The sequence below is a fragment of the Fusibacter ferrireducens genome (assembly GCF_015352425.1).
GTDB lineage: Bacteria > Bacillota > Clostridia > Peptostreptococcales > Acidaminobacteraceae > Fusibacter_A > Fusibacter_A ferrireducens.
The window spans coordinates 67,115-118,595 of the sequence record NZ_JADKNH010000001.1 but is presented as its reverse complement, the minus strand read 5'-3'; the positions used below and the strand labels follow the sequence as shown (position 1 = coordinate 118,595).

Sequence of the window (51,481 nt, the reverse complement as noted above, 5' to 3'; positions counted from 1 at the left end):
CATACATACAGCCCTTCGGGCTAGAGTCCTCGCTGATGCTGTGGATAGCCCTGCTGATGTGTGTATGATGAGGGGGGATTTTTTTGTATTGTCAATAAATTTGGGGATGGGGATAATATACGGGATAGTCCGGGAACTCAGGTTACAGATTATTGATCGCTTACTCTTTGTATTTCCAACTTCACCACGCATTCCACGTGCCTTAAGTAGGCAAAAATGATGACGTGAAGACCTGGTTGCGTAACATGTCTCACGCCACTTTTATATGCACGTATAATATTTATCGCTAAAGGGAAAGAAGGCATCCGAAGTTAAAAAAACATCTGTCATCTGCCCTAGCCATGTTTTTATTTCTCTTCTTATAAATATTTGCAACTTTGTCGTAAACATGCTCTCCCAGATATCATCAGTCAGTATATCCATGTAATCATTGCTAATATATACATCTATTCTATTATCTCTGTCTGCTCTTACGACAGGATGATAGCCTCGCCAATCATTTCATATTCTGCGATGAACCTCTACATCAAATATATTTTTAATTCTAATTTTTAACCTATATATTTTTTTCAAGATATTCAATAACCTCATCTACAAGAAAACCGTTTTCTATAGTTGCTTCCTCTACCTCTACTATTTTTCTCTCCATATAATAATTAACTTTTGAAAACGGGTCATTATCAATATACTCTTTTGCTTTTTCTTGAGACGGTGCATCCACAATCATTAACGCCGTTCCATCTGTACAAGGCCCACAAAACGGTAACACTCCCAGCTCTTTAAGACTTTTTAAGTATGCAGCATGCTGAGTAACAAGCTCTTTCGTCATCAGCTCTCTCTGTTTATTTGAAAGGTGTACAATAAATTTTTTCACAGTAATCAGCTCCTTTTATAACTTATTATTTAAAGTCTGAATCGAACTTTTTATCTCATCCAGATTCCCGCTGAGTAATTCATTCAGTTCCTTGTCTGCATTTTGCAGGCTTGATAATGCATGATTTAAAACTTTCTTTCCTTTCGGAGTGAGATGAACCTCCATCGATCTCCTTTCTTTTCCTACTAAACGTTCAATAAAACCATCTCTTTCCATTCTTCCTAACAGAGTACTCACAGTAGCCCGCTCAAGCTCTATTTTTTCTGCTATCAGAGACAAACTGGAAGGTCCGAACTCCTTTATTACCTCCATTACATAAACATAAGAGGTACTAAGACCATACTCTTCCAAATATCTCTCATACCATTTTTGAACCTTTTTACGGGCCATACTTAATTGAAACGCCAAACAGTTTATAGTTATATTATTTTCTTTCATGTTAGTATACTAACAGTTAGCATGCTAACTGTCAAGAGAAAATAATTAAATTCACCTCATATTCCGCTGAATATATAACATCATTCCCAGAAAAAAATTTAAGTCTTTTTAACGATTGCAAACACCACGAGATAACTGATAGCTTCAACACGATGGATTGAGTCAACATAAAGTGAGTTTACAAATTGAGGCGATTTCAGGAACTGAAACTTGCGCTCAACTGCGCTTTGAGACTCTTATTTTTCAAGAATCCTCTGCGCTGACATCCCAAGCTTTGTGGAGGGCACAACAAAAAAACACTCGCGCGTGATCTGTTCTTCGATCGAAGTTTGGTGAACCAATATGTTACTTTTCACTAAGTAGTTTGATACCGGTGTTTCGTCTTTTCTAGAACGACCTACTGATCGTTGGGGAATACCTTTTTATACACAGGTTGCGTCGAGCAGTCTATAGACTGATGGCTTTGTTGTCGTTTCAATCTCGATAATAGGCTTGGAGGTTGTATCAAAGTTGACATTCGTTAATTTAATTCCATATCTTTTGAAAGTAGATACGGACAATTCCGAAAGTATTCACTAAGTCGTGAAAGCGGCTGATGCTCATCTGCCATGTTCATAAGAAGTCGTTTTGCAAGTGAGCCATAAGGAATTTCCGCTGGTCTTCCTGTTTGTTTTTCTAATGCTGCATTAAAAATTTGATCCATATTTATTTGTTCACATAAGCCTGCTATAAAACCGAGTTTTCCATCACGATATGGGGTTATTTGACTAAAATCGAACATACACTTTACCTCGAATTGGTTTGATATTGTATATATTCGAGGATGAGAACCGCGATAGATATCTTGTAAAGTCAAGACATTATTCTATTAACTCTAATAAATCTACCAGTTTTGAAGACGTTGTCCAGTAAACGTTATTCATATATAAAATATATTCTTCTGGTTTGTCATTCGACTGATAAACATCGGCGGTAGCAATTGTTGATTCACTTTTGTTATACCTAATACTCATATCCATTTTAGTCAGCTTATTACTGTAAGGTGAAAATAATTCAACAAAAAAATTATCTACTTTAACGACAAAGCCAGAATAGGATACGAGATCAATTAATTTCTCATCAAATGGATAGGATACTGCTTTTTCTTCGGTGACAATTTGAATCCCATCTGCTTGATCAATAGTGACAATATTATCTTTTATGTATCTATCTTTATCTAGGAACCAAGACACACCTATAAGTAGAATAGAGCATAATACGACGATTATTTTTTTCTTTTGATTTTTCATTTCACACTCCTCAGATTACTAAAACAATGAACTTCACAACCCAATTTTCAATGATATATATGAAGATAAACAGGGTTGTTTGCTTACATATTTGAATATTCTTTTCAAATAGACCACTGAGTCCGATGTGTATTGCCCCCCAATCTGAAAAATGGGACCAGTAGTTCCGGTGGACTGATCATTAATGATGTATCATACAATTTTGACTAAGTTCATAGTTATTTAACGTGAAAATAAACAAGATTTACTGATGAAAAGTTGAAGGCAGTATGCAATGTATCAACTTAATTGACTTGAATAATGGGGTGAATCATGTCGCTAATTTTCGATCACAAAACATGGACCTTGACGGACCTTTCAGTTGAAAATGCTTAAGAGCTGTTCAGAATAACCTGAGAAAGCGTTTAATTATACAGATAACATTATTAGTCAGGCAATGTATATTCCGGAGTGCAAATACCACTTGCACGGACTTTTAGAGCCGGCTTCACGGAGGATGAGAGCCACCCTCACGGAAGCTGAGCCGCTTGGCATTAATAGTTAATTTTCAGAGTCATCATGGTCATGAGTAAGGTTTGTTATGTGATCAACCCACTCATCCGAATCCATGGGGTCCTGATTGTTATATAACAACTGAATATAGATTTTGTAAGCAGGATGATCGTAATACCTGCCAGCAAGACCCGAGAGTATATCACTCCTCATGAATTCGTCATACGGAGGCTCAAGATACTTGCTAAGGGTGTATCTGGTTTTGACGGTTTCTGACTCAAGATGCTGTATATCTTTGATCAGACAATCAATCAGTCTACAGAACTCGTAAAGGTTAAACTTTTCATAGAGTGCTTCGATTAGCTCATCATACATCTCCATCACCAACCTTTTGAGAACTTTTTAGACCGTGTCGTTCTCTCATAGAAACCCTCCCGTCAATCATGATTTCGTAGGAGTTATGGATGATACGGTCCATGATTGCTTCGGATATGGGACTATCGTTATCTGGGTCAGGATTGATCCGAGAATACCAACCATCTGTTTCATACTGTGTGCAGAAAATGATGGAACCTTTGATGGTTGAGCCGCATCTGGCTTCTACAATTTCAAGGAGGTCATAAGCTTCATTTGGGGATAATGTGCGGATTAACCACTCATCAAGGATAAGCAGATCAACCTTTTGGTAGGACTTGATTGTCTTCTTTAAGTTGCCGCATCCCTTTGCTACATTCAGTTCATCAATGAGTTCCGGCATACGGATGTAGCGAACTGATTTGAACTTTCTACAGGCTGCATTTCCAAGGGCATTGCTGAGATAAGTCTTACCGTTTCCAGAGGCCCCTTTGATGATGATATGATGGTGATCCTCTATATACTGACATGTGGCAAAGCGAATGATCTGTGCTTTGTCCAGTCGTCTGTCTTCATGATACTCAACGCCTTCTATCGAGGCACTTGGTACCGAGAACCTTGCGGTTTTAATGTACCGTTTGAGTTTGTTGGATTTACGGCGGTTTGACTCTGCATCAACAATGAGGCCAAGTCGTTCTTCGAAGCCCAAAGAACCGTAGGTGGATTGATCGGCTAGCTGAAGTTCCAATTCAGAAGCCATGGCTGAAAGTCTCATTTCACGCAATGCATCAAGGGTGGACTGATTAATCATTGTTGATCACCATCCTTCCCATAGTAGGCTGCACCACGGGTGATGCCATAGCTGTTTGGAGAAGGTGGTTGTGGTTTTTCCTTCTTCAACCGATCCTGACCGTTTTTCAGTATAGTACGAATGTTGCGAATAGTAGGTGAGTTGCTGTAAATCAGCACACGGTCACAGGCTTTTTCGAGCCGGTTATTGCTATAACTATCAGCAAGTTTGCTTAGGCTGGCACATGATTTATAACCCTGTTCAGGCTCTTTCCCAGAAGACAAGAAGCGTTCAACCACTTCGGTAGTCTTCGGTCCGACTGACATCGCCCACACAAGGAAATCTTCTTTGTTATAGGCAAGGTACTTCTGGTGCTCGGACGGCATGTGTTCCTTCTTAGTGATTGGATCTCTTTGTTGCATGTGTACCCTTGAGTGGGAAGCTACCCTTGAACCATGGTAGAACGCCTCGACAGCTTTGCTTGTAACTCGAATATCAAGCGTTTCTCCGATTAAATCAAAAGGAACTGAGTATTTGTTTATGCCATCCGTTATGAGATAATCAGGACGGATCGTTGCAGAGGACCAGTCTGCCGGTTCAAACGGGGCTACAGGGAGTGGTTTCATAAATGCTTGTTCCTCATCAAAATAAGCACTATGGCGATTCCCTTCTCGTTTCTTAAATGGGTAGTTGTTCAGTTCCTCCAGTTTTTCACGCACTGCCCGTCTAACCTCGTCGATGGTGAAAAACTTTTGGTTTCTCAAAGCCGCAATAATCCAGGTGGATGCGTACTTCACAGAGCCTTCAGCAACACTCTTGTCTTTAGGGCGCTTCACCCTAGCAGGAATAATGGCTGTGTCATAGTGTTCAGCCATCTCCTGATAGCTTCTGTTCAAGATGGTTTCATTTCGGGTATTCTTGATGACACCAGTCTTGAGGTTGTCGGGGATGAGCAGTCTTGTAACACCGCCAAAGTATTCGTAGGCATGAACATGGCATGAAAGCCAACTGGCGGATGTCATATCCAAGCAGGCCTCTGCATAAACATAACAACTACAGGGTAACGCTGCAATGAAAAGATAGGCTTTGTCTACTTCACCGGTCACCGAATCATGGACCGGTATTGTATTACCTGCCCAGTCAACCTGCATGGTATCACCTGGTTTATGTTTGATACGCATAGTTGCCTTGGTGATTCTTGCCCAGTGTCTGTACTTGTCACAGAACTGGGAGTACATGTATGGAGTTGCACCTGCGTTGTAACACTTTTCGCAGTATTCACTCCAAAGCAACGTTAGATTAACGCCGGGCTTTGCCAGTTCCTTGTGAATGTAAGGATAGTCTGGTAGTTGCCTGCCGCTTGATATTGCTACACGCCCTGGATAAAGGGCTTCGTGGAGCGACTCATTTGTTGCAGCTTCATCTAGTGGCCATTTAATACCGACACTTGAAGCTAAAACAAGCACATCCTTTACTGTGTTACGTGAGCTGTGTACACTTGCTGCAATCTGCCGTTGTGAGTAGCCGAGGCTTTTCAACCTAAGAATTTCTCGGTAATTCACCATGATTATCGACCTCCTGTAATGGTAGTCACACTTATGTGTGCTGATACCATTATAGGATTTATTGCAGAATGGTTCACCTCATCGTGAAGGTGGCTCTGTTTAACCGTGACAGTGGCTCTATATCACCGTGCAAGTGGAGTTTTGCTGTCGGAATCTACAGGCAACGTTATAGAATGGTCATGCTTAACCTAGGCTCACATATAAGATGTACAACAATATTCCATATAGTATTTGCAGCTTTTAATTTTCTCAATAATGAAGCGATTAATAGACAAGAATGGGTGGTCTAAAAAAATGTACCCACTGGTCTCATTCATCGGAACCACTGCTCAATTTAGTCCGGAATACTCACATATTTCCATTGTATCACATAAAAATTAATGGTTCTATCACTATCAATATCGATTGGACATACAATATATTTATAGCCTTTAAGAGATACATAGTATAAAAACCATCCCCCACCACCTATATACACCCTTCGGGCTAGAGTCCTCGCTGTCGCTGCGGATAGCCCTGCTGATGTATATAGGTGGTGGGGGACTTTTTGTATTGTCGATAAATTGAGGATGAGGATAGGTGTAGAGATCAATTATTTTTACACTAGATCAATCAAACATTTGCCTTTTCAGCACTAAAAAAAATCTCTACATAATATAATCCCATTCATGTTAGAGATTACCTTCGAGAATATTTTTTCAAACAGAATTTATTTCGATAAAATTTTGATTTTTATTCAGATTTAAGCAAATCTTTCATTTTTTTTGCTATTTGTTCTGCCAAGATTGGCGGTACAGCATTCCCAATTTGTTTAAAAGTTGAAGTTCTAGGCCCTTCAAAATAGTAATCATCTGGAAATGATTGTAATCTTGCTGCTTCTCTAACTGTTAATGATCTACATTGCTCTCTGTCAGGGTGTATATAATAGTGACCATCTTTGGCTATATGAGCAACGACCGTTTGTGAATAGGTTAAGTTATCAGCAACAACTTTAAATCGGTCTAAAAAAGATTTAGTATTCTTATGAGTCATTTCATTTTTTTCTAAATCTGTATATTTTAAACGCTCACCTTTATCATACCATCTATCAATCGCCTTTAAATATATTTTTTTATCTCTATCAATATGAGGCCTAGCAACATGATGTGTAAGTATATCATCAGGTTTCCTTATTCCACTCTCAACTAAGTATTTTGATGGAGTAGCCCTATATTTCCCAGTTATATCAGCTTCACCTGCTTGTAACTTTGGCAAGTCACAAAAAACTTCTGATACCATATATTGGTTATCTATTTCCTCTAACTCAGGATATTTATAAGATAAGTCATTTCTCCAACCTACAATTATCACTCTCTTTCTTCTTTGTAAAACACCATACTTTGATGCATCTATTATCCTATTATTTATAGTATAGCCTGCTTCTTGCATTTCTCTTTTTAAATTTTCATATATCTTTCCATTTTGAGCAGATTTAATGCCCAATACATTTTCAAATACAAATGCTCTTGGCTTATATTTAATTAAGAATTTTATATACATTCTATAGAGAAAATTTCTAGGGTCATCTTTCATTCCATTTGGATCTCTCGATCTTCCTACTACTGAGTACGCTTGACAAGGAGGTCCTCCTATAATCAAAGGAATTTCTGTTATATTTTGGTTTTTCATAAGAGTATCTATCCGATTAAAAATTGAATGAATTGTCTCATTTGATATGCTTTCATTTATGACAGTTTCTTTAATGTCCTCTCCGATATGTCGAAATAGCATTTCTCTATCAATTTCCTTTTTAAGATAAGATTTGTAAATCTCAAGTTTGCCTTGTTCTTTTAATTTATGATATGCAGTCCTTGTTTCCATCGTTGCACATGCATAATTATCTATCTCCACATGTGCAACAGCATTAAATCCAGCTTTGATAAATCCTTCAGATAGACCACCTGCTCCTGAGAATAAATCTATAAAATTCACAACTCTCACCACCTTTATTATTTCTTCTATCTCTATTATATCTCTAAATCAATCTATTGGACAGAGTGAAAAGACCAATATCTTTTTTACTAATTTATTCTAAAACAAAGAATAAAGCTGCTCTTTTCTTCTTTACCAGTAAATTCTTTTAAAGCTTTTAGAATCGTATAATTTGTTGAATACTTTTCTTATTTCTCTAGCTTTATCACTTGATTTTATTAGAACTCCTAATTCTACATTACCACCCATACCATTATAGGAAAGATTCGATGAAGTAATTAATATTTCTTTATCATCTATTATAAGTATTTTTGCATGAAGTGATTGATTTGACTTTTCAGGTTTCACAAAGTCATATATTCTTACCGATGACAATTTTAAAGACTGAAGTGTTTCAAGGTGATGCTTATTTTTATTATAGTCATTCACATAAAAATCTATTGGTATACTACATCTAGCCGCATAATGCAACTCATTGATTATACTTGCTGCATACGTGGAAATAGAGTAACCTGTAAGCAATATACTTCTCTTAGCTTTTTTAATCAATTCTACATATGTTGGTTCAGTTCGTCTAGCATTCAGACCACTTGCTAACGGAGCTGTAACAATCAAAGCAGTATCTTCATCATTGCTATCTAATAATTTAATTCCAAGTTGTAACATAAAGATGCATTGCTCATTAGTGATATCTGGAATCCTTTTTTTCATCTCTTTTATGGATGAAAACTCTAACAATTCATTCTCAAAAATACAACCTTCGTCAAATTTCTTTTTGAAACGTATCATATCATTTTTTATTTGCGTTGCCACTAATGAAACTATAATATCCTTATGCCACATTTTTCTTCCACCAATTCTTCAAAAAATCCTCTATATTTTTTATTGCCTGTTGAGACAAGCATTCTTCGGTCCAATAATCTGTTACCATTCTCACAAGCCGTTTCAGGTATCATAGTACAAGAATGACATGCTGCACCATTAACGCTTTCCTTGAAAGGATTTGAATACATACATCCAGGGTCAGATGAACAAGTTGTTGCCTCTTGGAGTGCTTCGTAAAGCAACTCCTCAAATTTTTCTTTTTTCCCCATTTCCTCTAAACCACCAAGAGTCCCTTCTCTATCTGCACATCCTGTGTACAATAATATTCCGGACATGGATTCACTATAGTAGATTCTTTCTTTAATTTCAGTTGAAGAATAACCGCTTTTCAATGACATTTGTTTAATTAAAATATGTGCTAGCGTATGAAGCAAAACATAATTTGAATCCCTTTTACTTTGGTATTGCCAACCTCGTTCTTCTAAATATAATTTATAATTATCTTCATATTCTTTTGACAACTCTTTAATTTCAGGTTTACCACTCCATCTATCAAGTTCAGCTCTATTTAGCTCAATAAATATACCTTCTCCATTTATAGTCACTGCTGGCAACCAGTTTGTCCTTTGATAATTGAGATCTACGATCTTAGAGTCATCATCATTTTCAGGATCTGGAAATCCACTTCTAGTAAACCCTTTAAGAACCATCACTTCTTTTAACTTCTCTATTCGGACTAACGTTGTTATATAACGGTCCAACTCATGTGATAATTCAACTTCTCTAGCCTTAAAATCACAAATAATTTTTTTGTTGCTCATATCTCTATTTTTTAGAATAGATTCATATTCTTTTTGTCTTAATTCTGAAGTTGAATTGACATTATTTTTTAGTTTCTCAAGCGCATCAATATAGTCATCCTTGCTTATAATGCCCTTCTCTTCAATTTGTAGATCATAATACTCTTCTACAGTCTTCCAATAAAACTCACTTTCATTTTCAGGCCCATAACCATTTGTTTTATTATATCTTTTCAGTTCCATATTCCAGAACTTCTCTATTTCCTCATATATCTCCTCAACTATTTTAAGTTTAGGATTATCCCAAGGAGGAATTTTTAATGCACTTTTTAATACTGGAAAATATATACTTGATGCACCTCTTAAGCTTGGTATAACATGTTTATCGCATTTTTCATTAAATTGATCAGGTCTATGCGGATGGTTTCCAGAACATTTATACTCTCTAAAATTATTTGTTGTTGTTGCTCCAGCTAAGGTTCGTTTAGCGCCACAAGTACAACTAATTTTAATTGCATCTAATTCAGATGAAAAACCATCACTCTTCATTGTTAATTCACCATTACAATTCGATGTTCCGTGATGGACCCATTCACGGTATGGAAAATCATCTAAATGACCAGCTTCACACGATACTACAAATCTTGAGGGAAAAGCATCACTTCCACAATCACATTTTGGTCCCTTCCATGAATACTCATGGTTCATTTTTTTCTCTGATTGTTTAAACATAGAGCCACAGCGTTTGCATATATGCCAGTCAGGAAATGATATTGATGGTATTGATTTTTTCCCTGGCTTTGGTTCCTTAAAAGATTTAACTCTTAGTAAATTTGCAAAATGCAAGAATTTGATGTCTTTGCCCATGTAATCTTCTGGGGCATAACCACCATTCCAATAATCAATATCTAATATTGTTAAAGAATCTTTAACCGCATCATGGATAGATCCAGGCCCAAATGTTGTTAACAGTTGAAGTGGTTGCATTTTACTTATAGTCGGTTTTTTATTGCTATACATCATATCCCTCCCAATGATATATTTCTACATCTTCTTCAACATTTCTCAACGATTGAAGTGCCGTTCTTTCATGATTATCCCATTTATTATTAGGATAATTGAAAAGTTTTTTCTTCTTTACTTTAGTATTTTTTGAATTCCACTCTATATAATGCAAATGATCAAAACTCGAAATAAGTATCTTCCACTCATCTATAAAGGCTAATATTTCTGATTCAGTATCGAAAGTGTTCATCGGATCAACAATTCTTACTCGGTCCAATAAGTGTTCTATAGTTAAACTAAGTTTATTAGCTTCAAGCTTATTTAAATTATATGCCTTATTATTTGCACGCATTTCATCATGCATTCCTCTTAACATCGCAACCAAAAGTGCATGTAACGATCTTTCACGTGCTCTCGTAGAAAAAGGTGTTGCAGTTGTCCCCTCTACAAACCGATACAGTTGCCCATGATAAGCCTTAAAATTTTCAAAGTGAGACATATCTCTATTCCTGTAAGGATTAATAATATTAAAAACAAGTCCTGGCATGCTACGTCCAACTCTACTTGTTGCTTGAATATATTCTGAAGTTGTCTTCGGTTGACCTGTAACTGCCATAACACCTAATCTATCAACATCCATCCCCACGCTTATCATATTGGTTGCTACTACAGCATCTAAAATTTCATTTCCATTATCACCATTTTTGAGTCCATTTTCTAATTCTTCCAATAGTAATGGTATATCTTTTGATTTTATTCTTGAAGTAATCTCCTTGTATTTTATATTTGTTCTAGGTTTTTCATCATTATTGCGATTAGCCAAAACTTTTACTCTGCTAGGAATATCGTCCTGCAATAATCTAACTGTCCCACCAAGCTCACGCTTACTATTAAAGTAACCAATCAGTGTCCAATATGGATCTAGATAATTCTTGAATATTTCATGAGTTCTAAATCTCATAGCTGTCTGAATAATTACAGCGTAAACTCTTAGAACCGTTGTTTTAACAGATGAGCCGGGTGCATAAATCCCGGCGTACAATCTAAAGGGATTAATATCTAAGTCTAGTTCTTCAGCAAAAAAAGAACTAGCTGATTCATGACCCGGAGCCGGAAATTGAGTGAATTTTTTGCCATACAAAGACTGAATTTGATCCAATGCATTTCTAATTGTTGCTGTAGACGCAATATATTTGGGCATTAATGTCCAGTCATCATAATATATTCTACACAATTCCTCAATAGCAGTTTCATAATGACCATAAAGTGTTCCTAACGGTCCCGTTATAAGATGTAATTCATCTTGAATAATCAATTCAGGAGGAAAAAAAGGTTTTACTATATTTGGTTTTTTTCTACTCTTAAATTCACTCCCACAAAGAATATTTCCATATCCCTCTAGATACCTATCTCGCTTACCAAAAAGTAGATGAGAATCCTCTTTCGTTGCTATTTGAGCAAATTTATCAACTGTTGCAATAACAACCGTTGGACAATTTCTATATATGGCTTCATCTATAAGGTCTACAGGAATTCTTTTGCCACTTTCCCTTGAGAACGCACAGCCTTTCTTTGAACAATAGATTTTATGAAACTTCTCTCTTCCCTTTACGCTTAAGTCATGACACTCAGCAGTTAACTTAGTACCACAAATTGGACAACTTCTTATTTGATCGTATAAATTTCCCTTTAATCGTTCTATTATGAACCTTGTTCTATATTCATTTTCAACTAGATCATCAAACTTATTTGGTGTTGTAGTGCCACCAACCCAAAACCCAATAGAAATAGGTGCCTTTCCCAATCTATATTTTCCTTCGTGTCTTAAAAGTTCTGCTGCACTAATAACTTTTAACAATCGATCTCTTTGCTGTGTTGTTAGTAGTCTTAGTGTATATCTCAGAAATACGGTAACACCACCATCATATTCGTAATTTACATCTGTATCTTTGCGGAACCTTCTTAACGCAATTGCAAATACAATTATCCCCAAATAAGCTTCTGTCTTACCTCCGCCAGTGGGGAAATATAACAGCTCTACATTTTTGCTATCATTCGATTTTTTATCAACAATACTCTCAATATTTTTTAAAATAAAAGCGATCTGGAACGGACGCCAAAATGAATGATTTTCCGTTCGAAGTTCTAGTAACTCTGCTTCTTTTGCATTTCTATCTTTGCTAAATTTACTAAGTGCTCTTGAAAAATGAAGTGCTTCGTTCATGAATTTAAAGCTTTCAAAAACAATATTATCATCGAGTAACAATATTCCTTTGCGTATGCTACTAAGTGATTCTTCACATTTTTTTATTATGTCATTACCTTTAGATCTATAATTTTCATCATTCATAAACTCATGATATTTTTCTTTATCTATCCATTCTTCATATTCATCAGCAAGTGCATTAAGTATACCTATAGTATTCTCTTTTTCAGTATCCATAGAGAACTTTTTCATAGATAACTTACCAATAAACTTTTTCCTATCTGGACTTACACCAGGTATTTCTTCAGTAGGAAGAAATGAAATTTTTATCTTTGATGTACGTTGTCCTTTTGGTTTTTCCCAATTGACAGCACAACCGTATCCTTGACCAAAATATGGTTTGTTTTTATAATAATAATCTTCTGAAGTTTTAAACCCATATGCCTCTGTACGAGATACAAAAGGATGCTCACAATCTACTCCTTCAACTTCAAGTTCAACTTGATACATATTCTTTGTAATATCTTGTTTATTGCTCTTTTTTTCTCTTTCGTTACTCAAATACAAAGCAACCATAGTTTTTTCTGTGTTAAGCAATTTGAAGCAAACCCACCTTAAAAAAATTCCATCCTCCGTCAGTTTCAATTCTTTTCTATCATCAAATAAATCTATCATATATTTTTTATCTTTATTAATCTGTTTTCTTCTATATCTTCTCTTATTTTTAATTTTTATTTCATCAGAATTTTTAGGTATATATTCTTGCTTGTAAGTTTCAGTCTCATATTCCCCCCATGTCGCAAGAACATTTAATTTTTTAACATCCAAATCTAAAAAGAAATTTAAACCAGCTGAACTTTGAGATTTAAATTTAGAAATATTTTTGTCATCATCTTCTTCATCGTCATTCTCACTTCTATCTCTTTCATACTCATCAAATTCTTGTTTATTAATATACTCATTTTGAGCTTTTTCCCCTATATTGCTTTCTATATAATCAACTATCTCCTCGTCTTCAAAAGATTTAGGCTGTAAAATACCTGTCAAGTAATTACTAGAAGGACTTTCTGATATTTTTAATTCCTCTTCTTCAGGATAGGGACCAATAAAATCCGTCTTCATGGCATCAACAAACTCTGAACGAAGCATTGCAGTTATTTCTCTTTCTATTTTTAATACATTAACTTTATCTTTCTTTACTTTAGCAGACTCCAATTCTGATACAATTTCCTGAAGATAAATATCTTTATCTTCTTTACTTAACGAAGAATATTTTTGAATTTTATTCATAAAACGCTCCTAACTTACTTTTTATAGTAAACACTTTTCTCAGAATTTTTAACTTAATCTAAATAAAACTTGTTTGCGTACGAGGCATCAATTGTTATATTGTTGGTAATTTTGTCAATTTTCAACACTTTAATTTTACCCACTACTTCCAATTCAATTTCTGATTGTAATGTCATTTCGCTATTTACAAATTTACTTTTTATATATTTTCCTCTTAAACTTGAATATAGTAATTCAGATAATTTTTTCCCCGCTGAAACATGTGCACTTTTAACTATTTTACCTGCACTATAAATTTTCTCTACTTCTTCTGGGTGTATTTTATTTGAATCTAACGAAAGAATTAATGATACATGATCAAAATCATTTGGCATTATCATATGATCATTGTAAATCCAATTTCTAACACAACTTTCCGTAACGCTGCAGCCATTATTACTCAACGAGTAATATAATTCACTGAACTCCGATGTTTCTAATTTATTTTGTAAAACTTCTTTCCAGCGACAGGATATTTGTCTTACATCATTATAACCATTTGAATTTAAAATATTGTCAGCCATTTCTCTTATAATATCTTTTTGAGAATCCCTTATAACAATAATATCACCTTCCAATAACTGACCAGCACTTTTTTCTTGTATTCTATTTAATCCTATTTCAATAATATCATTAATAACAATAAGTTTATGATTTTTTTTAAAAAATGCAATTCCTCCTTCATAAAAATTAACTGCTATTACTTTTTCTTTCAAATGACTGCTATTAGTTTTATACAATGAAAATTGATAAGTATTAATTAATTTATCCATATCTATTATAAATTCAGAATTTAAAACACTCTCTGTAAAAATCATTTGCCTATTGCTATTTTCAAAATCCAATTTGACATCTTTAAGAATTATTTCATTTGAACTTTTTATAGAAAATTTAGCCCAATTTCTAGTATGTGTTTTTCTCCAATGTTCTTCAATTTCATACAGCAAAACTTTTATCTTTGCTGTCTTATTCGAATAAAAAATAGATTTCATATGGTTCTCACCAAACCAACCAGAGCAAATTACAGCATCAAAAAAAACAGAATCTTTTTTCTTATATTCTTGCACTGTTTTTACGACAACTTTCAAATTCTTTTTATTATAATGAAGACGCAGAATATAATCTTCTACTCGTTTTTTATCAGCTCTATTCTTAATAATAATAGCTACTTTTCCTTCTGAGCACTGAGATATCAATTTTCTTAACAAACTAGATTTATCGTTAGTTCGATTACCTGCTAATATAATTAAATTTTCTGTTAAATTTGCCAACATCTTATGTGTGTGTGAACAGATCCTTTTAGAATTTGCTTCTATCTCTTTTCTAATTTCATAAATTTTATTTATTATATTCTCTCTCTCTATAGAATCTATAATTATTGGTATCAACAACAATCGATAAAAGATGCCAACTAGCTTAATATAGGCATCAAAAAATTCTTCTTCTAAATCATCATCACTTTTTATTTCACGAATGTAATCATACACAATAGCGAATTTATCATTTGGGCAATGAATGCACTCCAAATCATGATTTACATAGTTATTTAATTCTAAATCTAATTTATTATTTAAACTCAAATTTGGCATTTGTTTTACCAGTTCTCGTGTCCATTCCCATATGCTTGCATTCATTTTTTCTAATTCAATTATATCCGTTTTCTTAGTTAAATCCGATATAAAAAGCGTCTTTACACCATACTCCTTTATTTTTTGATGTGTATAATATTCTGCTTCTAAATCAGTCGCATCAGTTATATCAACAATAAGTTGCTTTACTGAATCATGTGACTCTATATACTCATGAGCTTTATAAATATCGGATGCAATAACTATACTTGGTATCCCTTCTAATTTCCCTGTTGATACATCAATCAGACCACCATTATAATCTAATCTTACCGTATATAACAAATCAATAAGAGGTTGTTTGTTAATGGTTGTAGTCTTAATAAAATCAATAAACTTACCTTGATTAGTTACAATACACACACTACTATTTACATGCGTTTTCAGTCTTTTGGCTTTTAAAATAATGCCATCACTTTTTAGTTTCATATTTTCTAAAGTCTGCCTCTTATGCTCAGAATTAAATTTCTTGTCTTTTGATAATTTCTTTTTAGTTTTAGTATACTGCAGTAGCGGGGCAGATTCTAGCGGTATTCCAGTGTTGGTATCTGCTGTGCGAACCCATATTCTACCAATACCATCGCTATAATCAACTTTATCAAACTCAACAATACTATTACCGCACTTCAATAGCTCTCCACTTTTAAATTGATCTATAATGTTATCATTAAAATTAATTTTACTAATTATTTCAAGTTGGTATAATACAGCCATCAAATAAACATAAACGAATGATTTTGGCAATATTAGCCCGAGATTTCCATCAGTTATTTTATTAAGTTCTAGGCTTAATAAAACAATACTAGGTATATTGGTAACATTAGGAAAGCCATCTATAGAAATTTCCAGTTTATTGTATTCTTCGTAATTTTTTACAGTTTTTTCTATATATTCTTTCCAAGATAGCATATTTCACCTCTTAAATTATACTTTGTGTAAATATTTTACCATAAATAGCAAATTCATAAAATACCAGATCAAATTAATTAGTGGGGATTCCTGATCAAAATATATAAAAATGAATACTCCTCCATTTTAAAAAAATTTATCTAAATATCTATAAAAAAGTTTGCCCTCGTTCACATTCAGTGTATAGGGCATTTATTGAACATGTAAAAAACCATCCCCCACCCACCTATATACACCAGCAGGGCTATCCGCAGCGCAAGCGAGGACTCTAGTCCGAAGGGTGTATATAGGTGGGTGGGGGATTTTCATATTACCCAAAAGTTAGAAATGAGAACGGTATAAAAAAAGTCGGCCGATATATGCGAATGTGGCTACTCCTTTCCAATAACCATACTCACCACCAACGGTATAAACACCAATGTCAGCATCGTTGAAATCAATAAGCCCGACATGAGCGCAATGGCCATTGGCTTGAACAACTCGCTGTTTGAAATCACCAGTGGAATCAACCCGATCACCGTGGTTATGGTGGATAGCATAATGGGTCTAAACCTCATCACAGAAGCGGTTCGGCACGCTTCATCTACATCTAACCCTTCTGCCAGTTTACTGTTAATATAATCCAAAAGCACGATTGCATTGTTGACCACAATCCCAATCAAACTGATGATGCCCACCAGAGCAGTAAAAGAGAGCGGTTGATTGGTGATAAACAGTCCAAAGACCGACGCCGTCGAAGCGAGTGGCACCGTCAACAGAATAATAAAGGGCTGTTTATAGGATTTAAATTGAATCAATATAATCGCATAAATAAACAACAATGCGATAAGGGCACTGATGCCCAAATTGCCAAAATTGGATTTGATCTTTTCCCCTTCACCATCAAACTCAAAGGAGATGCCCTCCAAATCTTTTGCCTCTAACTGCTGGCGAAACAAACTTACAATCTCTTGACGACTATAACCACTGAGGACATCACTGGACACCTTGACCGCATACTTTTGGTCATACTTTATAATCGTTGGATTTACGGGTTCTAACACAACTGTTGCAATGTCTTTCAAGAGGATTTTATGATCAGTGACAGATGACTTAATCGCTAAGTTCTCCAGAGCTTCAATACTGTCCAAATTGCTTTTGACGATAATATCACTTTCCACACCTTCACTTCTGTAGATACTTGCCTCACGACCTCTCAGTGCAATACTCACTTCATTTAAAGCATCGTATTTGGAAATCCCCAGATAAGCGGCTTGCTCTTCGTGTATATCAATTGAAAATTCATAAACTTTTTGACTCAAATCGGATCTCACATTCTTAGTCCCTTCAATGGATTCAAGACTGGTCACAGCTTGTTCTGAAATCGTTTTGAGCTTGGTTTGATCTGTACTAAAGAATCTGATATTTATAGGCGCACCTATTGGCTCAGCACTCTCCAGCTCTTTTACCGTTGCTTTGCCGCCAATTAATACGGCGTCTATTCGCCTTTGCAAATCATCGGCATAAGGTGTATTTTTATTGAAATCCGTTTGATCTAAAGCCACTTTAATGACAATTTGTGCATTGCTTGGAATCGTAGTCGTAATACCCATAGTCTGATAAAATTTTGGAACGCCACCCCCTAAAGCCGTGGTATAGCTCACAACACCAGGATCATTGCCCAAGATCTGTTCAATTTGATCTGTTACAGTCTGAGTGTATTCAATATCCACATTGCGATCTGCTGTGACATCGATATAGAGCAAATCCTTATCCGCTTTTGGGAAGAAGACAACATGAGTCATCCAAACAGTTGATCCCAATAGAATGATGCAAGCCAACCCCAATGCCAATGCCATTTTCTTATGAGCAAGTGCATAGTTCAGCATCTTATACACAAAGGTTTGATCGACAGTAATCACTTTCTTAGTTGATGGTTTAAAAAATATATAGGCCATTGCAGGCGTCACAAAGAGTGCAATCAGATAGGACGCCGAAAGTGCAATGATGACAATTATCGGCAAAGCTTTTACGAAATCCCCCGCTATGGAATTTAACATCAAGAACGGTGAAAATGCACCTATGGTGGTTAACGTCGAAGTCAATACAGGGATGCTCACTTCCTTAGCACCATTTACACAAGCCTCTAATTTGGGTTCGCCAGCATCCAACTTGTGTTGAATGGCATCGCTTACGACAATTGCGTTGTCCACCAACATGCCCAAAGCCACAATTAATGCGGTTATGGAAACTTGATGAATCTGAATATGAAAAACGGCCATCATGACAAAAGTAGACAATATGGAAAGGGGTATTGCAAGCGATACGATTACTGCATTTCGAGCACCCATGCCAACTAAGACGACGACGATCACCAAAATAATCCCCATGAATAGATTGCCCAGAAAATTGTGTATGGCATCGTCCACTTCCTCAGGTTGAAAAACCACTTCTTTAAATTCAAGATGATCAGGCAATTCCTTTTTAATGGCCTCAATTTCTGTTCTAACGTCTTTGCCTATGGTCACAATGTTTTTATTCTTTTCAAAATAGCCAGTAATCAAAATGGCCTTCTGCCCTTGGCTTCGATATTTTACCAATCCTACTTCGTCTTCAAAATAGATTTTCGAAATATCTTTGAGCCTCAATACCGATCCATTTTCACTGGAAACGCCAATGATAATATTTCCTATATCATCAAGGCTCTGAAAAGTGCCATCCATGGTCAAATTTATCTTAGAACCGTCATCTTCTATTTTACCCGAGGGAATCTCAATATTTTGACTTTGAATGAGCTGCTTAATTTCATTGAAAGACAAATTCAGTGCATTGAGTTTTTGATAATCAATTTCAACTGTAAGTTGTTTTAAAATCTCACCAGAAATTTCAAATTTTGCAACACCATCCACGCGAGATAGTTTAGAAATGACTTCATTACCATAATTACTCAACGCTTCGTAAGAGTACGTATCGCTTGAAAGTGCAATTAAAATACCCGTAGTTTCTGTGACATCCGTATTGACCTCAATCGTCAGCACTTCATCGGGCAATTCAGATTGGACATCCACCATGGCACGTCTGAGCTTATCCCAAGTTGCATCCACATCAACCCCGTATTTAAACTTGACGACCATCGTTGAAACACTGTTGTTGGAATAAGAAGAGCATGCCTCATAACCCTCAATATTACTGAGCGCTTTTTCAATTTTAGAAGTGACCAACGCTTCCACATTTGAAGGGGATGCCCCTGGAAAGATAGCTGTTACAATGGCAGTCGTAGCGGCAATATCAGGCGCTTCTTGCTTCGGTGTAACATTATAAGCATATAGTCCCATCAATCCAATCAGGGCTACAAAAAACAGCATTATTTTTCGATTTAAAATTACTCTTTTGATCATCTTTTTCCCCTTATTGTTCCATTAGACTTACAAGTTCGCCATCTTTCAATTGATTGATATTTTTGGAAATCAATAAATCACCTGCGTTTAGACCGCTCACTAAAATTTGGTTGCCTATGATTTCCGATTTATGAACAACCTGTCTGGTCACATAGCCTTCTTCATACAAGAACACAAAATCTTCACCATCATTGAGAATGCTTTCAATTGGAATTATGACGCCGGATGCTTCACCAATCAAAAGCCTGCATTCGACAATTTCACCAATCAATAAATCACTGTTTTTTAGTGTCGCTTCAATTTCATAAAGATGTGTTGAAGCGTCGGGCACCTCTGCAAGCCTTGTAATCGAGCCTTTCAATGCCAAATCTGTACATAGAAATTCTTGACCTAACTTGATTTTTTTAAGATCTTCACCTGTGACACCCACTTTTATAATCTGACTGTCTTCTCGAATGACAACAGCGGGATACCCTGCGGGAACCGTTTCATCCGCTTCATACAAAATTGAAACAATCGTTCCAGAGACCGGTGCCCTTAGAACAGCATCCTCCAGTAGGGATTGCTTGGATTCAAAATCTGTCTTTGCCATTAAGTAATTGGCCTGCGCCATTGCAACATCTTCAGGTTCAGCACCTCGTTTTGCCTTTTGATAGAGTTGTTCTGCTTGGTCTAAATTCTTTGCTTGAAGATTTAAGTTCAGTGTCAACTGATCTAGCGCATCTTTTGAAATGCCACCTGATTCATAGAGCAACTTGCCGTGATCCAGCTGTTTTTGAGCATCATTATAGATTTCTTGTGCCTTTTCCACATTGCTTTTGGCATTCTTTAGTTCCTCAGAAGACGTCCCTTTTAGAACCTTCTCATATTGAGCCAGTGCGACCTTCATTTGATTTTCTGCTGCGTTTTTCGCGAAAATAAGATCTTCCTGATCAAGTATCATCAGCTGATCCCCTGCATTCACGCGATCACCCACAGCAACTTTAATGCTTTCAACTTTACCCGTGCTTTTAAAGCTTAATTTTTTCAGACTTGAAGATTCAACCCGCCCCACATAATTTAAACTGACATCATAATTCGTCATTGCCAATTTTTTCACCGTCACTGGTTTGACCACAACTATTGGGGCATCCACTTGGCATGTTACTTTGAAGACAGTCAAACCCAAAGCCCCTAAAATTATAAGCGTTAAAATCACTCTATTTTTTTTCGACATATATGCCTCCTGTTTGTATGATATATTTCAATTGAATTCGTATAATGAATTTCAATTCGCTATTGTCTTAAAAAAAAGAATCTATTTATCAAACAGACTCATATAACGCTCTTTAATCATACCAAAAGAAAATTTGATAAAGTTTTCAAGCGACTCATTTAGTTTTGCCTCTGGCACACTGGCCACTATGGAAATAAAGCCATAAACAATTGAATTGGCAAAAGCTCTGTAGAATATTTCATCATGCATCTGCTTCTGAGTGTACATTTCAAAAGAAACTTTAAGACTGGCAGATAACATATTGATAAAAGTACTCATCGTTTCATGAAATTCAAGACTACCCGGATCTCTTATGACAATCCCTGCAATCCGCCTCTGATTTTGAAACAACTCAAACAACCTCTTATAGGCTCTAGACGTTAGGAAATCAATGTCTGGTTTTTCTTCCTGTTCAATGGTGGCATGCACTTCTTTGGTCATCAGTTCGATCCCCAAATAGAATGGTTTAATGATTTCATCGTACAAACTTCTCTTATTGGGAAAATAACGGTATAGATTGCCCACAGATATGCCCGAGTCTTCGGATATTTCTTTCATCGTCGTCTTTTGAAACCCGTTTGCCATAAAGCAATTGATTCCTGATTCAATAATTCTATTCTTGATTTCTTCTTTTAAAACTTGAGCCATTAGCGAACCTCTATTCATTATTATATTGTTATTATAGCGCACAATGGCATATTTGTTAAGTCCAATTTTATTAAAAAACAGCTCTATTGATCAAAGCATCACTTTCACGACTTATTCTCGAAAGCCTTCATCTGATTTTGGATCGCTGCTAAGTCGACAATTTTGATCATACCGACATCCAATTCGATCATATCCTCTTCTGCCAAATCACTTAAGACTCTGTTGGTGCTGCGAAGCCTTCCAGCGATGGCAGCCACCAATTCATCTTTTGGTATATATTTATGACCTTTTTTTGCCTGTGTTAATAAATAATACAGTACTTTATACTTCATCGGATATGCCATATTGATCTCTGTGTTAAGGCAAGCTTCGTAGAGTTTATCTGCTAGTTGTTTTAACACATAATCATTAAACGCGCGATCGACATTTATCCATTCTCTGAATAATTCATTATCAATTCGAACTATTTTGCATTTTCTAACAGTAACAACGTTGGATAGTATTTCCATACCATTAAGGGCTTCTACTTCACCGATCATCTCATAGTTGCCGTACTCGTACTCGAGCATGTTTATGCCATTAAGCGCTAGCCTATAAATATTGACTCTGCCCTCTATGAGAAAGATGACTTGTCTGGCTCTAGAACCTTGCTCCATTAAAACGATACCTTCTTCGACCTCTTCCGTAATAAATTGATCCGCTATATACTTTGGACAATTACCCAATAATGCCTTTAATTCAATCAAATGATTCACCCCATTCCATTTTAAGTTAAAAAATATAAGGATTCAACTCATGTTTCGTATACCCAAATTAAGCTTTATCTTATAAAACTTTGCAGTACATAAGCTATTTTGCACTGCAAAGTTTGAATTGTTCAATATCAATTTGAGGGATTCAGTGCTGATTTAATCGGTTTCATAAAAGAGCTATTTTTCAATGAATTGAATCAATCTATGATCAGTTCAAATAATTTTTGCTTAAAAGCTGCCCCATTTAACACACCACAAAAGGTGGCGTTTGGTGGTTCGTTTAGAATTGACAAATAATCGATGACAAGTTGTCCACTATTCATTTCGCTTTTATATTCCACATAACAGTATGCATCATAATTTTCTACAATTTCAGGATAGAAGGCAGCCGCCACGGTTGCAGGGTCTGGCAAATCGAAACCCTGGTGATTTAAGCGCTCTAAATTAAATGTCTGTAGTGACTTATTACACCTCACGCAGAACTTCGCTGTTTCTGATCCAGAATTGTTTAAAAATTCTAAATCATCCAGATTTAAAAACGACTCCCCCATACTCGCATCCCAGCCGACAAAATATAAGGGCAACCCTGATGCCGCCACAATTTGGGCCGCTTCAGGATCAACGTAAATGTTAAATTCTGCAACAGGCGTAATATTGCCTGACTTCAGTCCTGCACCGCCCATAATCGTCACTCTTTTTAATTTCTTCAAAATCTCAGGCGCTTTTACATAGGCAACTGCCAGATTCGTCAAAGGACCCAGTGTAATCAGTTCCAATTCTTGATCATCATGCGCTTCAATCATGCGGATCATCGCATCTACTGCATGTTCTTGTTCAATTTGAATTGTAGGGTCTGGCAGATTCATTTCACCCATACCATCACTGCCATGCACATATTCCGAATCTACCAGTTCTCTCAATATCGGTTTAGCAATCCCTTTAAAGACAGGTGGTTTATAAGTGTTCGCCATTTCAACCGAAATAAGTGCATTTTTCACAGCGACATCTATGGGCACATTGCCTGCAACCACGGTTATCGCCTCTACTTTTACCTCTTTTTCTCTTAAAGCCATAATCAGTGCAACGGCATCATCAGATGCTGTATCTGTGTCGATTATAAATTTTCTCATTCTAATACCTCCATGGTAATTCTAGTTTATTTCATACTTTTAATTTTATCTTTCGTAGGGTATACCCAACGCTTTCGGCGCACTTGATTTGCTTTTGAATATAATTAATGTGATTATGGTTACAAAATAGGGCAACATGGACAAAATCTTGCTTGGAAATTCAAGATCTGTTCCACCTATGAATATGACAAGTGATTGTGTAAAGCCAAAAAGTAAACACGCATTCAAAACGCCTGTTACTTTCCATTTACCAAAAATAACCGCTGCAAGTGCAATAAAACCCTGCCCTGCAATTAGAGTTGGTGAAAAATGCGAAGACAATGCGATACTCATGGATGCACCCCCTATACCAACAATAGCGCCTGAAATAGTAGAGGCCATAACTCTGAGATGATAGACATTAATGCCTAAAGTTTCTGAAGCTTTCGGGTGCTCTCCAACAGATTTAATTCTCAAACCAATAATCGTTTTGTTCAAAAAAACCCCAATTACAAGGACTAAAAAAAGTGCTAAATATACTGTAATATCTTGATGAAAAACAAAATCTAGAAAGGACCCCTCTGTAAATATATTTGCAAACAATTTGGGTAGCTTTTCTGACGTGTCTATAGTGGGCGTATTGGTTGATCCGTTAAACAATTGTTTACACATAAATAGCGAAATCGCAGGTCCAAGAAAATTTATAGCGACACCCGACACAATTTGATTTGCACCAAGGTAGACGGATAACAATCCATGTACAAATGCAATAGTGCCTGATGTTAAGCTGCCTGCCATTAACCCAAACCATGGATTCCCAGTAATCGTCGTAACTGCTGCTGCCGAAAAAGCACCTGCTACCATCATGCCTTCAAGCCCAATATTTACAATCCCTGACTTTTCTGATATCAGTCCACCCAATGCCGTAAATAATATTGGCGTTGAATACATTAACGTCGCACCAATTAAAAAAGCGATACTATTTATCATATTGTTCACCTCTGTTTCTAATAAGCACCTCAATGATTTTTGGCACAGCTATGAATAGAACAATCATTCCAATGATCACATTGATTATTTCCGATGGTGCACTGATAGGCGGTACTTGAATCTTGGTTGCACCATAACGCAAGCCTCCAAAGAGCAATCCTGAAAAAATACATCCAATAGGAGAACTATTGGCAACCAAGGCCACAGCAATGCCTTCAAAACCAAGACCTTGCATCGCAGCTAATGTTGTAATCCCAAAATTAACGCCTAATACTTGAATCGCACCACCAGCACCAGCCAAGGCACCAGCAATGAACATGCCCAGTATTTTATTGCGTTTGATATCTATGCCCGCATGTTCAGAAGCATTTGGATTGAGGCCCACTGCTTTCATTTGAAACTCCAAAGTGGTCTTTTCTAATATGATCCAGCATATAACCGCCAATATAATGGCGATAAAAAAGCCCCAATGGAATTTAACTTTTTCTAAGTCATATAAAAAAGTGTTCGTCTTTTCCAAAAAATCATTCGATGAAATTATGGTGAGTTTTGCAGATGCCTTAATTTTATGAGAGACATTCATCCCTTTATTTAGAAAAGGCGTGTCAATCATATAATTATAGAAATAAAATGCAATCCAATTCAGCATAATGGTAGAAATAACTTCATTAAGATCAAATTTAATTTTAAGGTATCCAGCTATGCCGCCAAATATACCAGCACCCAGCATAGCAATAATGATTATAATGATCGGATGAATACTGCTGTTTAAATCCAGATAGTATCCACAAATTACGGCTAACAATGCGCCGATCATGTACTGACCTTCAGCGCCTATATTGAACATCCCAATTCTAAAGGCAAACGCAACGGATAAGCCCGTCATAATAATCGGCGTGGCCTTAAGCAGTGTCCACAATATATATTTGGGTTTTGCAAAAATCCCTACAAATAAAGTAGAATAAACTTGTAATGGATTGTAGTGCGCAAGGAGTAAAATAATGCTTCCTATAACTAAACCCAAAACGATGGAAGTCACAATTAAGAATATGGACTTGAACTTGGTGATCTTACTGAGCATTTTATTCCCCCCCTGCCATGAGTAATCCAATTTTTCTTTCTTCAATAGCTTTGCCCTCGAGCATGCCAACGATTTTGCCCTCATAAAATACCAAGACTCTATCCGATAAATCTATAATTTCGTCCAATTCATGCGATACCAACAGTATTGAGCGTCCTTTATTACGATGTTCTATAATCATTTTATGAATATACTCAATAGCGCCGACGTCGAGACCTCTGGTGGGCTGACAGGCTATGAGCAGCTTTGGATTGTCAAATAATGCTCTTGCAATAATCAATTTTTGTTGATTTCCCCCAGACAATGCACTTGCTAAATAATTCGGATCATCTGGGCGAACATCAAAAGCTTTTAACCTACTTGAAGCCTGTTTGCGTATGCTTTCAAAATTGAGAAAACCAAACTTAGAAAACGGTCTGATAGCATACTTGTGAAGGATCAAGTTAAACGCTAAATTAAAGGGGAGAATCAACCCCATTTTTTGTCTATCTTCTGGTATTGTGGATACGCCAGAATCTATTATTTCTCTAGGCTTTTTATGAGTTATATTATTCCCTTCTATAAAAAAATGCCCACTTTCAATTTTTCTTATCCCTGCAATGGCTTCGACAAGTTCAGATTGACCATTCCCGTCAACCCCTGCAATCCCTAAAATTTCACCTTCTCTTATGTCAAAGCTAACGTTATTAACAGCCCTAATGCCCCTATAGTCATTTACACATAATTTGTCCACTTTGAATAATGTTTTAGAAAAATGATGCGCTCGTTTTTCAACACTGAATTCTACTTTTCTACCCACCATCATAGAAGCCAGTTGATCTTCATCCGTTTCTTTCACATCCACTGTAGCAACTAATTTGCCATGCTTTATTATGGTACACCTCTGTGCAGATTTTTTTATTTCCTTCAATTTATGCGTAATGATTATAATGGAGTGACCGCTTTCTGACAAACCTTTTAATACGACTAACAAGTCATCAATTTCCTTTGGTGTTAGAACTGCTGTAGGCTCATCTAAAATCAATATTTTAGCGCCTCTATACAACATTTTAACAATCTCGACCTTCTGTTGCATGCCCACTGAAATATCTTTTACTTTGGCCTCTAAGTCAATCTCAAAGTTATATTGCTCAAGAAGCGCTTGAATTTCGATTTTTGATTTTTGGAGATCCGTAAAGACCCCCTGTTTTTTACACTCTCGGCCCAAAACAATATTTTCTAATACTGTAAACGAATCGATCAACATAAAATGTTGATGCACCATGCCGATGCCATTTTTTATTGCAGCAGATGAATTTTCCAAAACTAATGTTGTCCCATTTACTTTTATTTTTCCTGAATCGGGACAGACTAATCCATAGGCTATGTTCATTAAAGTCGTTTTTCCCGCGCCATTTTCACCCAACAATGCGTGGATTTCATTTTTTTTTAAACGCATGGTTATATTGTCATTTACGACTTTTGAACCATAGCTTTTATGGATATCAAGCAATTCAAGTACATAATTGTTATTCTCCTTATCATTCATTACTGCCTCCGTTAATACCATTAGAAAATTAATTATTGATTATAAAGCGCATCATACGCTTCTTTATTCTCAGGAATAGAAAGAGCACCTGAAATGATGTCTTCCTTTATTTGATTCACTTCATCCAATATTTCTTGTGGCACATGTTTATCTGAGTTTGGCGAGATCCCCACAGCTCCCTCCTTCAAACCAAAGGCAACATTTCCAGAAGCATATTCTCCACTTTTTGTAAACTCATTAGAAATTGTAAATATAGCTTGATCCACATTTTTCATTGCAGAAGTGATGATATTGTCAGGCGCAAGTTCATACTGATCTAAATCCACGCCAATGATATATTTGTCATTGTCTTTAGCGGACTCAATACATCCCGTACCCGTTGCACCTGCAGCAGGGAAAATAATATCGATATCATTTTGGTACATTTGATTTGCGATTGTTTTGCCCAAGGCAACATCCAAAAAATTATTCGCATACTGGACTTTTATTTCACAATCAGGATTTGCCTTTTTTACGCCTGACATAAAACCATATTGATAACGCAAAACGGGTGGTATTTCCATACCGCCGACAAACCCCACTTTGTCGGTTTCAGTCATTTTGCCTGCAATATAACCCACTAAGAAAGCGGCTTCATATTCTTTAAACTGTACACCCACCAAGTTTTCTGGCGGATTAGGAAAATAGATGTCAATGCCACCATACATTTGATCAGGATTTCTCTCCGCTGCTTCCATCAAAACATCTTCCATAAAATAACCAATGCCCCAAATCATATCATTGCCTTGCTCGTACAATGTCTCTAAGTTCGTTAGAAAATCTGATTCGAGCTGAGACTCGATATATCCAACTTCAAATCCCAATTCGCTTTGAGTTCTTTGGAGTCCATTCCATGCGGACTCATTGAATCCTTTGTCATTGACACCGCCACTGTTCGTTACCATAGCTACCTTAAAAGCATTTCGGGCCGTATCTTCGCTTTTTACAGCTTCATTCACCTCATCCTTAGCCTGACAACCAACAAACACCCCCAAAATTAACGCAAGTAAAAATATCATTTTAATTGCTTTCATGTTCTTCCCTCCTCGTATAATTTGTTCATCCAATTCACTTACTCCATTGTGTATTATAGATATATGAAAATTATATTAACTTTCATTGAGAAATTCGAGGTCATTTGACCTCAACTGCATTGGGGCCAAACTAAGATTGCATTAGATCGATTTTCGCTGACGCCGCTTTTGGCTCAAATCTTGTTGCATAGAACAACATTTGTGTCATCTCCCGATGCCTCAAATCGATTTTCGCTGACGCTGTTTGAGGTTGGACATTCCTCTTCACAGCTTTTGGCTCAAATCTTGTTGTTTTAAAAAAAAAATCTCTGCTTTTCAATGGGATAGTGGAGGTTAAAGCTTACCACTATCATTGAAAATAGAGATTTTTATGAAAACGATATAAGATATAATGTAATATCAAAAATTGACTCATGTGTTATTTACGATTTACGACGAAGATTTCAACCGACACCCTTTCCTCCCCGGAAAGATTTCAATCACCCCATCATCCGCTAATTGTTTAAGAATCTCTCTGATCTCACTCTCCGAGATCTTATAATAGCGTTTACAAAAGGCCTCATGTATGGATCTTCGACCTGTAGCAAGACCGTTTTGGGATAGATCCCTCAAAATTTCAAGCACAAATTTTGCTTTATCCTCCTTGGATTGAAATTTTAGACCCATTCGCTTTTTCTGTGAAGCTGGCAGATTTTCAACCACAAATTTGCCATCGTCGATCTTTAGCATGTATTCAATGACATTTCTAAGTTCTCTGACATTGCCGGGCCAATCATAGTTTTGACAAAACGCCATAAATTGTTCGTCTATGCTTCTATGATCATTAAAGGTTTCAAAAAAGTGCTCTATGAGCAAGTTAATGTCTGTTTTATGTGCTCTAAGCGGTGGTAAGTTGATTTGAAAGACATTTAAACGATAATACAAGTCATCTCTAAAAGTCCTCTCGTTCACCATAACTTCAAGGTCTCTGTTGGATGCTGCAATGATCCTGACATTCACACTTATGATGGAATCGCCCCCCACCTTCATGATCACCTTTTCTTCTAGTGCCCTTAAAAGTCTTGCTTGTAATTCAAGGGGGATTTCACCGATTTCATCTAAAAAAAGCGTTCCGCCACTGGCCTTTTCAAAGACGCCCATTTTACCACCCTTTAAAGCACCTGTAAATGAGCCCTCTTCATAACCGAAGAGTTCTGATTCAAGGAGGTTGCTTGGGAGCGTCGCACAGTTGATGGCAATGAAGGGTTTATTTTTCCTTTCAGAATAGTTGTGAATCGCTCCGGCGAAGAGTTCCTTCCCCGTGCCACTTTCACCAATTAAAAGTACAGCAGAAGAGGAGTTTGCGACTTTTTTACTGATTTCAATCGCTGCCACCAGTTTGCTGTGATTGCCTAGAATATCCTCAAAATTGTATTTTGAATAATACCCTTTGCCAACGAGTTTTTTATGCAATTGATTTTGTTCCCTGAGCAATTCATTATAGTACTTTAAAATAATGAGTCTGCCAAAATAGACCTCATCATAGATTACTTTTTTAACACTTATGATCAAATGCTTGTTATTAAACTTAACCATTTCACCATTGACTTCTTCTGGACTCTCCAAAATAGCCAGTTCTTTATTTCTACTGACCAATTGATTCAGTTGCTCCTCTTCGAGGTATTCCTTTTCAAGCCCAAAGATTTCAGAAGCCTTCAAATTAGAAAGTTGAATTAAGCCCTTTTCATCACAAAGAATAATACCATTGTCAAATTCATTGAGTAAAACCTCAAGTTGACCCAACAGCATTTTCTTATCGTATAGTGTATTCTTAAGTCCTCGCCAATACGTGGGGACTCTAGAGGCATACTTTTTAATCACCTTTTCTGCAAATTTACGCTCTATATTGAGATATGCAATAATATCAAGAATTGTGGAAGTATCAAAGAGTCTATTGCCAATGTTGATGACTTCACCACTGAGGTTTTTAATACATGCAAACTCATTGGGTGTGATAATATAATCCACTACTTTGGGGTTGACCACGCCCTCATAATACGGATACAGCTTTAAATTCTTAATGCCCAATCTATAGAGGGTCGCCAATGTTTCATTGGCCATAAAACTGTTGATGTTGACCACATAAGCACTTTTACCGCCTTCGATGAGCCTAAGTGCATCTATAATTTCCTTAGAAATTGTCCGCTTCATCATCAATATTGGGGCGTTGCATTTAATATTATCTATAATCTCAATCAGGATGCTTGGGTCTGTATAGAGAATGAGATCCACATTTGAAATATAGGGTTTATTCACCATATTCGGAGTGTAATAATCCACATCAATTGTATTTTCAAATATATTTTTAAGTTCTTCTATGAAGTAATTCCCAATGGGGTCGTCAATCGCTAAAACGGCAATTTTCTTTTTCATGATTCCTATCCACCTGCACTTTCTTATGTAATAAACACTTCCTATCCGACACCTGCTATCATAAAATCATCACTTTATCGGGAAATATCCCATTTAAATTATTTATCATCCCATTAATCTCACTCTTAAAATATCACAAACGTTGAAAAAGAGCAACTTGATATTTGGCATGTCATTTGCGTTTATAAAATACAGATCATTCTTTTTCCATAGTAGCGCATGATCTCATAATAGCGCATGATCTCAAAAAATTTTTGGAGGCGACATATGTTTAATACTTATCTAGAGGCGAAACAGTATATTGAAGAAAACCAAATCAAAATTCTAGATTTTAAAATCACAGATATGTTCGGAAGATGGCATCATCTATCCATTCCTGCATCACGGTTCGATGAAACGATTTTGAAAAACGGCATCGGTTTCGATGGTTCCAGTTACGGAATTTTAACCGTCGAAAAATCGGATATGGTGTTTATCCCAGACATTACAAGTGCCTTTGTTGCACCCTTTCAAGCGATTCCCACGTTGACGATGATTGGCAACATCTATACCGTGCACAACGGTCGCGTTCGTTTTGATGATGATCCAAGGTATGTCGTTGAGAAAGCAAAAAAACTTTTAGTGGATTCAGGTATTGCAGATACGGCCCTTCTCGGTCCTGAATTTGAATTCTATATTTTAGATGAAGTCTCTGTTACAACCGAAGTCAATCACATGGAAGTTAAAATTGACTCTAGGCAAGGCATTTGGAATTCTTCCAGCAAAGAAAATAATAAGGGCTTAGCTATTCGAGATCACAACGGATATCACCTTGATAAACCATTTGATGTCAACTCAGATTTTAGAGATCTCGTCACGCTATGTCTTGAAGCAAATGATATCCCCGTCAAATATCATCATGGTGAAAATGGCGGCCCAGGTCAAGTAGAAATCGAAGTCGTTCACGGCGATATTGTAGAGATGTCAGATCGATCTTTAAAATTAAAATCCATACTCAGGGCCTACGCAGAACATTACGGCAAAACGATCACCTTTATGCCAAAACCCTTTAGCGGTGAATGCGGCAGTGGCTTACATGTTCATATTCACCTCTTTAAAGAAGGCAAACCTCTTTTTTATGATGAAGCTGGATACTCAGGACTTAGTCAGATGGCACTGCACGCCATTGGTGGCCTTCTGAAACATGCGCCTGCAATTATGCCTTTTACCAATCCAAGCACCAATTCATACAAGAGACTCATTCCAGGTTTTGAAGCACCTGTGAGCATTTGTTTTGGCACTGCCAACAGAAGTGCTGTCATAAGAATTCCGGGATATGCTACAGAACCTCATGAAAAAAGATTTGAAATCAGATCACCTGATGCCACATGTAATCCCTACTTTGCATACTCCGCAATACTAATGGCCGTCATCGATGGCATTGAAAATAAAATAGACCCAACCGCCGAAGGTTTTGGCCCTTATGACATAAATCTCTATACACTTGACGAAGATAAAAAAAAGCTTGTTAGAGGCCTCCCGACAAATCTCCTAGAAGCCGCTGATGCCCTTGAAAACGATTATGAATTCTTGCTCAAATCCGGCGTATTTACAAAAAATATCATCCAAAATCAAATCAAAAAAATAAGAGCAGACCATATGAAAATCGCACAGCTACCACATCCAGAAGAGTACAAAATGTACTATAATCTATAGGGATCTGAGTACCGTCTAAAAATTGCATCTTCAACGCTTTTAGACGGTACTTTTTTTAATATAAAATAGAATGAATGACTTTTCAAATGTTATTTTTTCTAGTATAATAAGTGTTGTGATATATGCGGGTGTAGCTCAATGGCAGAGCTCCAGCTTCCCAAGCTGGCTACGAGGGTTCGATTCCCTTCACCCGCTCCATTTTTCGCTCTTTTTGAAAATTTTAATGATCATTCATCATATTAACCAATGCTCCGCTTATTGAATTTTTCATAGGTGGATTTTTTATTGCCTACTTATTGTGAATTAGCATGCTCCATAAGTATACTTATCTATTCATATTGGTCTTTATCTGTTTATATTGGTCTTTATCTGTTTATATTGTGTCTCTTTTTCAAGCATGACGGCTTGTTCTTTATAATTGCGTTCCACAATGGAGTGCCAGAGTTCAGCATTATCAATACCAATTCTCTCTGGTATAAAGACAGGATCTACGCCTAGCTTCTTTTGTGCTTCATAATCTTTGAGCGTTGCAAGTCCTGGTTTTGTAAGACATAAAATTGCGATGATATTGATCCATGCCATTAACCCGACCCCAATATCTGCTAAGTTCCAAGCAAAGTCCGACGTTCTCACAGCGCCATAGAATGCCATAACCACGATCATCCATTTGACGATGTTTTCAATCCATTTAAGATTTTTACTGTTTTTAGCTAAGTAAGCAATATTGGAATCTGCATAGTAAGCAAATGCCAGCAAAGTTGTAAATGCAAAGAAGAACAATGCAACTGCTATAAATGGTCCTCCAAACCCAGGAAAAATGCTATCTATAGCGGCTTGTGTAAATGTAGGCCCCACAGTCACGTCAGGTAGGTTCTCAATGAGAAAGCCACCCGATGGATTTGCCACATTATAAGCCCCAGTTGATAAAATTATAAAGGCTGTTGCACTACATACAAAGAGTGTGTCAATGTAAACTGAAAATGCTTGAACAAGCCCTTGCTTAGCCGGATGTGATACTTCTGCTGCACCAGCTGCCTGAGCACCCGTTCCCTGACCCGCTTCATTGGAGTAGACACCACGTTTTACCCCCATCATAATTGCCATACCAAAAACTGCCCCGAAGACGGCATTTAAATTAAAAGCTGAACTGATAATCAGCCAAAACATTTCTGGAATCATTCTAAAGTTAATAAGAATTATTGCTAAAGCCACTAAAATATAACTTATCGCCATAAATGGAACCGCTATTTCAGCAAACCTGCCAATCCTCTTTACACCACCAAAAATGACAATGGCATAAAGTATGGATACAAATAGGCCAGTGTACAGTGGCGCTATTCCAAACGCATTTTTAGCGGAATCCGCTATATTAAAGGCTTGAACGCCAGGACCTGTAAAACCACAAGCAAGAACGGCAGACAGTGCAAAAATAACTGCAAAAGCCTTATTCTTAAGTCCCTTTTCAATATAATACGCCGGTCCACCGCGATAATCCCCACCAATCTCCGCTTTCCAAACTTGTGCCAAAGCGGATTCTATATAGGCTGACCCAGCACCTAAAAAAGCAATCGTCCACATCCAGAATATCGCACCCGGTCCACCATAAAAAATAGCCGTTGCTACACCAGCGATATTCCCCGTGCCAACACGTCCCCCTAGCGCCATGGCAAACCCTTGAAAAGGTGAAACCCCGCTCTCTGAACTTTTGCCTCCAATCAAATGTCTAGTCATGTCCTTAATTAATCTGATCTGAGGAAATCGTGTTAATATTGAAAAATAGATACCTGCCCCTAAGCAAAGAAAAACCAAAGGTTTACTCCACAACATACCAGCCACTTGACTTGATAATTCTAACCAATTCATATTTTCCCCCTAAATGAACTTTTTTATATTTCCTTTTTTATAAACTACTATTTTTACAACTTACCGTTCTAATCACCTCCATTTATGAATTAAAGAAAAAATAAAATCCTTGTCTATACTACTTTATATAGTATAAACAAGGATTTCATAATGCTTCATTGTGCTTCAAATTATTCTGAATATTTAGACAATAACATCAAATTCTCGATAAATTTATCAACATTGACGCGACCACCTGTTTTCCGATGACCTCTAATCCATTCCATTTCTAGCCAAATATTTCTATAATCATACAGCTTGTTGGCATATTTTAAGAAATATTCGTTGAGGTTATCTTCAATTCCAATGTGTGCTAAGTTGCGCAATCCCACTAAAATTGCCCTTCTCACTCTTTGCTTAACAATTTTCGCATTTTCATTAATGCCTAAACTGTAATCTCCTATTGAAAATTCACACCCATTTTTTGCATTGAGTTTGCCCTCGCAAATTTCTATTAGATTCACGGCACCTTTCTCTCCCAACACTGCTAAATCACTCAGAATTCTCTTTATAGTTTCCAAATCACCGTTTTTCTCATTTGGATTGTTTTCTTGACATGCGGGGTCCTTGCTACAATCATCTGAAATTAACCTCTTCAAAGTTTCAAACTTCTTTGTTAATGCTATAATTTCAATGACGGATTCAATAACACTTTTGACTTCAATTACATTAATGGGCTTTTGGATAAAAAATTCAACACCTGAATTGTAAACCTCCCCTTTGAGATTGGCATCACTCACTTGAGAGATCATAATAAAACGCACTTTTGGATATTTTTTAGAAACCATTTTAATCAATGAATTACCATCTAATTTGGGCATTAAATAGTCCACTAAAATAATATCCGGTATATCCTCTAAAATCTCTTCAACAGCACTAATGCTGTCCGTTTCATATCCAATAACGACTCCTAGATTATGCTTCTCTATAATATTTTTCAAAATCAAAATAATATTGATATCATCATCTACAATATAAAATCTCATCAAAGCGCCCCCTCCAAAATAGCTTTAGGCATACGCACTAAAAATTCAGTGCCTTTCTTCATTTCAGATTTTAAAGAAATGCTCCCATTAAATTGATCTTCTACAATACTCTTTACAACAGTAAGACCAACACCACGGTTCATATCACCTGTTTTGTCATTATACTTTGTCGTATAGCCCGGATTAAAAACGTGACTTAAAACTTCAGAATGAATGCCCATTCCATTGTCTTTAACAGAGAATAAAGCGTCATGTGCACTTAATTCGCATGTGATTTGAACACAGCCATTAGATTGATGTACCATGCTTTCAATTGAATTCTGAATAAGATTTCCAAGCACAGACATCAATAAAAAATGGGATTTTACTAAAAAATCATCTTTTAAGTGAAGCTGGATTGCAACACTCCTATTTTCATTCAACAATTGCTCTTTAGTATTCGCAACGAGAATTTTTAAAACTTCACTAACAGGCATTTCCTCAAGTTCCAATTGTTCTGGATAAATTTGCTCGATTCCCTGTATGACTCTCAAATAATCTTTTTTTATCTCGTGAATATCTTTTGCCACTTCGAGCAGAATTTGTTGTGTTTTGAGATCGCCCTCTTTTTCATTAAGCGATTTATAGGCATCAAACGTATACTTCGTTACAGCTTCAATCCGATCCATATTTTTTTTCATAAAATAAATTTCGCTTTTAAAAGTAGAAGCCATGGCCAGCAGATTTCTGTATCGCATTTCATGACTTTGCTCATTTAAAAAGGCTTGATAGTGTTTTATCGATATAATCAACACAGATAATACGAACACTCGCAAGAAAGCGACTAAAACTAAAATACTGAATTCCTTATAAGTAATTGCTGTAAAACCAACTCTTATGAGCATTTCAACAAGATTCGATATCAAATCACAAAGCAGTGAAGCCACAAGAAAACGATTAAAGGTTTTATCTTGATTCTTCTGATAAGCATAATAAAATACGATGCCGTAGATCACATAAAAAAACACTTCTGGAAGTACTATGTGAAATGCATGACCCACTGTATATTGACTTAAAAGCATTGTCCAACGCATCAGTGGTGATATAATCGCCACCGATATACAAATAAGCAATGCGTTAATATCTATATTTAAATAGAGCAAAAAAGGCAATATCACCACTGCTAAACTGATAATAAACCCCTCTGTGAACAGGGATAAATTGAAAGTTGCCGCCACAGAAACCGCTATTGCACTCATCATTACTCTAAAAAAGTGCGTCTTGTTTACTTGAATTCTCACACATCCTAATTTGCTTAACATCTTACATCCTTGCCATACTTCAGTATTTTGGAACCTATTTTCTCAAAATATAATCTATAAAACCTTGCTTAATACGTGCTCCTTCAAAGATTCTCTCAATAATGCGTCTTTCTTTTAAAACAAATGTCATATCTTTAAAGTACTTTTCTGCCTCATCGTAATCAAAATAAGAGTGAATGACTGGTTCATCATCCGTCTGTTCATATTGATTCTCCCCCAAGTGCGGCCCTTCTCCACATCTGAAATCATCCACAGATAGAAAATTGACAAACATCAATCCACCCGGTTTTAAAACACGTTTCATTTCCTTTATGCTCTTCTCTATCTCAACTTTTTTCATATGGAAAATAGAATTATAGGAGTAAACAAAATCAAATGATGCATCTTCAAATTTCAATTGGGTCATATCCCCTTCTAGAATATTTAAATTTTGATGATTTTCACGTCCATATGCATTCGCCATTTCAACTTGCTCTATTGAAAGTTCCACCCCTGTGGTTGTATAGCCATAATCATGAAACAAACTAAGTGGCGGTCTATTACCACCTGCCCCGCAATCTAAAATCGTTTTATTTTTGGACGCGGACTCAGCGTCCTCACAAAACTTTAAAAATCGATATAATGGAATTTGATTAAAAACTTTTGAATTCATTCGTGAACCTCCTGCTTTTACATTTCCTATTTTTAGAATTCATTATTTGTCACATAGTTTCTCTTATTTACTACATTTTTTTCCTCTTTATGTGCTTACTTACATATGTTATCATACTATAATTCACTCTCATCGTATAGAATAATTCTATTTTTCAAGTATGCATAAAGTCATTTTTTTGATATGATAGGCATGGTATTTATACAAGGAGTCCATATGACAAAGAAATTTATTATGATTTTGCTTGCAGGCATCATTGCATTTTTGCTTGTCAATAGTTATTATACAGTTGAATACGGTGTCAGTGTCTACAGCTATTATTTTGACAGTCAAAAGCTCACAGATGCTGAATTGAGCTATTTAAGGGAAAAGGGTGTTCTCAACTATGGTGCAGATTATAATGCGCCACCATTAAAAAGTGTCAATGAAACCACCGGGCAATATGAAGGCGTCGTCATCGATTATCTCAATGCACTTTCTTTAGAAATTGGCGTCAATATAAAAACGCATCCCATGCTCTGGCACGAAGCATTAAATGCCGTTAAAGAAGGTACCATAGATTTTTGTGATATGCATCCTTCAAAAGCGCGATCTGAATTTTATGATTTTACGGTGCCCATCTATCACCAAAGCGGTGCCATACTCGTCAACAGATCAGACGATAAAATCCACTCTCCAGATGATTTGGAGGGCACCACAATTGCAGCGATCAAAGATGATTACGTTATAGAACATGTACAAATCACTTATAAAAATGTTGCCATTCTTGAATACAATGACTTAAACCAAGCTGTGGAAGCACTCACACTTGGTAAAGTAGATGCCGTCCTAGGTGAAGAATCCGTACTGCATTATCATATTGTAAACGAAAGTCTTGCAGATCGTTTTGAAATGCTAGACGCTTCCCTATACGAGCGCGAAGCTGTTTTCGGTGTGCCCAAAGGCAATACATTGTTATTGAGTATTCTCAACAAGGGGATCAAGAGACTAGAACGCAAGCAAACCATGAGCCTCATCAGTAAAAAATGGTCACCACTTGTCACTAAGGATGTCGGCTCACAATCGATTACGAAACTGATACAATACGCTCTATTGATCATCCTATTGATCAGCATCTTCTTTTATCTATGGAATGTTGAACTGAAAAAAGAGGTATCTCGACAAACTTCTGCACTAAGGCAATCCAATAACATTTTGGAAACTACCTTCAACGGTCTTACAAATCATCTTTTGCTTCTTGTGGATGAAAACTGTTGTGTGGTGGAAACCAATAACACTTTCTGTCAGTTCATTGGGGCTGAACGCCAAGCGGTCATTGGTAAACATTGTCATGAAATTGAGGGCCTTTTGGGGATCAATTGCACGGATTGTCCTGTTAAAACTTGTTTGGAAACACATAAGATCAAGCGTCTTGAAATTCAGTTTCAAAACCGCTTGTTCACTGTACAAGCTTATCCTATTGAGCCAGATTTCAAACACGCCAACAGTATACTCCTCATGTTCGAAGACGTTACAGAACTAAAGCTCAGCGAACGACAATTGCGACAGTCCAGCAAGATGGCTGCCATAGGCCAACTTTCTGCCGGTATTGCCCATGAAATCAGAACACCGCTTGGCATTATTCGAAATTCAGCCTATTTGCTAAAAAAAATGTCTACCGACGAAAGAGCATTAAATTCGATTGAAACGATTGATAATGCAACTACTCGAGCTAATAAAATCATAGATAATCTATTAAATTTTTCAAGGATATCGGATTATGAACAGATGACTTTGAATGTCAAAGCATTTGTTTCAAATCTTTTAAAACTTAATGAAAAAGGATTTAAGGATCAAGGTATAGAGGTCTCTGTGGAGATTCCAGATGAACTCGAAAAATCACTTTATCCTGAGCCATTGAAACACATACTCATCAATTTGATTGATAATGCAAAGGATGCCATGGCAGACTGTCCCCGTGGCGGCAAACTCACTCTATCTGCCGAAGAAAAGTCACCTTTCCTGATCATTACGATTAAAGATACTGGCTCAGGAATTGCACCAGAACATCTCGATACCATTTTCGATCCATTTTTCACCACAAAACCGCAGGGCAAAGGCACTGGACTAGGGCTTTATATCGCCTATAATGAAGCCAAAAAAATCGGTGGCCACATTACGGTGGACGAGACCAGCAACGCCGGCACTTGTTTTAAATTGACTCTAAATACTGAACAAAAGGAGCTTTCTCATGAATAATCCCATTCTTATTGTTGAAGATGAAAAAGATTTCGCACTGGGTTTAAAAGAAATATTAGAATTGGAAGGTTACAGCGTCACGGTTTCCTATTCTGCGGAAGAAGCACTGGTACAGCTTTCCAAAAATTTATATGACCTCGTTCTCACAGATCTCATGCTTGGCAAAATGGATGGCATCACATTGCTCAAAACTATTAAAGACAACCACTACGGTACGAAAGTCATTTTAATGACCGCCTACGCCACTGTGGAAAATGCGGTTAAAGCTATGAAAATAGGTGCCGCTTCATATTATGTCAAGGGCAATCCTATAGAGTCATTGATCGATGACATCAAAACGATTTTAAAAGCCAATAATTCAATCACTTCAGCAAACAGCCCCATGATTAAAACGCTGAACAAAGACTATCAAAATGCCATTAACATGGCCATCAAAGCAGCTAAAACACCAGTCAACATTTTACTTATCGGTGAATCTGGAGCTGGCAAAGAAGTCTTTGCAAATCTCATTCACGATGAAAGCGAGCGTTCCGACAAACCATTTGTCGCCGTCAATTGCCAAGCGCTTTCAGAAAGCGTGTTGGAATCAGAACTCTTTGGTCATAAAAAGGGCGCTTATACAGGTGCCACAGAAGAACGCATTGGTCGATTTGAAGCGGCTGATGGCGGCACACTCTTCTTGGATGAAATCGCCGATTTACCACTTTCTATCCAAGTTAAACTATTGAGAGTCATCGAAACCCGATCTATTGAAAGACTTGGCAGCAATACAAATATCCCTGTTGATTTTAGATTGATCACAGCAACCAATCGGCCACTTAAAGATATGGTGGCAAGAGGGCATTTTAGAGAAGATTTTTACTATAGAATCAATACGGTTGAAATTGCCATCCCCCCACTTAGACAGCGCAAAGAAGATATCCGTCCCCTTGCAGAACACTTTGTCAAAATTGCATCTGATCAAATGCACAAACCTGTGCATACCATCACGGATGAAGTTTGGGAACATCTTCTCGCATATGATTTCAAGGGCAATGTCAGAGAACTGAAAAATATTATGGAAAGACTTGTGGTGTTCAGTGATGAGGAAATCATCACTGCTGAACATCTCTTTCTAAAAAATGACATACTCACGAACAATGTGGATGATCAGCCCCTTAAAGATTTCAGAAATGCGCTTGAAAAACGCTATATCACCTCTCTTCTTGAAAAAAATCAATTTAACGTCACCAAAACCGCTGATGTGCTTAAAATCACAAGAAGACAGCTTCAAAATAAAATCAAAATGTATGATATCGAGAAAAGGTAATCCTGCGAATATTTTTTCCAATCTGCGCGAATTTAATTTCGCGCTTTTTTTTGCATAAGATTTATTTGCCGCTTCGTTTTCAGTTCTCATGAAGTATTTTTATTCCATGCGCCTAGTAACATAAACACGCCCCCACTTGATAAAGCCATGCTTTAGGCAATCACAATCACCTCTGCCAAAACACGATTTGCCATAATAATGTGTCCTAAAAAAAACTTTCCTTTCTTTTCCTGAGTTGGCATATGTTTTGCTCTATTATAAGACAATAATATTCGGGAGGTATTTCATGAAGCGACAAACGAAAGATTCAATTGTACTTGGGGCAGCACTTTTTGCAATGTTTTTTGGTGCAGGCAATTTAATTTTCCCACCTGCCATCGGTTTGACCAGCGGCGATAAATGGTTATTTAGTTTACTTGGTTTTTTTATCACTGGGATCTGCTTACCTGTTCTCGGTGTCTTAGCAGTTTCTAAAGCAGGTGGTACGATCAGCGAACTCGCTTCAAAAGTGGGCCCTAAATTTTCACTTATTTTTGGTTCCATAGTTGTATTGGCCATTGGCCCTTTACTTGCTATCCCAAGGACAGGTGCAACGGTGTATGAAATTGGGGTAGCACCACTTAGTTCAATTAATCCAATTTGGGTATCTATTATCTATTTTTCAGTGACACTCTTCTTCGTAATCAAACCCTCTGGCGTTATCGATAAAATTGGGAAGATACTGACACCCATTCTGCTCATTGTTATTGGCACCATCATCACAGCAGGCAGTCTCCATCCCATTGCCCCTGCAGTTGCATCCAAACTCAAAAATGCCTTTTCTTATGGCTTCTTGCAAGGTTATCAAACCATGGATACCCTTGTGGCCATTGTTGTAGGCGGCATTATTCTTGCTTCATTAATAGAAAAAGGTTACACAGATTCTAAAATACAGTTTAAAATGACAACCATTGCAGGCGTGATGTCAGGCGCAATCCTATTAATGATTTACGGCGGACTTATGTTTTTAGGTGCAACGATGGGCACCAGCGTTACACCAGAGATCAGCAGAACGGCACTTATTTTAAAAATTACACAAGCGGCACTAGGACCGAATAGTCTCCTTGTGATTTCTGTTGCGGTCTCAGCAGCTTGCCTCACCACCTCGATTGGTTTAACCGCAATAGCAGGAGATTTCTTCGCACATGTTTCTGGGGGTAAAATCCCTTATAAAGCAACGGTTATTTTCGTCTGCCTCTTTAGTACTGTAATGAGTGCCATTGGTGTCGACAAAATCGTGGAAATTGCAGTGCCGCTTTTAGTCATCGTCTATCCTGTGGCCATTGTGTTGATCGTTTTTAACCTCATAGACCCTCTTCTGCCTTATAAAGCCATGTACAAAGGTGCAGTTTTAGGTGCTGGCTCAATTGGCATTATCGATGCTTTCAAGGCCTTAAATCTAGATTTTATCAACACGGTTTTCGAACCTGTCTATAAGATTGTAGAATACTTACCACTTTCGAAATATGGTTTCGCATGGCTTTTACCAGCACTTACCCTATCTCTCGCATTCGGACTGCTTGGAGAGTACTTCGCGCCATTCCGATCTGGTTTTACAAAAGCAGACCAAGTTGGTATTGCGCTTACTACAACCGATCCAGAATAAATATATCTTCTAAAAATGCATTTAGAATCATTTAAATATAAAAAGTTGATTTGAGATCATCATATATCTCCAATCAACTTTTTTATTACCTCGGCCTTTTTATTGCGTCTTTTTTCTATTTACGCGATCTATTGGACCACCTTATTTTTCTATGGTTCTGTTTTTCAATAGTTCTATTTTACAATTATACCATTTGACCCTTCCTTATGAACTCTTCATCAAAAGAAGCTCAACTGATCTGTAAATAGTTTTTCAACTTTTCTCTCATAAATTTTATCGCCCTCACCGATTGTATCATTTAAGAGTAAACTCTCAATATCAACTGATTTGGGTCTAGACGTGTTCCCAAAACACGCATAACAATAAACACAATCGTGATAACACGTATTATAGGCGCCAATATCTACACTTTTCACACATCCACAAGCGACTCTTTGATTTTTATCTTTTGCAATTTCACCACTATACCCAAAGAGCCTGCAAATCAATTGGTCATCTATACACTTGCCATGCTTTATATTATAGGCATTCAGATCTATCGCTTCAGAACAGGTTTGAAGTTCTATGCCAAAATCCCTGCAAATATTTGAAAAACGTTCTGCAATATATCTTATTTCGCTCTCTGTCAATCCTCTTATGCCATTCTGATTTAATCGTTTTCTGATTTTGGGATAGACGTCTATAAAACTGATGATGCATCGTTCAGTATAGTCCTTGAGCTCATTTGCCAACATTCTAAAGTGTCTGACATGGTATTCCAAATCCATCTCTTGACTCAGTAAAATAGGATCATATCGCCAAATGACTTTATTTTTACCAATTCGATTTGACAATTGCTTAAAAGCTTCTATGAGACTCTTGGCATCTGGAAGATTTTTTTCAATCGGTTTACCGTAAGCATTTAATGTGAATTGAAAGTAGTATTTGTACTCACGCAATGCTTCCAATTGATTCAATAAGGGCAACGGATTTTTAGTCCAAAATACTATACAGGCCACATCTTTAGGTTTAAGTGAAACCTTTGAAACTTGATGTGGATTCATTGGATTTCTCACGTAGACATGCCCCACTTTTATTTTATGGATCAGCCACGCTGTATGAAATGCAGGAATATCCGTTCTTCTGCTTATGCTGATAATCATCCGCTACACCACCTTTAGCTTCCCTGCGAAATTTTTTTCTGCAAGGTGCGTATTTAATTTCGCGCTTTTCTCAATTATAACCACATTATGACAGTTATAAACGCCTTTCATTTCATGAATGCTCTATTGAATCTCGCATGAGAAATGCTCCTGATCTACATTTTAACACAATTGTAATTTCAAATCACAATACAAAGTATATCTGAGTGAAGAAAACATCTATACACATTGCAGTTTAGACTTTTTTTGACATTGTTCTCAGTTGTTGTTTTGCACCGACAGTTGTCTAATTGCCATCGCTTTCTGCCCCAATAATCGCTTCTATTTGTCCTGCATCCACATAAATAGGTTCTCAGCAAAGGCTCTTTTTGCCCTATGTCACAATCTTTGGCACACGATTTGCACTAAAAGTAATACATAATAAGATGGAGGTATTTTATGAAACGAGAAATTAAGGATTCTATTGTCGTTGGCGCAGCACTTTTTGCAATGTTTTTTGGTGCAGGCAATTTAATTTTTCCGCCTGCAATTGGTTTATTCAGTGGAGATCAATGGTTTTTCAGCTTAATCGGTTTTTTTATAACCGGCATAAGTCTACCTGTCCTCGGTGTGCTTTCAGTCTCACTATCGGGTGGCACCATCAGTGATTTGGCCTCAAAAGTAGGCCCTAAATTTTCACTCGTATTCAGTACAATTCTCATACTGGCAATTGGGCCCCTTCTAGCCATTCCAAGAACAGGTGCCACCGTTTATGAAATTGGCGTGGCGCCCCTTGGCACTTTTAATCCACTTTTAGTGTCTATAATCTATTTCTCAATTACACTTTTCTTTGTGATTAAGCCCTCAGGCATCATAGACAAAATCGGCAAAATATTGACGCCAATACTGTTGCTCGTCATTGGCGCAATTATCGGAACAGGTCTTCTACATCCTATTGGCATTCCAGTCACTACTAAACTCAACAATGCTTTTTCATTCGGCTTTTTAGAAGGTTATCAGACTATGGATGCCCTTGGCTCAATTGTAATGGGCGGCATTATATTAGTTGCATTAATCGAAAAGGGTTATACTGACCGAAAAAAACAAATTAAAATGACGACGATTGCAGGCCTTATGTCAGGAACGCTTCTTACGCTAATCTATGGCGGCCTCATGTATTTAGGAGCATCTATCGGTAGCAACGTTTCCCCAGACATCAGCAAAACAGCGCTTATACTGAAAATTACAGAGTCTGTATTAGGCGCAAACGGTCTTCTGGTGATTTCAGTTGCAGTTTCGGCGGCTTGTTTAACCACCTCTATTGGGTTAACAGCTATTGTTGGCAATTTTTTTGAAAAGATTTCAAAGGGTAAAATCCCCTATAAAGCAACCGTTGTTTTCGTCTGTGCCTTTAGCGCAGTTATGAGTGTTGTGGGCGTTGAAACCATTGTAGAAATTGCAGTACCCCTTTTAGTCTTTGTCTATCCAATCGCCATGGTCTTAATACTGTTCAATCTATTGGATCGCTATTTACCACATGACGCTGCATACAAAGGAGCGGCCTTAGGTGCAGGACTAATTGGCGCTGTAGATGCAGTTAAAGCCCTTAACTTCAGGGCTCTCAATGCAATTTTCGAACCGATTTATACGCTGATCAACTATTTGCCGCTTGCAAATGTGGGATTTGCCTGGCTACTGCCTGCATTGACATTATCACTTGTCTTCGGACTGCGTGCACAGCGCACAACAAAACTCGAGACATCTATGTAAATCTTAAAACGATGGGTCGTGTACTTATGCTGCCTATCGTTTTTTCATTCTTCGATTCATCCAAAAGGTTTTCATTTTACTCCAAATCCATGATTTTCTTATGGGTTCTAAATCCTTGGTATCTATCTCAATAGCGTATTCTGCACACTTCGTATTCAAAATTTCAATTAATGCCTCTATATCATATCTTGAAACTTTATGCTCATAAATTCTATCGTAAGAGTACAAATAGAGTGTTATGGTTCTCAGCCTAGAATCCCCTTGGCTCTCTAGCCCAATTTTCTGAATGTCGCCATATGCGATCTTAAAGTCCTTGCCTAATACTCTTCTTAACGTTAGTCCTTGTCTATCGATGATTATGTTGTAAATATTCATCTGCTTTAGTATGATCAACGTAATGACAAACCATAAGCTCACCGTAAACCATGTCGAATAGAAATTACCTCTAAAAAAGAACAACAAAATATAAAGTATAAAATAGGAATAGATTTCTATTGCATAGTAAATGGTATTTTTGTATGGGGTCAATATGTATTTAAGTTCATCTTTTGTCTCCATAAGTTTTATAACCTCTCTTATATACTTCCTTTAGTTTGCCAGCATGTATTGACTCATACCAAAAAACACAGGTCATAAATACCCGTGTCATTATAGTTGTGCCCATTTTCATATTTATGGCCACAATCATTTAGATCATTTTCTTAAGCATAAATTGCTCAATTACTTTTGCAACACCATCTTCTTCATTTGTATCCGTTACATGGTTTGCAATCTTTTTAACTTCATCAAATGCATTGCCCATGGCAACGCCAAGTCCTGCATATTCTAGCATAGCAATGTCATTGCCTGCATCACCTACACAGATCACTTCATGCGCTAATATGTCTTTAACCTTTGCAATAGCACTTACACCAACACCTTTATTCACTGTGGGCGGTAAAAATTCCAAGAAAATATCAGAACTTCTCACCACAGTATATTTTGCTCTGATCTCTGGGGGTATCATCTGCTCTATCGCATCAAGTTTTTCGCTATCATCCACAAACATCACTTTGATAATCGTTTCACTCTCTGGTAATTTATCGACATCGCATTGAATGGTTCTTATGACATTTGCGTCTGCTTCAACCTTTGTGTAAGGATTCAATTTTGGTGTTGTCACATATTCTCTTGTCAGTGCGTGAATATGAACCCCGTAGGTTTGACTCAACTCATAAAGCGACCTATAATCTTCATGCTCTAATGTACTTTGAAAAATAACTTCGCCGGTCTTCACATTTTGAACTAGAGCACCGTTAAAAGAAACCACATAGTCAGCCTCCGTGTTGAGTTCAAGTTCTTCAAGAATGCCTTGGATACCTATTAAAGGCCTTCCTGTGGCTATGACAACTGTTTTACCACTTGCTCTTGCTTCTTTTATGGCTTGCCTATTCCGAAGAGAAACCTCTTTTTTATCATTAAATAGCGTGCCATCCATATCTAATGCAATTAATTTATATGACATTTTAACAATCTCCTAACATATCTATATTGATATTTTTTAAACGGGTTTATTTTTGTCCCTGTTCGTTTTTTTCATCCCATTCTCTACTAAAATAACACAAAGATTGTCAAGCTTCAATGCAAATCATGTTAAATTTAAAAACGCCATTTTAATAAAGTCTCTTTAGGTTGAAAACATTTTAAGTGCCGATATTGGTCATTTTAGTACAATGGTCATTGATTTCTCATTCATTATAATCTAATTTTTTGTACAAACTGTGTCCAAAATACCATCTCCACCTCGATTCTTTTTTATGATGCCTATAATTGCGTGCCACATTTGGGACAATATTCAAAATCTTCCTCTGTACTAAAACCACAATTTGAACATCTCTTAATCGTTTTATGATGACATTGCACCATTAACGCATCCAAATCCAGCTCTATCTCAGAGCCACTTTCAATTGCTCTGCCCATCTCGTAATCGATCTCCACACTGGAACCGCAACATTGCATCACAGCATAGTACCTTCTGTGCCACTTGAAAACAGGGATGAAGAAAAACATCAAGTAGCTGTACATCATCATGATTTCCACTCGCCCGTAGTGCCCACAACACGGACAGACACTCATTTGATTGAATTCAATTTTTTTCTGTTTTTGACTGATCCCAATGATAAAAAACATATACACTCCCAATTTTTTTTGATCTATAATCCTCACGTATGATCCCCGTGCAAAATAAATTTAAATTTGCATGGGGATTTAGTTGCCATCTTGATTACCTTTAACTCACCCAAATGATCTCTGAGCTGCCTATGATCCATTCGCCAGCAGCATTTATGAGTACACATTTTACACCAATAGCAGCTGTGCCAGACCTATATTTTGAACCAATAATTTCAATTTTATCTTCTGAGATGATTTTAACACTCGAGATTTTAAGTAAAACCCCATCTAAAGACGCCCCGTCTTTGACCATATCCTCCGACTTTAGAGTATCAAATGATGCCTCTATGACTTCAACATTATATTTCGTTAAATCGTTTATAATATTGGCAATATCTTCATCCGTGGCATCGTCCAAAGTATTCGTATCAACGGCGATGTATGTCATATTTTCATTTAAACTATCCTCAACAGGCATTATTGCATCAAGTGCAATACTATAGATCTTACCAAAAAAGCCACTTTCATGCTCACCAGCGGGTTCTGTTGTATCCTTTTCAACATTATTCTCTGAATCATTGTCCTCTTGGTCCGAATTATTTGCCGTCAATTGTTGATCGGGATTGAGACCAATCTTGTTTTCTGGATTATCTGAATTACAACCCGTTAAAACCAATACCAATAAAATGCTCATTACTAATAAAAGTATCTTTTTCTGTCTCATGTTTAAGTCCTCCTATAATGGGGCAGAATATCAAAGATTTGTCCGCCTTCAACTCTCAATAAAAACACTTCATGCTTATGCGCCCAAATGATTTAAACTAAATACTTATAGGCCATTTTATTATAACAATATGACCTCATCGTTTCCATTAATATTGGAATTTAATTCTATTAAATTATTATTAACAATGCCTTTAAGCTCCCCCATATAAAACGACGACTCACAGGCCATACGCTTAAGCTCAGTTTTTCACGCTAAAAAACGCAGAAGTACCATCAGATGGTCTGACTTCTGCGTTTTGTATCTATATTTAATTCTTTTAAGGCAATGCCTTCTAAATTTGGTCCAGTGCTTGCTTTAAGTCCGCTATGAGATCTTCTGCACTTTCTATCCCCACAGAGACACGAATGAGTTCTGGTGCAACACCTGCTGATTTTTGCGCCTCTTCACTCAATTGAGCATGTGTCGTACTCGCTGGATGAATCACTAAAGATTTTGCATCTGCCACATTTGCCAGAAGCGAGAAGATCTCAAGCGCTTCTATAAATTTCTTGCCGGCTTCGACGCCGCCCTTTACGCCAAAGGTGAAAATAGAACCCACACCACGTTTGTAGTATTTTTTATAGAGCTCATGATATTTACTGTCTTCAAGCTCAGGATAGTTAATCCAAGTAACAGAAGGATGATCCTTTAGAAAAGCGATGATTTTTCTTGTGTTTTCCACATGTCGCTCAACTCTCAAAGAGAGTGTTTCAAGTCCTTGTAATAGTAAAAAGGCATTAAATGGACTGATGCAAGCGCCGGTGTCTCTTAAAAGTTGCACACGCGCTTTCGTGATATAGGCCGCCGCGCCAATATCCTTAGCATAACAAATGTCATGATAGGATGGATCGGGCTCTGTAAGACATGCAAATTTGCCACTGCCACTCCAATCGAAGTTTCCAGAGTCCACAATTACGCCGCCAATAGAAGTGCCATGCCCACCAATAAACTTGGTTGCCGAATGAACGATGATATCTGCGCCATGTTCAAAGGGCTTAATCAAGTAAGGCGTTCCAAAAGTGTTGTCCACAATTAACGGGATACCATTTTCATGTGCAATTTTTGAAATGTCCTCTAGATCCACCAGATTGATTCCAGGGTTGCCAATGGTCTCAACATAAAGTGCCTTTGTTTGCTCTGTAATAGCACTTCTAAAGTTTTCAGGATCATCAGGATTGACAAACTTGGTGGTGATGCCGTATCTTGGCAAAGTGGATGCAAAGAGATTGTAGGTGCCACCATAAAGCGTACTTGCTGAGACGATTTCATCCCCCACACCCAAAATATTGAGAATGGCATATGTCACCGCCGCCGAACCAGAAGATACAGCCAAGGCACCTACACCGCCTTCTAGCGCCGCGATGCGCTGTTCCAACACGTCGGTCGTTGGATTCATAATCCGAGTATAAATATTGCCACTGGTTTTCAGTGCAAATAAATCTGCCGCATGTTGCGTGTTCTCAAATACATATGAAGAAGTTTGATAAATTGGAACCGCTCTTGAACCCGTTGCAGGATCTGGCGTTTGACCTGCATGAACTTGAAGTGTTTCGAATTGATATTTTTTCTCTGCCATAGAATAAGCCTCTCTTTCTTATAGGGAATATTTAATATTTTGACCGCAATCAGTCAATTTTTTTAAGATCAAATGGTGTTTCTTGATAAACGTAATAATTGAGCCAATTGGCAAACATGAGATTTGCATGGGAACGCCACGTTACAAGGGGCGACTGAGATGGATCATCATTTGGAAAATAATTTTGTGGCACTTCAATGGGTTTACCCGCTAAGACATCTCGATCATATTCTTTTTTCAAAGTGTCCGAATCGTATTCCGAATGACCTGAAATAAAAATTTGTCTGCCATTTCTCGTCATAACTGCGTAGACTCCTGCTTCTTCAGAAGTTGCCACCACTTTTAAGGCTTGTACTTTTTCAATGTCTGCTTGCTTTATCGTCGTATGTCTTGAATGCGGCACATTGAATTCATCGTCGAATCCTCTGAACAGAGGCAGATGATCTACCTGAGTTCTATGTTTGAAGACGCCAAAACATTTTTGATCCATAGAATATTTTGAAATGCCATAGTGATGATAAAGACCTGCTTGCGCCCCCCAGCAAATATGAAGCGTCGAAAAGACATGATGTACACTCCAGTCCATTATCGTTTTAAGCTCCTCCCAGTAAGTGACCTCTTCAAACTCCAGATGTTCTATCGGTGCACCTGTAATGATCATGCCGTCAAACTTCTCTTCTTTGATCTCATCAAAAGTCTTATAAAAAGTATCCAGATGTTTCAAGTCAATATGAGTTGCCGTATGCGTTGCTGGATGCATCAGCGTCACATCCAGTTGCAATGGTGTGTTACTGAGCACTCTCAACAGTTGCGTTTCCGTGTCGATTTTAAGGGGCATCAGATTCAATATTAATATTTTAAGCGGCCGAATATCTTGCTCAGCAGCACGTGTTTCACGCATTAAAAAGATGTTCTCTTCTGACAGTATTTCTATTGCTGGTAAGTTGTCTAAAATTTTTATTGGCATTAATTCCTCCTTATGAAAAAACAAAACCCCCACGCAAACTCGATCAATTGCTCAAATGGTGAGCTTTTAATCTGTTCATGTGAGGTTAAAAAAACCGCATCTTGGGTAGAGGCGGTTTATAAACGCTCAACTATCTTTCAACCCTGACAAATGAAGTCAAAGTTGCAGGAATTAGCACCAGTCTTAATCTGGTTGCCGGGCTTCAAAGGGCCTGTCCCTCCACCACTCTTGATAGAGCTATTAAGTTAAGGATGATTATAAAGATTATTTGTCCCCCTGTCAATAGTTTTTTGACGATTTCATCAATTTTATCAACAACATTTGTGTCATCTCCGATAACTCAAAACGATTTTCGCTGACGCTATTTGAGGGTGAACATTCCTCAGCACAGCTTTCGGCTCAAATCTTGCATACAACAACATTTGTGTCATCTCCGATGCCTCAAAACGATTTTCGCTGACGCTGTTTGAGGGTGGACACTCCTCAGCACAGCTTTCGGCTCAAATCTTGCATACAACAACATTTGTGTCATCTCCGATAACTCAAAACGATTTTCGCTGACGCTGTTTGAGGGTGAACATTCCTCAGCACAGCTTTCGGCTCAAATCTTGCATACAACAACATTTGTGTCATCTCCGATAACTCAAAACGATTTTCGCTGACGCTGTTTGAGGGTGAACATTCCTCAGCACAGCTTTCGGC

Annotated in this window: 37 protein-coding genes, 1 tRNA gene, 1 pseudogene and 1 riboswitch; of the genes and pseudogenes, 6 read left to right on the top strand and 33 right to left on the bottom strand. The window is 37.1% G+C overall.

Annotation, left to right across the window (positions count from 1 at the left end; genetic code table 11):
• Window positions 1-556: 556 nt before the first annotated feature.
• From ISU02_RS00605 to ISU02_RS00500, 22 genes and pseudogenes are all read right to left on the bottom strand, one after another.
• Window positions 557-874: a YciI family protein gene (locus tag ISU02_RS00605; protein WP_194699839.1), complete on the bottom strand. Its 318-nt coding sequence runs from the start codon at window positions 872-874 to the stop codon at window positions 557-559.
• A 15-nt stretch (window positions 875-889) separates the two neighbouring features.
• Window positions 890-1,312: a MarR family winged helix-turn-helix transcriptional regulator gene (locus ISU02_RS00600; protein ID WP_194699838.1), complete on the bottom strand. Its 423-nt coding sequence runs from the start codon at window positions 1,310-1,312 to the stop codon at window positions 890-892.
• 110 nt (window positions 1,313-1,422) lie between these two features.
• Window positions 1,423-2,093, bottom strand: a pseudogene (locus tag ISU02_RS24510) (DUF4277 domain-containing protein); the annotation flags it as partial.
• 79 nt (window positions 2,094-2,172) lie between these two features.
• Window positions 2,173-2,601: a hypothetical protein gene (locus tag ISU02_RS00590; protein ID WP_194699836.1), complete on the bottom strand. Its 429-nt coding sequence runs from the start codon at window positions 2,599-2,601 to the stop codon at window positions 2,173-2,175.
• A 540-nt stretch (window positions 2,602-3,141) separates the two neighbouring features.
• Window positions 3,142-3,468, bottom strand: coding sequence for a hypothetical protein (locus ISU02_RS00585; protein ID WP_194699835.1), 327 nt, complete (start codon window positions 3,466-3,468; stop codon window positions 3,142-3,144).
• On the bottom strand, window positions 3,461-4,258 hold the full coding sequence (locus ISU02_RS00580) for an ATP-binding protein (RefSeq protein WP_194699834.1): 798 nt from the start codon (window positions 4,256-4,258) through the stop codon (window positions 3,461-3,463). Before ISU02_RS00580 ends, ISU02_RS00585 begins: the two co-directional genes overlap by 8 nt.
• Window positions 4,255-5,802, bottom strand: a complete 1,548-nt coding sequence (gene istA / locus ISU02_RS00575) for an IS21 family transposase (protein ID WP_194699833.1) — start codon at window positions 5,800-5,802, stop codon at window positions 4,255-4,257. The genes ISU02_RS00580 and istA overlap by 4 nt, the downstream gene beginning before the upstream one ends.
• Before the next feature lie 732 nt (window positions 5,803-6,534).
• Window positions 6,535-7,773: a DNA cytosine methyltransferase gene (locus tag ISU02_RS00570; RefSeq protein ID WP_194699832.1), complete on the bottom strand. Its 1,239-nt coding sequence runs from the start codon at window positions 7,771-7,773 to the stop codon at window positions 6,535-6,537.
• 132 nt (window positions 7,774-7,905) lie between these two features.
• Window positions 7,906-8,616: a phospholipase D-like domain-containing protein gene (locus ISU02_RS00565; RefSeq protein ID WP_194699831.1), complete on the bottom strand. Its 711-nt coding sequence runs from the start codon at window positions 8,614-8,616 to the stop codon at window positions 7,906-7,908.
• Window positions 8,595-10,418, bottom strand: a complete 1,824-nt coding sequence (drmB, locus tag ISU02_RS00560; protein WP_194699830.1) for a DrmB family protein — start codon at window positions 10,416-10,418, stop codon at window positions 8,595-8,597. Before drmB ends, ISU02_RS00565 begins: the two co-directional genes overlap by 22 nt.
• A complete protein-coding gene (drmA, locus tag ISU02_RS00555; RefSeq protein ID WP_194699829.1) occupies window positions 10,411-13,899 on the bottom strand; it encodes a DISARM system helicase DrmA in 3,489 nt (1,162 codons plus the stop codon). The genes drmB and drmA overlap by 8 nt, the downstream gene beginning before the upstream one ends.
• Window positions 13,900-13,952: 53 nt before the next feature.
• The gene (locus ISU02_RS00550; RefSeq protein WP_194699828.1) at window positions 13,953-16,475 is read right to left on the bottom strand and encodes a DrmE family protein; all 2,523 of its coding nucleotides are present in this window, start codon (window positions 16,473-16,475) and stop codon (window positions 13,953-13,955) included.
• Between the two features lie 371 nt (window positions 16,476-16,846).
• A complete protein-coding gene (locus ISU02_RS00545) occupies window positions 16,847-19,852 on the bottom strand; it encodes an efflux RND transporter permease subunit (protein ID WP_194699827.1) in 3,006 nt (1,001 codons plus the stop codon).
• A 10-nt stretch (window positions 19,853-19,862) separates the two neighbouring features.
• Window positions 19,863-21,068 carry an efflux RND transporter periplasmic adaptor subunit gene (locus ISU02_RS00540; protein WP_194699826.1) on the bottom strand — a complete coding sequence of 402 codons (1,206 nt, stop codon included), beginning with the start codon at window positions 21,066-21,068 and terminating at the stop codon, window positions 19,863-19,865.
• An 81-nt stretch (window positions 21,069-21,149) separates the two neighbouring features.
• Window positions 21,150-21,755: a TetR/AcrR family transcriptional regulator gene (locus tag ISU02_RS00535; RefSeq protein ID WP_194699825.1), complete on the bottom strand. Its 606-nt coding sequence runs from the start codon at window positions 21,753-21,755 to the stop codon at window positions 21,150-21,152.
• A gap of 104 nt (window positions 21,756-21,859) precedes the next feature.
• Entirely contained in the window at window positions 21,860-22,501 is a 642-nt protein-coding gene (locus tag ISU02_RS00530; RefSeq protein WP_194699824.1) for a Crp/Fnr family transcriptional regulator, read from the bottom strand.
• 203 nt (window positions 22,502-22,704) lie between these two features.
• Entirely contained in the window at window positions 22,705-23,637 is a 933-nt protein-coding gene (locus tag ISU02_RS00525; protein ID WP_194699823.1) for a nucleoside hydrolase, read from the bottom strand.
• Between the two features lie 45 nt (window positions 23,638-23,682).
• On the bottom strand, window positions 23,683-24,606 hold the full coding sequence (locus ISU02_RS00520; protein WP_194699822.1) for an ABC transporter permease: 924 nt from the start codon (window positions 24,604-24,606) through the stop codon (window positions 23,683-23,685).
• A complete protein-coding gene (locus ISU02_RS00515) occupies window positions 24,596-25,687 on the bottom strand; it encodes an ABC transporter permease (protein ID WP_194700298.1) in 1,092 nt (363 codons plus the stop codon). The genes ISU02_RS00520 and ISU02_RS00515 overlap by 11 nt, the downstream gene beginning before the upstream one ends.
• A 1-nt stretch (window position 25,688) precedes the next feature.
• Entirely contained in the window at window positions 25,689-27,215 is a 1,527-nt protein-coding gene (locus ISU02_RS00510; RefSeq protein ID WP_194699821.1) for an ABC transporter ATP-binding protein, read from the bottom strand.
• Between the two features lie 32 nt (window positions 27,216-27,247).
• Window positions 27,248-28,288, bottom strand: coding sequence for a BMP family lipoprotein (locus tag ISU02_RS00505; RefSeq protein ID WP_194699820.1), 1,041 nt, complete (start codon window positions 28,286-28,288; stop codon window positions 27,248-27,250).
• Window positions 28,289-28,717: 429 nt separating this feature from the next.
• Window positions 28,718-30,700, bottom strand: a complete 1,983-nt coding sequence (locus ISU02_RS00500) for a sigma-54 interaction domain-containing protein (RefSeq protein ID WP_194699819.1) — start codon at window positions 30,698-30,700, stop codon at window positions 28,718-28,720.
• Window positions 30,701-30,967: 267 nt separating this feature from the next.
• Between ISU02_RS00500 and glnA the strand changes: the two genes are divergently transcribed.
• Window positions 30,968-32,395, top strand: a complete 1,428-nt coding sequence (gene glnA / locus ISU02_RS00495; protein WP_194699818.1) for a type I glutamate--ammonia ligase — start codon at window positions 30,968-30,970, stop codon at window positions 32,393-32,395.
• A 124-nt stretch (window positions 32,396-32,519) separates the two neighbouring features.
• Window positions 32,520-32,593: transfer RNA gene (locus ISU02_RS00490), tRNA-Gly, on the top strand.
• A 147-nt stretch (window positions 32,594-32,740) separates the two neighbouring features.
• On the opposite strand, the gene ISU02_RS00485 is transcribed toward ISU02_RS00490, so the two are convergent.
• The 4 genes from ISU02_RS00485 to ISU02_RS00470 all read right to left on the bottom strand — a co-directional run bounded on the left by ISU02_RS00485 (window position 32,741) and on the right by ISU02_RS00470 (window position 37,236).
• Window positions 32,741-34,258, bottom strand: a complete 1,518-nt coding sequence (locus ISU02_RS00485; RefSeq protein WP_194699817.1) for an alanine/glycine:cation symporter family protein — start codon at window positions 34,256-34,258, stop codon at window positions 32,741-32,743.
• Window positions 34,259-34,428: 170 nt separating this feature from the next.
• Window positions 34,429-35,283, bottom strand: a complete 855-nt coding sequence (locus tag ISU02_RS00480) for a DNA-binding domain-containing protein (protein WP_194699816.1) — start codon at window positions 35,281-35,283, stop codon at window positions 34,429-34,431.
• Entirely contained in the window at window positions 35,283-36,584 is a 1,302-nt protein-coding gene (locus tag ISU02_RS00475; RefSeq protein WP_194699815.1) for a sensor histidine kinase, read from the bottom strand. Before ISU02_RS00475 ends, ISU02_RS00480 begins: the two co-directional genes overlap by 1 nt.
• A 34-nt stretch (window positions 36,585-36,618) precedes the next feature.
• A complete protein-coding gene (locus tag ISU02_RS00470) occupies window positions 36,619-37,236 on the bottom strand; it encodes a class I SAM-dependent methyltransferase (RefSeq protein WP_194699814.1) in 618 nt (205 codons plus the stop codon).
• A gap of 216 nt (window positions 37,237-37,452) precedes the next feature.
• On the opposite strand from ISU02_RS00470, the gene ISU02_RS00465 reads away from it, so the two are divergent.
• From ISU02_RS00465 to brnQ (ISU02_RS00455), 3 genes are all read left to right on the top strand, one after another.
• Window positions 37,453-39,474 carry a transporter substrate-binding domain-containing protein gene (locus ISU02_RS00465; RefSeq protein WP_194699813.1) on the top strand — a complete coding sequence of 674 codons (2,022 nt, stop codon included), beginning with the start codon at window positions 37,453-37,455 and terminating at the stop codon, window positions 39,472-39,474.
• Window positions 39,467-40,783, top strand: coding sequence for a sigma-54-dependent transcriptional regulator (locus tag ISU02_RS00460; protein WP_194699812.1), 1,317 nt, complete (start codon window positions 39,467-39,469; stop codon window positions 40,781-40,783). The genes ISU02_RS00465 and ISU02_RS00460 overlap by 8 nt, the downstream gene beginning before the upstream one ends.
• A 286-nt stretch (window positions 40,784-41,069) precedes the next feature.
• Window positions 41,070-42,428, top strand: coding sequence for a branched-chain amino acid transport system II carrier protein (gene brnQ, locus ISU02_RS00455; protein ID WP_194699811.1), 1,359 nt, complete (start codon window positions 41,070-41,072; stop codon window positions 42,426-42,428).
• Window positions 42,429-42,646: 218 nt separating this feature from the next.
• On the opposite strand, the gene ISU02_RS00450 is transcribed toward brnQ (ISU02_RS00455), so the two are convergent.
• Window positions 42,647-43,570 carry a DUF1848 domain-containing protein gene (locus tag ISU02_RS00450; protein ID WP_194699810.1) on the bottom strand — a complete coding sequence of 308 codons (924 nt, stop codon included), beginning with the start codon at window positions 43,568-43,570 and terminating at the stop codon, window positions 42,647-42,649.
• Window positions 43,571-44,008: 438 nt separating this feature from the next.
• On the opposite strand from ISU02_RS00450, the gene brnQ (ISU02_RS00445) reads away from it, so the two are divergent.
• A complete protein-coding gene (gene brnQ, locus ISU02_RS00445; protein ID WP_194699809.1) occupies window positions 44,009-45,319 on the top strand; it encodes a branched-chain amino acid transport system II carrier protein in 1,311 nt (436 codons plus the stop codon).
• Between the two features lie 33 nt (window positions 45,320-45,352).
• Here the strand turns inward: brnQ (ISU02_RS00445) and ISU02_RS00440 are convergent, their stop codons facing one another.
• The 6 genes from ISU02_RS00440 to metA form a co-directional block, all read right to left on the bottom strand.
• Window positions 45,353-45,877, bottom strand: a complete 525-nt coding sequence (locus tag ISU02_RS00440; protein WP_194699808.1) for a hypothetical protein — start codon at window positions 45,875-45,877, stop codon at window positions 45,353-45,355.
• Window positions 45,878-46,007: 130 nt separating this feature from the next.
• On the bottom strand, window positions 46,008-46,823 hold the full coding sequence (gene yidA / locus ISU02_RS00435; protein WP_194699807.1) for a sugar-phosphatase: 816 nt from the start codon (window positions 46,821-46,823) through the stop codon (window positions 46,008-46,010).
• Between the two features lie 299 nt (window positions 46,824-47,122).
• A complete protein-coding gene (locus ISU02_RS00430) occupies window positions 47,123-47,488 on the bottom strand; it encodes a zinc ribbon domain-containing protein (RefSeq protein ID WP_194699806.1) in 366 nt (121 codons plus the stop codon).
• Between the two features lie 100 nt (window positions 47,489-47,588).
• Window positions 47,589-48,194 (bottom strand): hypothetical protein, encoded by a 606-nt coding sequence (locus ISU02_RS00425; RefSeq protein ID WP_194699805.1) that lies wholly within the window; start codon window positions 48,192-48,194, stop codon window positions 47,589-47,591.
• Between the two features lie 334 nt (window positions 48,195-48,528).
• Window positions 48,529-49,812: an O-acetylhomoserine aminocarboxypropyltransferase/cysteine synthase family protein gene (locus tag ISU02_RS00420; protein WP_194699804.1), complete on the bottom strand. Its 1,284-nt coding sequence runs from the start codon at window positions 49,810-49,812 to the stop codon at window positions 48,529-48,531.
• Window positions 49,813-49,861: 49 nt separating this feature from the next.
• Complete coding sequence (gene metA, locus ISU02_RS00415) at window positions 49,862-50,779, bottom strand: homoserine O-acetyltransferase MetA (RefSeq protein ID WP_194699803.1); 918 nt, start codon at window positions 50,777-50,779, stop codon at window positions 49,862-49,864.
• Window positions 50,780-50,906: 127 nt separating this feature from the next.
• Window positions 50,907-51,017, bottom strand: a riboswitch (SAM riboswitch).
• Window positions 51,018-51,481: the final 464 nt, after the last annotated feature.

Coding starts and splice junctions, on each gene's coding strand:
- brnQ (WP_194699809.1), top strand. CDS start 44,009: ATGAAACGAGAAATTAAGGATTCTATTGTCGTTGGCGCAGCACTTTTT.
- ISU02_RS00600 (WP_194699838.1), bottom strand. CDS start 1,312: ATGAAAGAAAATAATATAACTATAAACTGTTTGGCGTTTCAATTAAGT.
- glnA (WP_194699818.1), top strand. CDS start 30,968: ATGTTTAATACTTATCTAGAGGCGAAACAGTATATTGAAGAAAACCAA.
- ISU02_RS00480 (WP_194699816.1), bottom strand. CDS start 35,283: ATGAGATTTTATATTGTAGATGATGATATCAATATTATTTTGATTTTG.
- ISU02_RS00475 (WP_194699815.1), bottom strand. CDS start 36,584: ATGTTAAGCAAATTAGGATGTGTGAGAATTCAAGTAAACAAGACGCAC.
- ISU02_RS00565 (WP_194699831.1), bottom strand. CDS start 8,616: ATGTGGCATAAGGATATTATAGTTTCATTAGTGGCAACGCAAATAAAA.
- ISU02_RS00420 (WP_194699804.1), bottom strand. CDS start 49,812: ATGGCAGAGAAAAAATATCAATTCGAAACACTTCAAGTTCATGCAGGT.
- ISU02_RS00430 (WP_194699806.1), bottom strand. CDS start 47,488: ATGTTTTTTATCATTGGGATCAGTCAAAAACAGAAAAAAATTGAATTC.
- ISU02_RS00440 (WP_194699808.1), bottom strand. CDS start 45,877: ATGGAGACAAAAGATGAACTTAAATACATATTGACCCCATACAAAAAT.
- drmB (WP_194699830.1), bottom strand. CDS start 10,418: ATGTATAGCAATAAAAAACCGACTATAAGTAAAATGCAACCACTTCAA.
- yidA (WP_194699807.1), bottom strand. CDS start 46,823: ATGTCATATAAATTAATTGCATTAGATATGGATGGCACGCTATTTAAT.
- ISU02_RS00590 (WP_194699836.1), bottom strand. CDS start 2,601: ATGAAAAATCAAAAGAAAAAAATAATCGTCGTATTATGCTCTATTCTA.
- drmA (WP_194699829.1), bottom strand. CDS start 13,899: ATGAATAAAATTCAAAAATATTCTTCGTTAAGTAAAGAAGATAAAGAT.
- brnQ (WP_194699811.1), top strand. CDS start 41,070: ATGAAGCGACAAACGAAAGATTCAATTGTACTTGGGGCAGCACTTTTT.
- ISU02_RS00485 (WP_194699817.1), bottom strand. CDS start 34,258: ATGAATTGGTTAGAATTATCAAGTCAAGTGGCTGGTATGTTGTGGAGT.
- ISU02_RS00525 (WP_194699823.1), bottom strand. CDS start 23,637: ATGAGAAAATTTATAATCGACACAGATACAGCATCTGATGATGCCGTT.
- ISU02_RS00540 (WP_194699826.1), bottom strand. CDS start 21,068: ATGTCGAAAAAAAATAGAGTGATTTTAACGCTTATAATTTTAGGGGCT.
- ISU02_RS00505 (WP_194699820.1), bottom strand. CDS start 28,288: ATGAAAGCAATTAAAATGATATTTTTACTTGCGTTAATTTTGGGGGTG.
- ISU02_RS00535 (WP_194699825.1), bottom strand. CDS start 21,755: ATGGCTCAAGTTTTAAAAGAAGAAATCAAGAATAGAATTATTGAATCA.
- ISU02_RS00515 (WP_194700298.1), bottom strand. CDS start 25,687: ATGCTCAGTAAGATCACCAAGTTCAAGTCCATATTCTTAATTGTGACT.
- ISU02_RS00520 (WP_194699822.1), bottom strand. CDS start 24,606: ATGATAAATAGTATCGCTTTTTTAATTGGTGCGACGTTAATGTATTCA.
- ISU02_RS00425 (WP_194699805.1), bottom strand. CDS start 48,194: ATGAGACAGAAAAAGATACTTTTATTAGTAATGAGCATTTTATTGGTA.
- ISU02_RS00585 (WP_194699835.1), bottom strand. CDS start 3,468: ATGTATGATGAGCTAATCGAAGCACTCTATGAAAAGTTTAACCTTTAC.
- metA (WP_194699803.1), bottom strand. CDS start 50,779: ATGCCAATAAAAATTTTAGACAACTTACCAGCAATAGAAATACTGTCA.
- ISU02_RS00450 (WP_194699810.1), bottom strand. CDS start 43,570: ATGATTATCAGCATAAGCAGAAGAACGGATATTCCTGCATTTCATACA.
- ISU02_RS00470 (WP_194699814.1), bottom strand. CDS start 37,236: ATGAATTCAAAAGTTTTTAATCAAATTCCATTATATCGATTTTTAAAG.
- ISU02_RS00550 (WP_194699828.1), bottom strand. CDS start 16,475: ATGCTATCTTGGAAAGAATATATAGAAAAAACTGTAAAAAATTACGAA.
- ISU02_RS00500 (WP_194699819.1), bottom strand. CDS start 30,700: ATGAAAAAGAAAATTGCCGTTTTAGCGATTGACGACCCCATTGGGAAT.
- ISU02_RS00510 (WP_194699821.1), bottom strand. CDS start 27,215: ATGAATGATAAGGAGAATAACAATTATGTACTTGAATTGCTTGATATC.
- ISU02_RS00465 (WP_194699813.1), top strand. CDS start 37,453: ATGACAAAGAAATTTATTATGATTTTGCTTGCAGGCATCATTGCATTT.
- istA (WP_194699833.1), bottom strand. CDS start 5,802: ATGGTGAATTACCGAGAAATTCTTAGGTTGAAAAGCCTCGGCTACTCA.
- ISU02_RS00460 (WP_194699812.1), top strand. CDS start 39,467: ATGAATAATCCCATTCTTATTGTTGAAGATGAAAAAGATTTCGCACTG.
- ISU02_RS00545 (WP_194699827.1), bottom strand. CDS start 19,852: ATGATCAAAAGAGTAATTTTAAATCGAAAAATAATGCTGTTTTTTGTA.
- ISU02_RS00580 (WP_194699834.1), bottom strand. CDS start 4,258: ATGATTAATCAGTCCACCCTTGATGCATTGCGTGAAATGAGACTTTCA.